Origin of the sequence: Micromonospora sp. NPDC048909 (genome assembly GCF_040649635.1) — a bacterium.
Lineage (GTDB): Bacteria > Actinomycetota > Actinomycetes > Mycobacteriales > Micromonosporaceae > Micromonospora.
The window spans coordinates 111866-152316 of the sequence record NZ_JBEZFU010000014.1 but is presented as its reverse complement, the minus strand read 5'-3'; the positions used below and the strand labels follow the sequence as shown (position 1 = coordinate 152316).

Here is a 40451-nt window from a genome sequence, read left to right as displayed (position 1 = left end):
GGGGGGCGGCCCCCGGGGGGGGGGGGGGGGGGGGGGGGGGGCGGGGCGCGCCCCCCCCCCCCCCGGGGGGGGGGGCCGGCCGGGCGCCCCCCCCCCCCCCCCACCGGGGGTCACGCTGGTCAGCACCAGCCGTTGATCGGACCGTTGACCCCGGTCCAGAGGTACGCGTCGGAGACCCAGCTGCCGTCGCTGAGCCGGTCCCAGAGCGCGGTGGTGCCGTAGCGCCCGGTGTGCGAGGTGCCGTTGGCCGCGGTGCCGAACGCCCACCCGGCACCGCTCCGGCTGACCGTGACCCGGGTCTGCGGGTCGGCGTGTCCGGCGCGCGCCGGCCCCCGCAGCCGGTCGGCGACGGCGTCGGTGAGGGTCGCGGTGGCGGGCGGCGGGGCGGCGGGTGCGGCGGTGGCCGGCCCGGCCACGACCGGACCGGTGAGCGTCAGCAGGGCCAGGGCTGCGCCGCCGGCCCATCGTCGGGTGCGCATCGTCGGCGACCTCTCTTCCTTCGCGTTGGGTTGGTCAGGCCGGCACGACGGTGAGGTGTGGGCCCGCGGCCGGCGGCTGACCGGCGAGGCTGAGCAGGGTGTGCCCGGTCGCGTCGTCGACCACGGCGACGCGTACCGACTCCGGTGCCGGCTCGACCAGCGGCACGGCGAAAACGGCGGTCACCGCCCGACCCTGGTAGCGCGCGGCGTGCCCGACGAAGCGCCATCCGCCGTCGTCCCAGTGCTCGCGCACGTCGGAGCGGAGCAGCGGGGCGACCCGCCGGTAGGCCTCACTGAGCTGGAGCTGCTGCACGCTGGCGAGCAGCGGCACGCCGGAGCCACCGCGCAGCGGGTGGGTCAGCCGGACGCGCAGTTGGCGCAGCGGCAGCAGCCAGGCCCGGTCCAGCTCCGGCGAGAGGGCGACCACCGCCGCCAGTTCGACCAGCAGCACGACCGCGCCGGCCACCGGCCGTCCGGCGAGCGCGGCGAGCCAGCCGCCGGTGGCCAGCGTGCCCAGTCCACCCGCCGCCACCAGCACCCCGGCGCGGACGAGGCTGCGCCCGGAGATCGGGGTCGCCTGGGCGCTCAGGCAGCCGCAGGAGGACGTCGGCGCGGCCCGGCGGGCGTAGCCGAGGTAGCCGAGGAAGCCGACGGCCAGCACGGTGGCGGCGACCGCCTCCAGCGCCAGCACGGGCGGCAGGAGGAGCAGCGCGCCGAGGGCCAGCTCGACCCCGCCGAGCAGCCGGTACGCGGGCAGCGCCCGACGCTGCCCGAGCAGCCGGGTAAGCACCGAGCGCTCGACGGTCGCGGCGGCGTGCCGGTTGAGGAGTTTGACGCGGGCGGACCAGAGCAGCACCACGCCGACGACCAGTGGTTGCAGCGCCGCGATCATCTCGATCATGGGTTCTCCCCTCGGTTGGGTCGGCCGGGCGGCACCCGGGCGGTGGCGGTCGTGTGGCTTCGCGCCGCCCGGGTGTCGCGCGGTCAGGCGGCGGCGTAGACGGTGGCGATGTCGATCTCGTTGGTGTCCGGGTGCCAGGCGCCGAGGACCTGGACGTGCCGGCCCACTCGCAGCAGCGACATGTCGCTGACCGCGGGCGTGCCGTTGTAGACGGCGGCGGAGCGGTCCGGCACCACGTGCGCGACGATCCGTTGGCCCTTGTGGTCGAGGTGCAGCAGGTTGCGGCCGACCGACGCGATGTGCCCGTGCAGGTTGACGATGTTCACCCAGACCGAGTCGGCGGCGAGCGTGCCGTCGGGCAGGCGTACGCCCCGGGCGTAGAGCCCGTCGCCGACGGCGACCCGGTCGAAGGTGGTCGGGTGCAGCTTCCAGATGCTCGTGCCGTCGGTGATCCGGATCGAGTGCAGGACGGTGTCCGAGCCGGTGACCAGCAGCATGCTGCCGGAAATCTTGCTGATCCGCCCCTCGGCGAAGTTCGGGTCCGGCAGGCCCGGCCCGACTGCCGTCGCCTCGGCGGCGAAAGCCGCCTCGGGGGCGAGCGAGCCGAGCCCGGTGGCCCCGACCACGCCGCCGAGCGCGGCGGTGGCGAGCAGCCGCCGACGGTCCATCCTCTGGTGCATGGTGGCGCCCTCCCGTTCAGACGGTGTCGACCGAGCAGGGCCGCAGCCCGGTGGAGAGACTGGCGATCACGCTGTACGCCGCCGGCGTCAGGTCGATGATCCGGTTGCTGCCGCAGGCCGAGCCGCAGCAGGTGCGCTCGCCGCAGAACAGGTCGGTCTGCGGCCCGCAGTCGGCGATCGTGGTGCCGATCCGAGCGCCGTTGCACAGGTTGGTGGTGTAGTGCCGGAAGCCGCAGCCTCGGCGGCTCATCCCGGTGACGCCGCAGGCGTCGGGGCGGGTGATGGCCAGGCAGGCGTCCGAGGTGTTGGGCCAGGCGTGTTGGTAGTTGCCCGATCTGCAGGTGCCGCAGGCGCCGCCGCCGGCGGATCCGCACGGGCCCCAGGCGCTGCCGCAGCAGAACCAGGACACCTCGCCTCGCAGAGCTGCCATGGGTGCCTCCTTCCAGAGACAACAATTGACAGTGATGGATATAGACGGAGATTGTTGTGTTACAAACCATCGAAGTCAATCAGTGTGGCGAAGATTTCCTTCAACCGAATCCGGCGCCGTGTCGTGGTATGAGCCAGCTGGTATAGAGACAGCTCGATCGGTTGCGCATAGGTTGACGCTGACCTGCCCGCGGCGAACCCAGCCATGCCGCGGCCACCCGCAAGGAGGCACGGATGAGACGAAGCCTCGCCGCCGCGGCAGCAGCCATCCTGCTGCCCGTCGGTGCCCTCACCGCAGTGGCGTCCCCCGCCGCCGCGGCGCCGAGCAGCCCCGGTGTCGCGGCCGGGCCCGACACGACGTCGTCGCCGATGCTCGCCGCGATGCAGCGCGACCTCGGCCTGACCGCCGAGCAGGTGCGCGACCGGATCGCGAAGGACGAGAAGGGCAGCCGCACCGACACCGCCCTGCGCCGGTCGCTCGGCAACGCGTACGCCGGCGGCTGGCTGGCCGGTGGCGCGCTCGTCGTCGCGGTCACCGACCAGGCCGCGGCCGACCGGGTCCGGGCCGCCGGCGCGCAGCCGAGAGTCGTCACCCGCAGCGGCGCCGAACTCGAACGGATCAAGTCGGCGCTCGACTGGCACGCCGCCAAGGCGCCCGCCGCCGCTGTCCCCGGCTGGTACGTCGACGTGGCCACCAACACCGTGGCCGTGCTCGCCCGCGGCGACACCCGCGCGGCCACCGCCTTCGTCCGGGCGAGCCGGGTCGACACCGCCGCCGTCCGGGTGGTCGGCACCACCGAGGCCCCGCGCACCTACTACGACGTGCGGGGCGGCGACGCGTACTACATGGGTGGCCGCTGCTCGGTCGGCTTCTCGGTGACCGGCGGGTTCGTCACCGCCGGGCACTGCGGCACCACCGGCACCGCGACCCAGGGCTACAACCAGGTCGCGCAGGGCACCTTCCGCGGCTCGTCGTTCCCCGGCAACGACTACGCCTGGGTGCAGACCAACTCCAACTGGACCCCGCAGCCCTGGGTGAACAACTACTCAGGCGGCAACGTCACCGTGGCCGGCTCCACCGAGGCGGCGGTCGGCGCGGCCATCTGCCGCTCCGGCTCGACCACCGGCTGGCGCTGCGGCTCGATCCAGGCCAAGAACCAGACGGTCAACTACGCGGAGGGCTCGGTCAGCGGCCTGACCCGCACCAACGCCTGTGCCGAGCCCGGCGACTCGGGCGGCTCGTGGCTCTCCGGCCAGCAGGCCCAGGGCGTGACCTCCGGCGGCTCCGGCAACTGCACCTCCGGCGGCACCACCTACTTCCAGCCGGTCAACGAGATCCTCTCCGCGTACGGCCTGACGCTGCGTACCAGCGGTGGCGGCGAGCCTCCGCCGCCCACCGGGTGCACCGGCTACGAGTCGACCTACACCGGCTCGGTCTCCTCCGGTCAGAGCGCGATCCAGCCGAACGGCAGCTACTACTACTCGTCGGTCTCCGGCACCCACCGCGGTTGCCTCGACGGCCCGACCGGCGCCGACTTCGACCTCTACCTGCAGAAATGGAACGGCGCCGGCTGGGTCGACGTCGCCGGGGCGTACACCCCCTCCCCGGACGAGACGCTGAGCTACGCCGGCACGGCCGGCTACTACCGGTTCGAGGTGCACGCCTACAGCGGCTCCGGCAGCTACTCGCTGGGCGTCACCAACCCCTGAGCCCGGCCCGCGCGCCCGGTGCCGCCCGGGTCGCCGCGGTCGTCGCCCGGTGACGGCGGGGTGCGGACCTCCCAGGTCCGCACCCCGCCGCTCGTCGTCCAGGGCCGGACCGGCTGCCCTGCTATCGTCGATGCGCAGATCACCGATGAGGAGACCAGACATGGCGGGTGACGACGACATCTCCGGGTGAGCCCCGGATCTGATCGGCCGCCGGCACGTGCGCGCGAGCGCCGCCGGGGCCAACGCGTCGTCTCCTTCCCGTCCGCCGCCGGGCGCCCGGACGCGCCCGCACTCCCGTCGAGGTCTCGCACATGCCTCCATCCGCCCTGCTCGCACATGATCTTGTCCGTACCCTCGGCACCCGACGGGTGCTCGACGGCGTCTCGCTCGCCGCCGCCCCCGGCCGCCGGATCGGCCTCATCGGCGAGAACGGCGTCGGCAAGTCCACCCTGCTCCGGCTGCTCGCCGGGGCGGACGAACCGGACGCCGGCACCGTGGTCCGCCCCGCGGACCTCGGCCATCTGCACCAGGAGATGCCGTTCGACCCCGGGTCGACGATCGCCGACGTGCTCGACGACGCGCTGAGCGAGGCCCGCGCCGACCTCGCCGCGCTCGACCGGATCAGTCAGGCCCTCGCCGAGACGCCCGAGGACTCCCCCACCCACACCGAGCTGCTCACCGCGTACGGGGAACGGCTCGACCGGGCCCAGGAGCACGAGGCGTGGGACGCCGACCGGCGCGCCGCGATCGTCGTCGCCGGGCTCGGCCTCGGCGGGACCGCACCCGACCGTGCGCTCGGCTCGCTCTCCGGCGGGCAGCGTGGCCGACTCGCGCTCGCCGCCCTGCTGGTGCGGCGGCCCGCGGCGCTGCTGCTCGACGAGCCGACCAACCACCTCGATGACGCCGCCGCGGCGTTCCTGGAGGAGCAGCTGCGTGACCTGCCCGGGGCGGTGGTGCTGGCGAGCCACGACCGGGCCTTCCTCGACGCGGTCTGCACCGACCTGATCGACCTCGACCCGGCGGTCGACGGCCCGACCCGGTACGGCGGCAGCTACACCGCCTACCTGGGCGAGCAGCGCGCCGAGCGGGAGCGCTGGCGGCGGCGCTTCGCCGAGGAGCAGGAGGAGCTGGCCGAGCTGCGTCTCGCCGTCGGCGAGACCGCGCACCGGGTAGCCCCGGGTCGGGCCCGCCGGGACAACGAGAAGATGGGGTACGGCCACACCGCCGGCCGGGTGCAGCACCAGATCTCCCGGCGGGTACGCAACGCGGCCCGCCGACTCGACGAGCTGGAGCGCGACCAGGTCCCCCAGCCGCCGGAGCCGCTCCGGTTCCGCGCCGGAGCGCTCGCCGCGGCCGACGACGACGGCGGGCCGCTGCTCTCGGTGCGGCAGCTGCGGGTGCCCGGCCGGCTGACGCTCGACCGGCTGGACGTGGCCGCCACCGACCGCCTCCTGGTCACCGGCGCCAACGGCGCGGGGAAGTCCACCCTGCTCGCGGTGCTGGCCGGGCGGCTGGACGCGACCGGCGAGGTACGCCGGCGACCCGGACTGCGGGTCGGCCTGCTGGCCCAGGACACCCGGTTCGACACCCCGGAGCAGACCGTCCGGGACACCTACCAGCGGGCGCTGGGCGCCGATCGCGCCGAGGCCGTACCGCTCAACTCGCTCGGGCTGATCCACCTGAACGACCTGGACAAGCGGGTCGGCGAGCTCTCCGTCGGCCAGCGCCGCCGGCTCGCCCTGGCCCTGCTGGTCGCCGACCCGCCCGAGCTGCTGCTGCTCGACGAACCGACCAACCACCTCTCGCCTCGGCTCTGCGACGAGCTGGAGGAGGCGCTGGGCCCGGGCCCCGGGGCCATCGTCGTCGCCAGCCACGACCGGTGGCTGCGATCACGCTGGGCGGGCCGGGAGATCCGGCTCTGACCGACGGGTTGCGGCGAGTACGGGTTGTCGCGCCGCGTCGGCGGTTCGCGCGGCATCCTGTCGTACCGGGGCGGGATGGTGGTGACCAGCAGCGGACGCCGGGTCCGCGCGACGGGAGGACGTGTCATGTCGTACGGCTACTTCGGTTCGATGCGGGCCCGGCCCGGCCAGCGCGCGGAGGTGGTGGCCATCCTGCTCGAAGGCGTCGACGGTCTGCGGACGGTGGGGTGCCACCTCTACGCGGTCGGCGCGTCGGAGACCGACCCCGACCTGATCCTGGTCAGCGAGATCTGGGAGTCCAAGGGGCACCACGACCGTTCGCTCCAGCTGCCCGAGACCAAGGAGGCCATCGCCCGCGCCATGCCGCTGCTCACCGGGGAGTTCGCCGGCCAGGAGATGACCGTGCTGGGCGGCCTCGGCGTCTGACGGCGCGGCGATCCGGCCGTCAGCTGCCGGGCCGGGTCCGCAGCGCCCGGATGCACCAGTCGAAGACCGGCCCGAGGCTCTCCGTCTGCGACCAGCCGTTGACCACCGAGAGCAGCCGCAGATAGAGCTCACGGCGCGGGTCGCTCGCCGCTTCGAGCCGGGCCAGCAGCCGGCGGGGCAGGTCGGCGTCGTCGGGGCGGCCGCAGAGCCGGGCGTACCGGGCCAGGATCGCGGCCACGACGGCGTCGGCCTGCGGCGAGTCCGGGTCGACGCCGGCCGCGAGCGCCGGCCGGACCTCGGCGCGGACCACCGCCACAGCGTCGGGGCGTACCCCCGGCGCGCCGTCGCGGGCCCGGTCGGCGGCGTGCTGCTCGGCCACCTGCCGCATCCGGGCGCGGAACTCCGGGTCCTGGGACAGCTCGGCCAGCTCGATCCACGCCTGCACCTGCTCCCCCTCGGGGTCGTCGGGCAGCTCGGGGGTCATCGAGCGCCTGATCCCGGCGAACGCCGGGTCGGCGTCGAGGCCGCCGAAGGCGGCGTCGAGGAACTCGCCGATCAGGCGCCGTCGCTCGTCCTCGGAAAGCTTGGCCAGCTTGTGCATCAGGTTCATCTCCTCATCGGTGGCTCCGCGCCGGGAAACCGCGGTCAGCACCGCGCGCCGCAGTCGCAGCGTCCGGATCTGCACGGCGAGCGCCTCGGCGAGCGCCTCGGCCACCTCGGGAAGCGAGATCCGCCGGTCCAGGACCCGGCTGATGGTGGGCAGGTCCACTCCGAGGTCGCGCAGCGTACGCACCAGGTCCAGCCGGGCGACCGCCTCAAGCCCGTAGCGGCGGTGGCCGGCCGGGGTGCGCTCGCACGGCGGCAGGATCCCGCGGTCGGAGTAGAAGCGGATCGCCTTCACCGTCAGCCCGGTCCGCCGGGCCAGCTCGCCGATCGAGTAGCGCGTGTCGCCGTCCATGCCGTCCACCCTCGCCTCTCCCCCTGCGGGAGGTGCAAGCCCTGCCGGTCGGCGGGGCCGCACGTACAGTGGGGAGGGTCCTGGCCCCACTGATCTTGGCAGCTTCCGGCTCCCCCGCACGCCCCGCATCGGGGACCGGCCGCCGACCGGAAGGAGCACAGTGAACACCCACCTCAGGACCGCGCTCTCCGCCGCCCTGACCGCCACCCTCCTGGCCACCGTCGCCGCGACGCCGGCCCAGGCGCACGGCACGCCTCCGAAGCCCACCGTCATCGCCCTGCCCGACGGGTTCCAGCCCGAGGGCATCGCCGCCGCCGGCCGGTACGCCTACTTCGGCTCCCGGGCCACCGGCGCGATCTACCGGGCCGACCTGGTCGACGGCGACGGTCGGGTGATCAGCCCGGCCACCGGGACGCCCTCGCTCGGCCTCAAGGTAGACCGGCGCGGCCGGCTCTTCGTCTCCGGCGGGGCGGCTGGTGACGCCCGCGTGATCGACAGCCGCACCGGCGCGGTGTTGGCCCGCTACCAGTTCGCCAGCGCGCCGACCTTCGTCAACGACGTCGTGCTCACCGATCGCGCCGCCTGGTTCACCGACTCCAACAAGCCGGTGCTCTACCGGGTGCCGCTCGGCCGGCACGGCGCCCTGCCGCCGGCCGACGGCTTCACCACCGTCCCGCTGACCGGCGACTTCCAGCAGGTCGGCACCGGGATCAACCTGAACGGCATCGCCCGCACCCCGGACGGCTCGGCGCTGATCGTGGTCCAGTCGAACACCGGCACCCTGTTCCGGGTGAACCCGGCCACCGGGGCGACCACCGCGGTCGACGTGCCCGGCCAGAACTTCCTCAACGGGGACGGCCTGCTGCTCGTCGGCCGCACGCTGTACGTGGTGCAGAACCGGCTCAACCAGATCGCCGTGGTCGAGTTGAACCGTGCCGGGACCGCCGGCACGCTGACCGGGACGATCACCGACCCCGGCTTCGACGTGCCCACCACCGTGGCGAAGGCGCTCGGTCGGCTCTACCTGCCCAACGCCCGCTTCACCACGACGCCGACCCCCACCACCCCGTACACCGCGGTCGCGGTCTCGCCGCGCTGACCGTCGGCCCGGGGGTGCGCGAAGCCCGCGTGCCCCCGGGCCGCTCATCCTCCAGCCGGCCGGCGGAGTGCGCGTCGGCCCCAGCGGTGACGACGTGAGCCTTCCCGAGGTGCACGCCGTCGCGCTGCGCGACGACATCGTCCTGCTCGTCACCGCCGGCGGTGCCGGCTCACACGACGTCACCGCCGCCGAGTCCCTGCTCCGTCAGCAGTACGACCGGCTGTGACCGCTCCCCCGCCGGGTGGACACCCGGTGATCTTCACCATGCCGGGTCGCCGTCGTCCGGGGGCCGCGTAGATTCGGTGCCACCGGAATCGGCTGCACCCGAGCGCCGACCGGGAGACGGAGGGCGACATGGCGGGGAAGACGCAGACGCCGTTGCGGGTGGGTCTGCTGGGCTACGGACTGGCTGGCCGGGTGTTCCACGCCCCGCTGATCGCCGCGACGCCGGGCCTGCGCCTGCACGCCGTGGTCACCCGCGATCCGGAGCGACGTCAGCAGGTCCGGCGCGACCACCCGGACGCCCGCCTGGTCGACGATGTCGACCTGCTGTGGCGCTCTCCCGAGGCGCTCGACCTGATCGTGGTCGCGACGCCCAACCGGCTGCACGTACCGATGGCCCGGGCGGCCGTGGCCGCCGGGCTGGCGGTGGTGGTCGACAAGCCGCTCGCCGCCACCGCCGCGGAGAGCCGGGATCTCGTCGCCGAGGCGGCCCGCCTCGGCGTACCACTGACCGTCTTCCAGAACCGCCGCTGGGACGGCGACTTCCTGACCGCCCGCCGCCTCGTCGAGGAGGGCACGCTGGGACAGGTGACCCGGTTCGAGTCCCGCTTCGAGCGTTGGCGTCCGGCCATCAAGCCGGGCTGGCGGGAGAGCGCCACCCCGGACGAGGCCGGTGGCGGCCTCTTCGACCTGGGCGCCCACCTCATCGACCAGGCCGTGCAGCTGCTCGGCCCGGTCCACAGCGTCTACGCGGAGGTCGACCGCCGCCGGCCGGGCGCGCAGGTCGACGACGACGCGTTCGTCGCGCTGACCCACGCGGCCGGGGTCCGCTCACACCTCTGGATGAGCGCGGTCACCCCGCAGCTCGGGCCTCGGCTGCGGGTGCTCGGTGACCGGGCCGGCTACACCACGTACGGCCTGGACCCGCAGGAGGAGGCGCTGCGCGACGGCGGCCGGCCGGGCACGCCGGGCTGGGGCGAGGTTCCGCCCGAGCGGTACGGGCGGCTCGGCGTCGACGGTGATCTCCGGCCGGTGCCCACCGAGGCGGGCCGGTACCAGAGCTTCTACCAGCAGGTGGCGACGGCGCTGCGGGACGGCGGGCCGATGCCGGTCAACCCGCGTGACGCGGTGGACACCGTCGCGCTGATCGAGCTGGCACATCGATCGGCCGAGGAGGGTGCGGTGCTTCCGGTACCGCCGAGGTGACCGTGGACTACTACGTGATCCTCGGATCGGCGCCCCGGGGTCGGAACGCCGCCGACACGATCGTGGTCGAGGAGTTCGCCCACGCCGCCGACTGGACCACGTCGGGGCTGCACAGTGCGGGCTGGGCGCCGGATGCCGGCTGGCGGAGTGCCACGTCGGTCAGCCGGGACATGCGCGCCGACCCGCGGCTGTGCGCCCGGGTCGTCCCGGTCACCCGCGACGGCGCGGACGAGGTCCATGGCCAGCTCGGCGGCGGGCCGTTGCCGGCCGAACCGGTGCTGCGCAGCCACTTCCGCGACCAGCAGAGCTTCCCGGCCAGCGCGCCGCTGCGACTCGGCCCCGCCGAGGCCCCCGAGGGCTTCCACGAGCGGCGGGTCTACCGGGTTCTCTTCGCCGGCGACCTGCCCGTGGATCGGTTGACGGACCTCGCCGCGCACTGGCGACCGACGGCCGGTCACGGGGCCACCGACCCGACACCCGGTGGTCGGCGGCGGGTCGGCCGCGACGAGCACAGCTGGACCCTGCGCCGGGTCGGTCGCGACATCGCCTGGGCTCTCGACCTGACCTCGCTGCTGGCGACCACCACCGACCACACCGTCGGGCCGATCCTGCACGAGCTGACCTCCGTCGTACGGCTGCGGGGGCTCGTACCCGTGACCACCGAACGTTTCGCCTGACGGCCGACCCGACCCGGACGGCGGGCAGCCTGTCGGCCGGTGGGGGCGGATAATGGCCGGATGGTGAGCGGCCGCTGGGCAGGCGTGCCACGGCGGGTTCGGCTCCTGCTCACGGCGGCCGTGCTCGTCTTCGCCTACGGCACCGTGGTGCACCTGGTCCAGCTGTGCACCGACGGGCTGCGGCCGTACCCCGCGCTGCCGGCGTGGCTGGCGCTCTACTTCACCTCGCTGACCGTGCTGGATCCGCTGGCCGCGGTGCTGTTGTGGACGCGCCGGGCGGCGGGACTGTGGCTCGGCTGCGCCGTGCTGGTCACCGATTCGGCGGCGAACGCCTACGCCAACTACGTGCTGGACACCACGCCCGGGGTCACGCCGGGGCGGATCGGGCAGGCGGTGATCACCTTGCTCGCGGCCACCCTGGTCGCGGCGGCCGCCCGGCTTGCCCCGTGGATGCGGCCGGCGCACCCCGCTCGGTCACCCGCCCGGCCCTGACCGCTCAGTGCTGGGGTTGGCGGCGCCGGTGGGAGAGGTCGCCGTGGTGGTGCGCACCGGGGTGCGAGTGCGGGTCGGTGTGGACGGTGGCGCTGGTCAGGCGGGGCACGGCGTGCGTGAGCTGGTGTTCGGCGTCGGCGGCGATCTCGTGCGCGGCGGTGAGCGTGAGGGTGCCGTCGACGACGAGGTCCGCCTCCGCGTGCAGGTGGTGGCCGATCCACCGCAGCCGGACCGCGGCCACGTCCCGGACTCCGTCGACGGCGCGCAGGGTGGTCTCCGCCTGATCCACGAGCCCCGGGTCGACGGCGTCCATCAGCCGCCGGTAGACCTCGCGCGCCGCGTCCTTCAGCACGAAGGCGATGGCGACGGCGATGACCAGGCCGATCACCGGGTCCGCCCAGTGCCAGCCGACCGCGGCGCCGCCGGCCGCCGCGACGACCGCGAGCGAGGTGTAGCCGTCGGTGCGGGCGTGCAGGCCGTCGGCGACCAGGGCCGCGGAGCCGATCCGCCGGCCGACGCGAATCCGGTAGCGGGCCACCAGCTCGTTGCCGGCGAAGCCGACCAGGCCGGCCACGGCCACCCAGGGCAGATGATCGATCTCGGCGGGTCGCAGCAGCCGCGTGACGGCGGTCCCGGCGGCCAAGAGGGCCGAGCCGGCGATGACTGCGACGATGACGATGCCGGCCAGGTCCTCCGCCCGGCCGTAGCCGTAGGTGTAGGCGCGGGTCGCCGCCCGCCGGCCGAGCAGGAACGCGATGCCGAGGGGCACGGCGGTCAGCGCGTCGGCGATGTTGTGCAGGGTGTCGCCGAGCAGGGCGACCGATCCGGAGAGGACGACGACGACCACCTGGGCGGCGGCCGTAACGCCGAGCCCGACCAGCGAGATCCACAATGCCCGCAGCCCGTCCCGGGAGGCCTCCAGCGCGGGGTCGACTTTGGACCCGGAGTCGTGCGAGTGCGGGACGACGGCGTGCCGCAGCCGGTGCCACCACCCGCGGCCGAACGGGCCGTCGTGCCATTGCCGCCGGTCGGATCCGTGGGAATGTGGAGCGTGCTCGTGGTCGTGCATCCGTTCCCCCAAACCGTCGGGAGGTCCGTTCACCGCCGGTCACATTAGGTGTCCGGATGCCTGCGCGACAACGTTGCAGCTGCCACTGACCTGCAACAACGCTCCCGTACCGGCCCTTCCGCGGTCAGGTTCTCAGGGCGGAAGGGCCGGTCGCTCGCCTGCGTCACGGCGGGTGGCCGCCGCCGGCCGAGGTCAGAAGGAGTACGGGCCGAACCGGCCCCAGGCGACCACGGCCGAGAGTACGAGCAGCACGACGTTGGCCGCGAGGCGCGGGTATTCCCGGCGGCGCCCGTGCACGACGATCGCGCCGACCATGGTGATCACCAGACCGAGCGCGGCGAGCGGCACCAGCACGGGTGCGATGTCGAGCAGGGCCGGCAGGATCAGCCCGACCGCGGCGAGCACCTCCAGACCACCGATGATCTTGACCGTCTCGGGACGGTAGTTCTCCGCCCAACCCAGGCCGGAGGCGACCAGCTTCTCCTTCGGCTGGATGAGCTTCATCAGCCCGACGCCGAGGAAGAGGACGGCCAGCACGGCCGCGATGATCCACAAGACGATGTTCATGGGGCTCCACCCTGTTGTCACTTCAAGCGTGAAGCGGAACCTACGCCGGATTTCGCGGGAACCACGGTGGCTCGACGCTGAGGAGCGGGGATCAGCCACTTCGAGTACCAGGTGTTGGCCGGGCTCTCCGAATCCCCCGACCGGACGCTGCGGATGAGCGAGCTGGCGGTGCTCGCCGAGGGGTCGCTCTCGCGGCTGTCCCAGGTGGTCGGCCGGCTCGAGCGCCGCGGCTGGGTACGACGCACGCCCGATCCGACCGACGGCCGCTACACCCTGGCCGTCCTCACCGAGGAGGGTTGGGCCAAGGTCGTCGAGATCGCGCCCGGGCACGTGGCGGAGGTCCGGCGGCTCGCCTTCGACCCGCTGACCAGAGCCCAACAGCGCCAGCTGCGCGAGATCGGCCGGCGCATCGGGCGGGCCGTCGACCCGGACGCACCCTGCCCGGGTGACCGCTGCGGCTGACCGCGCGGCAGTCGACGCGTCCGCAGGTGGACGCGTCAGGAACGCCGGCCACCGGCGGCGGAGCCGGTGACCGCTGCCACCGGGGGTCGCTCACGGCGTCCCGCCATCGGCCAACGCCGGCCCGGCCGCCGCCGGCAGCAGGTGGCGGACCTCCGGCTCACCCTCGGCGAGACGCCGGGCACGGTCCTCCGCCTCCTGGTCGGCACCCGTCAACCGCCCGCCGTGCTGGCGCAGGTGCTCGTCCCACGAGGGCACCAGGTAGACCTCGACGAAGCGGTCCGGGGCCTCCCCCTCGCGGAACAGCCCCCAGCGCATCGCCCCGGTGCGCTGTCGTGAGCCGCGCACCAGGTCCATCGCGTCGAGGAACGCCTGCTCCCGGTCCCGCCGGACGAGGTAGGTGACCACCACCAGCACCGGCCCGACCCGGGGATCCGGCTCGTGCGCCAGTCGCAGCCGGGGCCAGTAGGTCGCCGGGTCCTTGTTCACCCCCCGCAGCTCGGGCAGCGGCCAGATCTGCGAGGTCACCGAGCCGATCAGCATCAACACCCCGGCCACGATCAGCGCGTCGACCAACCCGGCGAGGTCCGCCAGCAGACCCCAGGCGAACGCGCCCACCGCCTGGCCGCCGGCGAAGACCACCTGGTAGACGGCGAGGCCGCGGGCCCGCACCCAGCCGGGCAGGAAGATCTGCATCTCGGCGTTGACGTTGGCGAGCACGACCACCCACGCCAGACCGGCCGGCAGCAGGGCGACGAGCACCACCGGCACGACCTCGACTGTCGCCACCACGATCAGCGCCGCGCCGTAGAGCACCCCGGCCACCAGCAGGAACTGGTTCGCCGACAGCCGGGTCCGGACCCACGGCAGCAGCACGCCGCCGACGATCGCGCCCACCCCGAGCGCGGCCAGCAGCATGCCGTACCCACTGGAGTTCAGGCCGAGCCGCCGATTGGCCACCAGCGGAAGCAGCGCCCACAACGCGCTTCCCGGCACCAGGAACACCAGCGCCCGCCGGAGCAGCCGGCGGACGATCGGCGAGTGCCGCACGTACCGCCCACCGGCGCGCAGCGCGGCGGTGAACCGTTCGGGCACCTCGACGGCCCGGGCGTTCCCCGGTCGCCACCGGACCAGCGCCACCGCGAAGATTCCGAAGGCCACCGCGTTCAGCCCGAAGACCGGCGCGACGCCGGCCCGGGAGATCAGCACGCCGGCGACGGCGGGTCCGACAGCCCGCGCCACGTTGACGCTGATCGAGCCGAGCGCCGAGGCCGCCCGCAACTGCTCCCGAGGCACCAGTTCCGGGATTACCGCCGCCCAGGCCGGCAGGGTGAGCGCCTGCCCCACACCGAAGGCGAAGGTGAGCGTGAGCAGCAGCGCCGGCGGCATCCGGCCGGTCGCGGTGAGCAGGGTCAGCCCCACCGCCACCACGACCAGGAAGAGCTGCACCGAGATGAGCAGGTTACGGCGGTCGAACGTGTCGGCCAGCGCGCCGGCCGGCAGCGCCAACAGCAGGACCGGCAGCAGGCTGGCGGTCTGCACCAGGGCGACCAGCGTCGAGGCGTTCCGCTCGTCGATCAGCAGCCACTGGGCGCCGACCGTCTGCATCCAGGTGCCGACGTTGGCGGCGAGCAGGGCGAGCCAGAGGTTGCGGTAGACCGCCGTCTTCAGTGGCGCCCACGCCGAGACCGGGGCCTCGGCGGTGGTGCCACCGGGCGTCACCACCGCCCGTCGGCGCGCAGCACGCGCTCACCGGAGACGTAGAGGTCGTCGGGGGCCAGCCGGAGCAGCCGGACGAGCTCGGGGGCGACCTGCTCGGGCAGCGCGTACACCTCGTCGAGGAACTCGTCACCGACCCGCTCCTGCAAACGGGTCGGCATCGGCCCGGGATGCAGCTGCATCACCTTGATCCGGTTGCTGTGCTGCGCTTCGGCGACCGACTCGATCAGGCTGGCGCCGTAGCTCTTGGTGGCCCGGTAGACGGGGATGCCGGGGCGGGGCTGCGTCACCGCCATCGCGCCGACGTAGACCACATTCCCGAAGCCCTGCCGGTGCAGGTGCTCCAGCGCCTCCTTCAACACGTACGTCGTGCCGAGCGCGTTGACCTCGACGGCCCGCCGGATGCGCTCCGGGGTGAGGTCCGCCAGGTCCCCACCGGCCCACATCGAGGCGCAGAGGGCCACCGCGTCGATCGTGCCGTACCGGTCGGCCACGTGCGCGAAGGCGTCCCGCACCTGCTCGTAGGAGGACGTGTCGCAGACGCCTCCGTCGCAGCCCAGCTCGCCGACCGCCGCGTCGATCTCGTCCGGCACGTTGCCCAGCACCACCACCTGGTCCTCGACCGCGAGCAGCCGGGCGGCCGCGAGACCGAGCCCGCTGGTGCCACCCACCACCACGACGGTCCTGGTGCCCATGTCCCTCCAGCCCTCGCCAACCGGAACGCCTGAGGCTTCCCGCTCCGCTCGGCTCCACACCCCCTCGCCGGACCCGGGCCGCCCGGCGATCGGGACAGCCGGCACCCGGCCGGAGCGGCGGTGTCAACCCGCCCGGAACGGGCCGAAGGCGTGCCGGACCACCCCGTTGGCCGCGTCCTGGTCGAGACCGGCCGCCACCATCAGGTCACTGGCGGTGGTACGGACCTGGGCGACCAGGACCGACCCGGAGAACCCGACGCCGGTCCGGTACGCCCGACCCGCTGCCGCGACCGCCCGACACATCTGCTCCCGCGCCTCGTCCGGTTCGTCCGCGCTGGTGAACTCGCGGCGCAGCACCCGCACCGCCTCCGCCAGCGCCGACACCGCCTCCGGCAGGGCGTCGGGCACCGGCTCGTCGTCCTCGATCAACGTCACGGTACGGCGGATCAGGGTGCCGCTGTTACGCATCGCCCGGTCGATCGGCTCCGCCGCCTGCGCGTACCGGCCCACCGGTCCCTCCCGGCTCTCCCACCGCACCGGGGAGAGCGTGCTCGCCTCCCGCGCGGCCTGCGCGGCCTCGGTGAAGGCGCCCACCTCACTCTTGTTGTCCCGCAGCCGGTCGAGGGCCGTCTGCGCGGCGGCGGCGTCGCGGTGGATCAGCGCCTCGGCGGTGGCGTCGAGCTGGGCGATCAGCAGATCCAGTGCCGGGACGGCCGCCCGGTTGATCACCCGCAGCGGGTTCAGCGGCAGCAGCACGGCGGTGACCACGAGCGACACGGCGCCGCCGACGAGTGCGGCGAAGAACCGGGGGATCTCCAGGTTCGGCACCGACGAACTGAGCGTGCCGATGAGCACCGCGGTCGCGGCCGCCTGGACCACCACCGCCGGGCTGCCGCCGACGAGCACCGACACGACGATCGCCAGCACCACGACCAGGCCGAGCTGCCACGCCCCGACCCCCAACAGAAATATCAGCAGGTCACCGATGAGCACGCCGACGGAGACCCCGACGATCAGCTCGACGGTGCGGCGCAGCCGCTGGCCCGCCGACGCCGCCAGCGCGATCACCGCGGAGACCGGGGCGAAGACCGGCTGCGCGATGTGCAGCAGACTGTCGGCCACCCACCAGGACAGGCCGGCCGCCAGCCCGGCCTGCACGGCCAGCCCGACACCGGCACGTACCCGTCGCAACCGGTCGCGCAGCGTCCTGGTCGTCCGGCGCCGCGCCTGCGCGAGAGTCGCCGTCACACCGTCGCCGTGGGCACTGGCACCGGCCGAATCGCGGTCACTTCCCCGCGCACCGGCGTAGGCCACGGCGGCACCTACCCGGTGTCGACCGGATGAATCATCACCGCGCCCGTCCCGTTTGCGCTTGCCGGCCTCGGGAAGGCCACCGGGAACGAACTAACCAGGTGCCACCGTCGGCGCCGCGAAGGGAGTTCGCCATGGCTGACAACCAGCGCCCACTGTCCGGCAAGCGGATCGCGGTCCTCGCCACGGACGGTGTGGAGGACATCGAGTACACCAGCTCCCGCAGCGCCGTCGAACAGGCCGGCGCCGAGGTCCACCTGATCTCCCTGCACCCGGGCGAGATCCAGGCCATGAACCACGACATCAACCCGGCGAACCGCTATCCGGTGGACCGGCCGGTCGAGCAGGCCGACCCGGCCGACTACGACGGTCTCATCCTGCCCGGCGGGACGGTCAACCCGGACCGGCTCCGGATGAACGAAGCGGCGATGGCGTTCGTCCGGGCGTTCTTCCAGCAGGCCAAGCCGGTGGCGGCGATCTGTCACGGCCCGTGGTCGCTGGTCGAGACCGGCATGGTCGACGGCCGCACGGTCACCTCGTACCCGAGCCTGCGGACGGACATCCGCAACGCGGGTGGAAAGTGGGTCGACCAGCAGGTCCAGGTCGACAACGGCCTGGTCACCAGCCGCCGCCCGGACGACCTGCCGGCGTTCTGCGCCAAGCTGGTGGAGGAGTTCGCCGAGGGTCGGCACACCGGCCGGATGGCCACCGCCTGATCCGACCCGCCGGCCCGGCCGGGGCGCCACTCCCCCGGGTCCGGTGCCGGCGCTCGTCCGCCCGCGAACCACCGGTGGCCGATGCGCGACAATCGACGCCGTGCGGTTCGGCATCCTGGGCGCGACCGAGGTGTGCTCCGCCGACGGGCACCGGCTGGCCGTCGGCGGGCCGAGGCTGCGCGCGCTGCTGGTGCTGTTGCTGCTCGATGCCGGGCGGATGGTGCCGCGGGAACGCCTGATCGACGGGCTGTACGGCGGCGAGCCGCCGGCCGGCGTGGCCAACGCGCTCCAGTCGCAGGTGTCCCGACTGCGCCAGGTGCTCTCCACCGGACCGGTCGACCCGGTCGAGTTCCACCCGGCGGGCTATCGGCTCGCGGTCGACCCGGAGGACGTCGACGCGCACCGGTTCAACCGGCTGGCCGACGCCGGACGGGTCGCGCTCGCGGCCGGCGAGCCGCGCCACGCCGGCGAACTGCTGAGGGAGGCGCTCGCGCTCTGGCGCGGGGAGCCGCTGGCGGACGTCGCCGACGCGCCCTTCGCCGCGGCCCCGGCGGCCCGGCTCATGGACCGCCGGCTGGCCGCGGTCGAGGACCGGATCGAGGCCGAACTCCTGCTGGCAGTGGCGGAGCCGGGAGCGGCGGGACACGCCCAGCCGCTGGTGACGGAGCTTCGGGAGCTGGTCGCCGCCAACCCGCTGCGGGAACGCCTGCACGGTCAACTGATGCGCGCGCTGCACACCGACGGCCGGCGGGCCGAGGCGCTCGCCGTCTTCGCGGAACTCCGCCGGGTACTCGCCGACGAGCTTGGCACCGACCCGTCGGCCGAGCTGGTGGCCCTGCACACCACCCTGCTGCGCGACGAGGTCGACCCACGCGCTGCGGCGACTCCGCCCCGGCTTCCCCCGCTGCCGCACCAGCTGACCAGCTTCGTCGGCCGGGTGGACGAGCTGCGCCGCCTCGGTGCGCTGCTCGGCGAGGCCCGGTTGGTCACGCTGCACGGCCCGGGCGGCGCCGGGAAGACCCGGTTGGCGATCGAGGCCGCCGAGCGGCACGGCGGGGAGGTCTGTCTGGTCGAGCTCGCCGCGGTGCCCGCCGGGGCGGCGGTGGCCCCCGCGGTGCTGGCCGCGCTCGACCTGCGCGACGGGGCGCTGCGGCGACCCGGCGGGCCACGCGACGGCGCCGACCGGCTGGTCATGGCGCTCGCCGACCGACGGCTGCTGCTGGTGCTCGACAACTGCGAGCACGTGGTGGCCGACGCGGCCCGGCTCACCGCCCGGCTGCTCGGCGCCGCCCCCGGGCTCCGTGTCCTGGCCACCAGCCGGGAACCGCTCGGCGTGACCGGCGAGGTGCTCTGCCCCCTGCTCGGCCTGCCGGTGCCGCCCGAGGCCGCCCCACCGGAGCAGGCGCGGGGGTACGCCTCGGTGCGGCTCTTCGCCGATCGGGCCGGCGACGTGGCGCCGGGCTTCACGGTCGACAGCGGCACGGTGGCCGCGGTGCTGCGAATCTGTCGTACCCTCGACGGCCTGCCGCTCGCCATCGAGCTGGCCGCGGCCCGGTTGCGGGCGCTGCCGGTCGGCGAGGTCGCGGCCCGGCTCGACGACCGGTTCCGGCTGCTGAACCGGGGCAGCCGGATCGCCGAGCCGCGGCACCAGACGCTGCGGGCGGTGGTGCGGTGGAGCTGGGACCTGCTGGACGAGCCCGAGCGGCGGCTGACCCGCCGACTCGGCGTCTTCGCCGGTAACCCCGATCTGGCCGCTGTGGAGCGGGTCTGCGCGCCGCTCGGCGCGGACGTGCTCGACGTGCTGACCAGCCTGGCGGAGAAGTCCCTGGTGGACGCCGCCGACGGTCGCTTCCGGATGTTGGAGACGGTCCGCGCGTTCGCCGTCGAGGAGCTCGCCGAGGCCGGCGAGGCCGACCGGCTGCGCCGGGAGCACGCGGCGTACTTCCTCGATCTGGCTCGGGCCGGCGACCGTGGGCTGCGCGGCGCGGGCCAGTTGGAGTGGCTGCGCCGGCTGGACGCCGACCGCGACGACCTGCACGCCGCGCTCCGCCGGGCGACGGCCGACGGCGACACCGGCACCGCGCTGCGGCTGGTCGCCGCCCTCTCGTTCTACTGGTGGCTGCGCGGCCTGCGCGGCGAGGGAGCCGAGCTGGCCGGCCGGCTCGTCGACCAGCTGGACGGGCCGCCGCCCGGGCTCGCCGAGGAGTACGCGCTCTGTCTGCTGGTCACCGGGGTGGGTGCGATCGGCGCGGACCGCCCGCACCTCAGCCGGGCCAGCGACATCCTGTGGGGCCTGGGCCGGCCACCTCGGCACCCGTTCCTGCTCTACCTCTCCGGAATGGCCGCCGGTCCCCCGTCCGCTGAGCGGCGGTCGATGCTGGACGTCCCGGAGAGCCGGGAGGTGCTGCTCGGCGCCGACCCGTGGAGCCGGGCGCTGGGGTCGCTCGGCATCGCGATGGTGTGGCTGCTCGACGGCGGCTATCCGGATGCGCGCGCGCAGCTGTCGGTCGCCCTCGACGGGTTCCGCACCCTCGGTGATCGGTGGGGCATGATCCTGGTGCTGAGCACCATCGCGGAGGCCGCCTACCGGGTCGGCGACCCGGCGGCGGCCACCGGGCCGATGGCCGAGGCCCTCCTGCTGGCGGACGAGCTCGGTTCCACCCTCGACCTGGCCGAACTGCTGCGTACCCGGGCAGACGGCCGGCTCGGGGTCGGTGACCTGGACGGCGCGGGCGCCGACTACCGGCGGGTGGTGGGGGTCGCCCAGTCGGCCGGTGCGCCGGAGCTGGTCGCCGCGGCTCACCTGGGACTCGGCGAGATCGCCCGCCGCCGGGGCGACCTCGCGCGGGCCCGGCACCTCTGCGAACAGGCGGTGGCGGAGTGCCCGGCCGGTTGGTTCGGCGCCGAGGTGGTCCGGTTGGCGGCGCTGGTCGCGCTCGGGCAGATCGCCGACGCGCTCGGCGACGCGCCGGCCGCCCGAGCCCGTTACCAGCAGGTGATCGGCGCGACCGTAGGAATGTGGGACGTGCCGACCGTCGGTGCCGCGGTGGAAGGCCTGGTCGCTCCGGTGCTGCGGCGCGGCGACGGCGAGCGGGCCGCGCTGCTGCTCGGCGCGGCGTCGGCGCTGCTGAGCGACTCCGGTGCCGCCGGCGCCGCCCAGGGCACGCCGGTGGCCGCGGCGGCCCGGGCGCGGATCGGCGACGTGACGTTCGATCGGGCCTTCGCCCGGGGCGCCGGGCTGGGCCAGGAGCAGGCGGTGGCGCTGCTGGCGGTCGGCTGACGGCGGCCGTCAGCCGACGGTGCGCGACCGGTCAGCGCGTCCGGCGAGGCTGCCGGCATGACCAACGAGACATCGGCCGTCCTGGCCGAGGGATTGCGCAAGACGTACGGGCGGACGCCGGCTCTCGCCGGGTTCGACCTGACCGTGCCGGCCGGCACGGTCTGTGGGCTGCTCGGCCCCAACGGCGCGGGCAAGACCACCGCGGTGCGGATCCTGGCCACCCTGCTGCGCTTCGACGCCGGCCGTGCCCGGGTGGCCGGGTACGACGTGGCCCGGCACCCCGACCGGGTCCGTGCCCTGATCGGGCTGGCCGGGCAGTACGCCGCGGTCGACGAGATCCTCAGCGGCCGGCAGAACCTCGTGCTCTTCGGCCGGCTCCGGCACCTGCCGGCCCGGGTGGCCCGGCGCCGGGCCGACGAGTTGCTCGACCAGTTCGGGCTCACCGACGTGGCGGACCGCTCGGCCGGCGGGTACTCCGGAGGGCTGCGTCGCCGGCTCGACCTCGCCGCCAGCCTGGTGACCACACCGAGGGTGCTCTTCCTCGACGAGCCGACCACCGGGCTGGACCCGCGCAGCCGCAACGGCGTCTGGGACGCGGTCCGTTCGCTCGTCGCCGACGGCACCACCGTGTTGCTGACCACCCAGTACCTGGAGGAGGCGGACCAGCTCGCCGACCGGATCTCGGTGGTGGACGCCGGCCGGGTGGTGGCGGAGGGCACCTCGACCGAGCTGAAGGCGCGGATCGGCGCGGACCGGATCGAGCTGGTGGTCCGCGACGCGGCGCAGCTGCCCGTCGCGGCGGCCATCGTGGAGCGGATCGTCGGCGCGCCGGTGACGGTGGACCCGGAGATCCGCCAGCTCGGCGCGCCCGTCGTCGACCGGATCGCGGCGCTCGCCGACACCATGCGGGCCCTTCAGGACGCCGCGGTCGCGGTCGAGGACGTGATGCTGCGCCGGCCCACCCTGGACGAGGCGTTCCTCCGGCTCACCGGGCACGACGTCGAGCGGCGCGACCGGACGGAGGTGCCGGCATGACGACGGCTGGCCGGCTCCGCTGGGCGGTGGCTGACGGCTGGGTGATGGCCGGGCGGAACATGCGGCACGTGGTCCGCTCGCCCGAGGAGATCATCCTCTACTTCAGCCTGCCGATCATGTTCGTACTGGTCTTCGGCTACGTCTTCGGCAGCGGGATGGCGGTGCCCGGACAGGGCAGTTACCGCGAGTTCCTGCTGCCCGGCGTCTTCGTGATGACCATGCTCTACGGTCTCGGGGCCACCGCGTCGGGGATCGCCCTGGACGCGAACCGGGGGGTGGTCGACCGGTTCCGGTCGCTGCCGATGGCCCGGTCCGCCCTGCTCACCGGACGGGCCACGGCCGACCTCACCCGGGCCGTGCTGGAGCTGGCCACCCTGGTGGTCTGCGGCCTGCTGGTGGGCTGGCAGTGGCGCAACGGACTGGGCGATGCCCTGGTGGCGGTCGGTCTGATTCTGCTGCTGCGGCTGGCGCTGACCTGGATCGGCATCCTGCTGGGTCTGCTCGTGCCGAATCCGGACACCGTCGGGGTGATCGTGTTTCCGCTCGCGTTTCCGCTCACGGCGCTCTCCAACGTCTTCGTCGCCCCGGACCTGATGCCGGACTGGCTCGGCGCGATCGCGGCGTGGAACCCCCTCTCCGCCACCGTGGCGGCGGCCCGGGAGCTGTTCGGCAACCCCGGCATCGGCGGCGATTCGTGGGCGGCGCAGCATCCGCTGCCGCTGGCGGTCGGCTGGCCGGTGCTGCTCATCGCGCTGGCCGCGCCGCTCGCCGTCCGCCGCTACCGGGCGTTGAGCCGCTGACCGCGCGAGGTCGCGGCCGGCCGGAAACCCTGACGACCGCGATACCTCAGCGGCATAAATATGCCGCTGAGGTATCGCGCGGTCGATCGAGCCGCCGCCCTCGGCGGCCGCCGCCGGGGGACCACCGCCGGGGGACCACCGCCAGGGACCACCGCCGCCGGGGGCCGCCGCCGGGGGCCGCCGCCCGCCGGTCAGGCCGCGCTGGGCAGCCCGGGGTAGAGCAGCTCCGGGCCGCCGGAGAGGGCCGACTTGACCCTGCGGCTGGTCTCGTCGAGGACCAACTCGAGGGCGCGGGACTCGATGCCGTCGAGGGCCTGGCCGGCCACCCATGCGGGGTCGACCTTGTTCGACTTGTCGACGTAGTGCGCCATGTCGGTGTCCATGTAGCCGACGTGCAGCGCCGTCACGTCGATGCCGGCAGGGGCGAGCTCCTGCCGGATCACGTTGGTCATCGCCCATGCCGCCGCCTTGGCCGCGCTGTACGCGCCGTATCCCGGGAAGTGGGCCCAGGAGAGCGCCGACAGGATGTTGAGCACGGCTCCGCCGCCGTTGGCGGTGAGCACCGGCGCGAACGCCCGGCTGACCTCCAGCGTTCCGAAGAAGTGCGTCTCCATTTCCAGCCGGATGTTGGCCGGATCACCGGTGATCAGCGGGGTGCGCGTGCTGATTCCGGCGTTGTTGATGACCAGCGTCACGTCGGAGGCCGCCGCGGCGGCCTTGGCGACCGAGGACGGGTCGGTGATGTCGAGTTCGAGCGGGATCACGCCCGGCAGGTCTACCGACGAGGGGTTACGAGCGCCGGCGTAGACCTTGGCGGCTCCCCGGCTGAGCAGTTGGGCGGCGATCTGTCGCCCCAGGCCGCGGTTGGCGCCGGTGACCAGGGCGACCGAGTTACGGATGTCCACGAGTGTCTCCTTGGAGCGGATGCTGCTGGGTTGGAAAGCCCAAGTTAGCCGACCTGAGTAGGAAACTGCAACCCAGCGGTAGACTGAACGGCATGGCGGTGGCCGGGACCGGGAAATTCGACGAGTACTGCTCGATCGCCCGCGCGTTGCAGGTGGTGGGCGACAAGTGGACCCTGCTCATCCTCCGGGAGGCGGCGCTACGCGGGGTGACCCGCTTCGCCGACTTCCGCGACCGCCTCGGCATCGCGCCCGACATCCTGACCGGCCGGCTGACCGGCCTGGTCGACCAGGGTGTGCTGGAGAAGCGGCCCTATTCCGAGCCCGGCACCCGAACGCGGCACAGCTACCACCTCACCCCCGCCGGTGAGCAGTTGCGCGTGGTGCTGGCCGCGCTCCAGCAGTGGGGCGACGAGAACCGGCCGCCGTCCAGCGGGCCGAGCACGCTACGGCGGACGGCCGACGGCAGCCGGCCGGTACGGGTCGCGTTCGTCGACGACACCGGCGCGGTGGTTCCGCCGGAGCAGGTGGTGTTCGCCCCGGCCTACCCGGGGGCGGGCTGACCGGACGGCCGACTACCGGAGCTCGGCGACGTCGGGCGCGGCGAGGACGAGATCGAGCTGGGCGTCCAGCGCGGCCAGCGCCTGCTCGGCGGTGTAGTGCCCGCCGAGTAGATAGATGCCCAGGCCCTCCATGAGCGCCAGCAGGCCAGCCGCTCGCTCCTCCCGGTCGGGGCCCGGGAGGAGGTGGGCCATGAAGGTCAGCATCTGTCGGGTGCCCTCGCCGATGCCGGCGGCGGCATCGGGCCGTACCGCGGTGTAGGCGAGGAACGCCAGCGCTACCTGCCCGTCGGCGCGCGACTCCTCGGTCAGCGGCAGGACCGCGGCGATCATCGCCCGCAGCAACGGTCGCGGCGCTGGCCGCTCACCCAGCTGGCGGATCGCCTCGGTGATCCGGGCCTGGTTGCGTTCCCGCACGACGGCCATGGCGAAGGCCATCATCTCGTCCTTGGTACGGAAGTAGTGCTGGACCAGCCCCGGTGAGACACCGGCCTCGGTCGCCACGTGGCGCAGGCTGACCGCCTCCATGCCCTGCCGCGCGGCGACCCTCATCAACGCGTCGGCGATGAGCGTGCGCCGCTCGTGGCGGTCGACCTTCTTGGGCATGGCTCCCATGCTGTCATGACGAGGTGGTCGGGTTCTGATCGTCGCGGCCCGCCCCGAGCGGCGGCGTGCCGGGTCACCCCAGGGTCACCGTGCCGGCTGCGGCGTCCACCGTGATGATCTGCCCGGTGCGGATCGCCCGGGTGGCGCCGGGGACGCAGATGACGGCGGGGATGCCGTACTCGCGGGCGACCGTGGGGCCGTGCGCCATGACGGCGCCGGTCTCGGTGACCAGCCCGGCGGCGGTCAGGAAGAGCGGCGTCCAACCGGGGTCGGTGGTGGGGGCGACCAGGATCTCGCCGGGTTCGAGGTGAGCGGTGGCCGGGTCGCGAACGACTCGCGCCGGCCCGGTCGCCACCCCGGCCGCGGCGCCAACGCCGCGCAGCGCCCCGTCGGGGGCAGCCGCCGCCGGCAGGACGGCCTCGAGGTCGGTGCCGTCGGAGAGTACGGCCACCGGCACCGTCCTGCGGCGTAGCTCCCGCTGGTGCACCTCCCGGCGGGCGATGACCGTCGGCCGGTGGTCGGCACCCTGCACGGCCGCCGCCACCTCCTCCAGGGTGAGGAACATGATGTCGTCCGGCTGCGCCAGCAGCCCGCCGTCCGCCAGTTCGGCGCCGATGAGCAGCAGTTGCCGGCGTACCTCGCGCAGCCGGTACAGGCCGCCGAACTTGCCCGCCTCCCGTAGGCCGGCGAGCGACCGCGCCCGGCGCAGCAGGAAGACGGCGAGGCGACCCCGGACCGGCCGCCGGCGGCGGACCCGCGCGGCGATCTGGTCGAGGGTGGCCTCGGCGGTGGAGGCCGCCCGGGCGAAGCGCCGGTCGGGCGCCTGCTCGGAGTCGGTGACCCGCAGATAGTTGGCGATCATCGCGAAGACCGGCGTCGGATCCTCGTCCCACCGGGGCACCCCGAGGTCGACCTCGGCGACGGCGCGGTGACCGTAGCGGTCCAGGAAGGCCGACAACCCGATGTCGGGCAGCGTGCCATGCCGGTAGCGGGCGGCGAGCTCCGAGGGTGGGGTGGTCAGCAGCAGGTCGCGGTGCTCCCGGCCCCGCTGGCTGAGCCGCCACAGGGCCAGGTCCATCTCGATGGTCACGTTGTGCGGCATTCCGCCCAGCACCGTGTTGATCTCGTCCTGGCTGGCCACCCCGCGCAGCAGCCGGGGTGGCAGCGCGACCGCCAGCATGCCGGCGACGATCGGCCAGACGAGGTCGTGCACGCTCGCCGTCGGGTCCTCCGCCTGCACGAACCGCAGGCGGTCGGCGGCGGTGCCGAGCCCGGCCGGAGCGGCCGACCCCAGTTCGAGCCGCTCGATCTCCCCGAACAACCGGAGGCGCGCGGCCTCGGGCCGGGCCATTGCCCGGGTGACCCCGGCGAGCGCGCGGACCGCGGTCCGCGCGCTCGGAGCGCCACCGCTCCGGCCGGATCGACCGCCGGGGCGCGGCGCGAAGCGGGGGTCGGCGAGCACCTGCTCCATCACCGCCTGCGCACGCGGACCGAAGTCCACCGCCATCAGGCTGACCAGTCGCTTGCGGGTGGTGGGGCGCCGGACGAGGTCGGTCAGGTCGCCGTAGAGCCGCCCGCCGATGTCGGTGACCTCGACCTTGAGCCCGAACCCGGCCAGCATGCCCGCCACCATCGACTTCAGGGTGGACATGCCCATCGGGGTGACCGGCTGGAGCATGCCCTGCACGTGGCCGAACTCCAGGTAGACGCGGGGCTCGGGATCGTCGGTGGCCGGCGGGAGGGGGAAGAGGGTGGTGATCGGCCGCGACTGCAGCAGCCACAGCACGCCCTGTCGGTCGTACGCCCATTCGACGTCCTGCGGGCGGCCGAGCTGGCGCTGGAGCCGCTCGCCGACCTGGCGCAGCTCGGCGAGCTGGGCTGCGGACAGCAGCCCCCGGTCGGGTCCGGACGAGCCGTCGAGGACGTACCGGTCGACGTCGCCGGTGCCGTCGACCACGGTCGTGCCCAGACCGGCGGCAGCCTCCACCACCATCTCGGTGCGGCGGCCGGTGACCGGGTTGGCGGTGAACAGCACCCCCGCGACCGTCGGCTCGATCATGCGTTGCACCACCACGGCCATCCGTACGCCCCGGTGGTCGATGTCGTGGGCGTCGCGGTAGGCGACCGCCCGCGCGGCGTGCAGCGAGTGCCAGCACTTCTCGATCGCGGAGAGGAGTTCGGCCACGCCCTCGACGCCGAGGAATGTGTCCTGCACCCCGGCGAAGCTGGCGTCGGGCAGGTCCTCGGCGGTGGCGCTGGAGCGCACCGCCACCGGACCGCCACCGAGCTGCCGGTACGCCGCCTCGATCTCGGCCTCCGGCAGGACACCCGCCTGGTGGACGGTGGTGGTGACGCAGAAGCCCTCGGGCACCCGCTCACCCAGCCGGATCAGCTCCCCCAGCCCGGCCGCCTTGCCGCCGACCAGGTCGATCATCCCGCCGGTCAGCTCCGAGAGTGCGATCACGTGCATGAGGGCCCCTTCTTCGCAATACAAGTGCATTGCAAAACACCGTACGCGTTTTACGATGCAGGTGCAATGCGAACCCCGCGCGCTCTGCTCAGTCGGTGGGCCGGGGGTGGGAGCGCGACACGCAGTAGACGTCGCCGGAGTTGGCCGTGTACGGCAGTGACCGCAGGTACGCCGCCATCCGCGCCGCGGACATCCACTGCCCGGAGGCCAGCGCCATGGTGTCGCCCAGCGCGACGTTGTAGGCGTGCACGCCGAGCGCGCTCAGCCGGCGCAGGCACCGCTGCGCGACCTCGCGCTCGATGGTGGTGAACTCGAAGGAGAGCGCGGGCAGCGGGCGGGTCAGACCGCTCAGCACCACGTCCTCGAAGCCCTCGACATCGATCTTCACGAAGGCGGGTGCGCCGTGCTCGGCGATCAGGCCGTCGAGGGTGACGGAGTCGACCTCGATCTGCGCGTCCCACCGCTCGTGCGCCCACCCGGCCGCGCCGTCCGCCGCCCGGATGAAGAGCGGCGAGGCCGTCGAGATCGTGGGGTTCGCGGAGTTGACGTTGAACGGGATCCGCCCGGCCTGGCCACCGCAGACCGCCTCGACCACCGTCACCTCGGGATCCCGGGCATAGATCGCCCGCAGGGCCCGGATGCAGGGTGGCTGCGGTTCCACGGCGATCACGCGGGCGCCGAGCCGGCGGAAGCTGCCGACCCGGTCACCCACGTGGGCGCCGACGTCGAACACCAGGTCTCCGGGCCGGACGAACCGTGCGTAGAAGGCGTCCATGGCCGCCTCGCGAGCCGGATCGCCGTAGTAGACCTCCAGCGACCGGCGAAGCGAGACGGTCTCCGGATCCGTCTTCAACGCCTCGATCGCACCGGTTCGGGGGTCCACTGGCGGAATCTAACCCGGCCCGCGCGCGGGCGGGTTCACTTCCGGCCAGCCCGTCAGGGGGCGATGCGCAGCCGCCGGACGTGGCTGTCGTCGTACTCCTCGAAGCGGAACCGCAGCCCGGCGAAGGGGCTGCCGGGGAAGTCGCCGGTGATGGTGGCGGTCACCACCGTGCCCTCCGGGGTGTCCTGCACGTCGGTGATCTCGTACGACACCAGCGGTACCTCACGGCGCCAGACACGGATCTCCTCGATGCCCCGGTACGTCTTCCCCTCGTCCTCGACCACCGCGTCGTCGGCGAAGAGGGCGAAGTAGGCATCCTTGTCGGGTTGGCCGGCCAGCTCGAAGTAGCGGCGGATGAGGTCGGGTGCGGTGGGCATGCTGCTGCTCCTTGACGGTGGTGGGACGGGTCAGACGGTCGGAATGGTGCCGCCGTCGATGACGTGCTCGGCACCGACGATCGCCGAGGCGCGGTCGGAGACGAGGAAGGCGACCAGGTCGGCGACCTCGGCCGGGTAGGCGGGGCGACCGAGCGGGATGCCGCCGAGGCTCGCCATGAGCTGCCCGAGAGCGGCCTCGCGGTCGACGCCCGACGCGCTGGCGAGCCGGTCGATCAGCGCCTCGGCCGCCGTGGTCTGGATGAAGCCGGGTGCGACGCTGTTCACCCGGACGCCCTGCGGGGCGAGTTCGTTGGCGAGCCCCTTGCTGTACGTGCTCAGCGCGGACTTCGCCGCGGCGTACGCCAGGGTCGCCTGGTACAGCGGTTTGCGCCGCTGGATCGAGGAGACGTGCACGATCGCGCCCCGCCCGGCCTGGATCATGGCGGGAACCAGCCGGCGGTCGAGCCGGACGGCGCCGAGCAGGTTCAGGTTCAGCTCGTCGAGCCAGATTTCCTCGTCCAGCGCCACGAATCCGCCGCCCGGGGCGTGCGAACCGCCCACCACGTGCACCAAAATGTCCACGCCGCCGACAGCGGCCAGTCGGTCGGCCACCGTCTCCGCGCCGCCGACGGTGGCGGTGTCGGCGGCGATGAAGAGGTCGGGGTGCGGGTAGTCGGTCGGCTGGTTGCGCGCGGTGACCCACACCGTCGCCCCGGCCTCGCGCAGCCGGTCGGCGATCGCTGCCCCGGCCCCCTTGGAACCGCCGGTCACCAGGGCCCGTCGGCCGGCCAGGGAGTCCCGGTCCGCCAGGGTCTCGGTCATGGTCTCTTCCCCTCAATGGGCAGCACGACATGGACGCGCGACGGCGTCGTACAGTTACTGCTGAACTAGAAGTAAGTCGCTTCGACATTAGCACCCACTCGGGGAGGCAACCATGGCAGGGAAGATCCGGCTTGAGGACCGGGAGTGCCCGCTCTCCGCGACGCTCGGCGTGGTGGGCGAGTGGTGGACCCTTCTGATCCTCCACGACGCCTTCGACGGCTACACCCGGTTCGAGCAGTTCCAGGAGAACCTCAAGATCTCCTCCAGCATCCTGACCAGCCGGCTGCGGACGCTCACCGCCAACGGGCTGTTGGAGCGCCGCCGCTACCAGACCCATCCCGACCGCCACGAGTACGTCCTCACCGAGCTGGGCCGCAGCCTGCGCCCGGTGATCGTCACGCTCGCCGCCTGGGGCAACTCCCGGCTCCAACCCGAGCAGCGCAGCATGATCCTGGTCGACCGGGAGACCGGCACCGAGGTCGAACCGGTCGTGGTGGACCGGGCCACCGGCCGCCGGCTGGATCCGGAGAACTTCGTCTTCGCCGCCGGCCCCGCGGCGAGCGACATCATGCGCACCCGCTACGCGGGCGTCGTCCCGGAGCAGCCACCGAACGAGCGTGATTGACCGCCCGGGCCGTAGCGCATCGGCGGTTAACCAGGTAGAAACATGCCGATCCCTTTATTACCGCGTGATGCAAGTCGGACGGACCGGAGAGCGCTCTCACAGCGCGCTCCCCCACCCCACGTCACCGCGTCCGGAGCCCGTTCTCCGGCGCGGCGGAGAGGACGAACCGGATGACCCACTCCCTCGGCGTTCGGCGACTCGGCCGGGCGCTCATCCTCGGCGTCGTACTGACGACCGCGGTCAGCACGACGGGCACGGCGGCAACCGCCACCCCGCCCCGGCACGGTCCGCCGGACTTCGGACCCAACGTGACCATCTTCGACCCGAGCATGCCGGTCAGCGAGATCCAGGCGACGCTCGATGCGACGCACGCCCGACAGGTCGGCAACGAGATGGGCACCGACCGGTACGCGTACCTGTTCAAGCCGGGCAGTTACGGCACCCCGGAGCAGCCACTACAGATCAAGGTCGGCTACTACACCGAGGTCGCCGGCCTCGGCGCGTCCCCCACCGACGTCCAGATCAACGGCAAGATCGAGGTCTACAACCGCTGCCTCGAAGGCGGCGGCACGGGCAACTGCATAGCGCTGGTCAACTTCTGGCGCACGCTGTCCAACCTCTCGCTCACCATCAACGCGGCGGGGCAGGACGGCTGCCGGTCCTCGGCGAACTTCTGGGCCGTCTCCCAGGCGGTGTCGATGCGCCGGCTGAACATCAACGGCGGCGGACTCTCCCTGATGGACTACTGCACCGCCGGCCCGCAGTACGCCAGCGGCGGCTTCATCGCCGACTCGCGGCTGCCCGCCACCACCAACGGCTCCCAGCAGCAGTGGCTGACCCGCAACAGCGAGGTCGCCGGCTGGTCCAACGGGGTGTGGAACCAGGTCTTCGCGGGCGTCGTCGGCGCCCCGGACGACGCCGGCTTCCCCGACCCGCCGTACACCACCCTGGACAGCACCCCGCTCAGCCGGGAGAAGCCCTACCTCTTCGTGGACGGCAAGGGCAGGTACAACGTGCGGGTGCCCGCCCCGCAGCGGGACAGCCGGGGCGTCTCCTGGGCCGACGGGATGACGCCGGGCCGCACCATTCCGATCGACGATTTCTTCGTGGCCCGGCCGTCCGACTCGGTACGCGTCATCAACAGCCAGCTCGCCCGCGGCAAGCACCTGCTCTTCACCCCCGGGGTGTACGACATCGCGCACAGCATCGAGGTCAAGCGCCCGAACACGGTGCTCCTCGGCCTGGGCCACACCACCCTCACCGCGGTGAACGGCTCGGTGCCGCTCGACGTCGCCGGCGTGCCCGGGGTGATCGTGGCCGGGTTGACCATCGACGCCGGCCTGCGGGAGTCGCCGGTGCTGCTGCGGGTGGGCCAGAAGCACGGGCGCAACGCCAGCACCCCGTCGAACCCGATCACCCTCTCCGACGTGTACTTCCGGGTCGGCGGCCCGCACATCGGCCGGACCAACATCGCGCTCGAGGTCAACAGCGACCACGTGCTCATCGACCACACCTGGGTCTGGCGCGGCGACCACGGCGTGGAGGGCTTCACCGAGGGCGTCAACGGTGACACCGAGCGCTGGCGCACCAACACCGGCCGCTACGGGGCCGTCATCAACGGCGACCACGTGACGGCCACCGGCCTCTTCGTGGAGCACTTCCAGCGCTACAACACGGTCTGGAACGGCGACGACGGCACGACGATCCTCTACCAGAACGAGCTGCCGTACGACCCGCCGACACAGGCCGACTGGATGAACGGCGACGTCGAGGGCTGGGCCGGGTACAAGGTCGGCGACCGGGTGCGGAAGCACACGCTCTACGGCGGCGGGGTCTACGTCTTCAACCAGAACAACCCGTCGATCCACACGGAGAACGGCTTCGAGGTGCCGGAGCGGCCAGGGGTGCGGCTGCACCACATCATGACCGTCAACCTGAGCGCCGGCACGATCGACCACGTGGTCAACGGCGTGGGCGAGGCGGCCGACATGAACCGGGTCGGCGCACCGGTCTACCTGGCGGAGTACCCCGTCTCGTAGGACGTCCCGCCATGCCGACGTGGGCCGGAGCTTTCCGAAGCTCTGGCCCACCTCGTCGGATCCGGCCCGGTCAGGCCCGTTGCAGCACCGGGCTGGGCTCCAGCGCCACCTTGAGCCAGCCGGGGCTGCGCAGGTCGAACTCGCGGTAGGCGGCGAGCGCGTCGCTCAACGGCTCGTGCTGCGTCAGCATCCTCGCCGGATCGACCAGTCCCGACTCGACCATGGCCAACAGCCGCGGGATGTAGCGAGGATGGTTGCCGTTCCCGGCCTTGACGGTGAGGTTGCGGCTCAGCACGGTGCCGATGGGAAAGTACGTGTCGGTCACCGGATACACCCCGACGACGCCCAGGGTCCCGACCTTGGCCAGGCTGTCGATCGCCCAGGAGTGGGCCTGGCTCGGTGCGTCGCCGGGCTTCCAGCGTCCGTCCTGCTGGTTGGTTTCGGGGGCGATCCGCCGCAACTCCTCGCGGTGCCGCTCGTCCGCCTGGCGGGCCGAGGCGGCGGCGGGTCCGGACTTCGCACTCTCCGCGTCGACGCCCACCGCGTCGATGGCACAGTCGACGCCTATGCCGAGGGTCAGCTCCATGATCGCCTCGACCGGGTCGACCTCGTTGAAGTTGACCACCTCCGCGCCGAGCGCCCGGGCCCGTTCCAACCGGTCGGCGTGACCATCGACGGCGATCACCCGGGCGGCGCCGCGCTGGAACGCGGAGAGGACGGCGAACTGTCCGACCGGCCCGCAGCCCCAGACCGCCACCACGTTGCCGTCCGACACATCGGCGATGACCGCGCCGAAGTAGCCGGTGGGATAGATGTCCGACAGTGGAATGGCCTGCGCGTCGGAGACCGAATCCGGGAGCCGGAACAGGTTCGTGTGCGCGCACGGGACCCGGGCGTACTCCGCCTGGAGGCCGTTGAACGGGCCCTGCTGGTCGGGAGATCCGAAGGAGCCGGTGCCGGACCGGGGGCCGTACGGGTTGATGTCGTCGCACTGCGCGAAGTAGCCGCGACGGCAGTAGGCGCACGAGCCGCAACCGAGGACGGCGGAGATCAGCACCCGGTCGCCGCGCTTGAGGTTGCGGACGTCCCGGCCGACTTCTTCGACCACTCCCACACCCTCGTGCCCGAGGATCCTGCCCGGCCTCATCCCGGGCACCGTGCCCCGGATGAAGTGCAGGTCGGTGCCACAGATCGCCGCGGTGGTGATCCGCACGACGGCGTCGGTCGGTTGCTCGATCCTGGGCTCGGCGACAGTGTCGAGGCGGATGTCACCCGGGCCATGGAACACGACTGCTTTCATCGACAGGTCTCCCCTTCCGAGCGCGAGGCGGTCTTCTGGGCGCCGGCCCACCCGGGTTCCCTCCGCTCCGGCGGCTACCCCTGCCGTCGCCCAGCAAACGGCGCAGAGCCGGGGCCGATGTCGGAAAGGCTCACTCGATCGGCTCGAAGACCGCCCGTACGCAACCGTCGAGCCTGTTCTGGAACAGCTGGTAACCCTGCGGGGCCTGGTCGAGCGGCATGGTGTGCGTCGCGAGATGTTCGGTGACCAGTTCGCCGCGGGCCATCCGCTCCAGCAGCATCGGGATGTAGCGCGGTCCGTGCTGCCGGGCGCCGCGCAGGGTGAGGCCCTTGTCCACCACCGCCGCGAGCGGAAATCTGTCCACCGGACCGGCGTAGCCGCCGAGCAGGAAGACGCTGCCACCCTTGCGGCAGTGGCGGATCGCCTCCCGGGCCGCGACCGGCCGGTCCGGCTCCGGGCGCAGCTGCCGTCTGACCCGGTCGTACCAGGACCGCGGCCCGGTGCTGGGCGCCTGCGTGCCGACCGCCTCGATGCACACGTCGGGGCCCCGCCCGCCGCTGTGTTCCCGCAGCTCACCGCCGACGTCCTGGGTCCGATGGTTGAGCGTCTCCACGTCCAGATGGGTCCGGGCCATCGCCAGCCGGTCGTCCAGCCGGTCGATCACGATCACCCGTTCGGCGCCGAGCAGCACCGCCGCGCTCGCCGCCAGGTGGCCCACCGCGCCCGCGCCCCAGACCGCGACCACGTCACCCGGTCTGACGCCGCCGAGGTCGGCGCCCATCCAGCCGGCCGGAGCAGAGTCGGAGGCGAAGAGCGCCCGGTCGTCGCTCACCCCGTCCGGAATGCCGAAGGCGCCCTGGTCGGCGTAGGGCACCCGGATGTACTCGGCGTGGCTGCCGGCGAAGCCGCCGAGCGCGGGCGAGGAGCCGTAGCAGCCGCCGGGGGCGAAGCCCCCGGTCGCCTCGGTGATGGCGTTGTCGCAGAGCGAGTGCTGCTCCTGCCGGCAGTGCCAGCATCGGCCGCAGGAGATGAACGAGCAGACCACCACCCGGTCGCCCACCCGATGGCGGCGCACCCGCGGACCGACCTCGACCACCTCGCCCAGGAACTCGTGGCCGAGGACGTCGCCGCGCCGCAGGAACGGGCGGTGGCCGCCGAGCAGGTGCAGGTCGGATCCGCAGGTGACGCTCTTACGCACCCGGATGATGGCGTCCTGCTCATTGCGCAGCTGCGGGTCCGGGACCTGGGTCACGCGTAGCTCGGCGGCGCCCTGCCACACCACGGCCTTCACACTCGCCCCTCTCGGCAGCCCTGCCGCGTCGGTTCGCCGTCGTCACCGGCCACCGCGGATCCCTCGCCGGGTGCCCCCGACCGGCGCCCGCAAACCGTGCGTACGCGCATGGCCCTGCCATACCGCCATCGGCCGGGCGGGGATCGCGCCGGCCGCGACACCACCCGTCGCCATCATCGAGATCTTGACCGGCAAAACCGCAGGTCATAGGCTTCGATCAATGTGAGCCATTCCCGAGAAGGGAACCTGCATGGCCCCGTCGAAGCGTCCACTCCGGATGACCCCCGCACGCCGACTGGCGAGCGCCTCCGCGATCGCGCTCCTGGTCGGCATGACGCCGCTGCTGGGCGGCGCACCGGCCGCGGCCCGGCCGCCCTCTCCCCCGTCGTGCAGCACCGACCCCACCGCCCGACTGTCCACCGTGCCCAGCCCGGAGGCCGTGCTCGGCTTCCCGCTCGGCGTCGGCCAGGAGCGGGTGGTGACCAACGACGAGATCCGGACCTACCTGGGCGCCGTGGACACCGCCTCCAACCGGGTGGTCACCGGCGTACTGGGCAGCAGCGTGCTCGGCCAGCCCCTGCCGTACGCGGTCGTGTCGCACGAGCGCAACGTCCGGCCGGCCGCGCTGCGGTCGATCGCCGACGACATCCGGGAGCTGCGCGACCCGCGCCGCACCAGCCGGCGGGAGGCCGCCGGGACCGCCGCCGACCGCCCGGCCATCGTCTGGGTCGCCGGCAACGTGCACGGTGGCGAGAAGAGCGGCGCCGACGCGGCCCTGAAGACGCTGTACGAGCTGGCCGCGGGCCTGTCCTGCCAGGTCGCCCAGCGCAACGAGAACCTGGTCACGATCATCGTGCCCACCCAGAATCCGGACGGCCGCGACGCCACCCGGCGGCAGAACGAGTTCGGCTTCGACCTGAACCGGGACTGGTTCGCCCGCACCCAGCAGGAGACCGACAGCAAGCTGGAGCTCATGCGGCGCTACCCGCCGCAGGTCTTCATCGACGCCCACGAGATGACCGGGCGGCAGTACTTCTTCCCGCCCAACGCCGACCCGATCCACCACGAGATCGCCGGCGAGGCCGTCGACTGGATCAACCGGATCGGCGAGGCCAACAAGGCCGGCTTCGGCTACAACGGCGCCTGCGGCGGTGCCGTGACCACGGAGTGCTACTTCAACTACTCGACCTACGACCTCTTCTTCATGGGCTACGGCGACACCGTTCCGGCCGCCGGCTTCGGGGCCGCCGGGATGACCTTCGAGAAGGGCAGCGCGTCGGCGGTCGCCGACCGGGTCCAGCAGCAGTTCCACACCCAGTGGTCCACTCTCGGCTGGGCCGCCGCGAACAAACACGAGGTGCTGACCGACTACTACCGGATCTGGACGGACGCGCTCGCCGAGGGCCGGGCCGGCGCGCTGGAGCCGAACGAGGTGGTCCAGCCGACCAACACCGTCCAGTTCCCGGTGCCGGACATCAAGATCCGGTCGTACTTCCTGCTGCCCGACCGGCAGCTCGCCGACGTACGGCAACTGGTCGAGCGACTGCGCCGGATGGACGTCGAGGTCTACGAGGTGACGCGGCCGACCCGGGTGCCGACCGCGCGGATCTTCGGCGGGCGCAGCGCCACCAACGTCACCGTGCCGAAGGGCGCGTACTGGATCCCGATGGACCAGCCGCAGAAGCACTGGATCCAGGCGATCATGGGCGAGGACCCGTACACCCCGTTCCCCTACTTCTATGACGTCTCGTCCTGGAGCAACCCGCTGCTGATGGGCGTGCCGACCATCTACACCGGCGACGACGTGCGACCGAAGGCCCAACTGGTGCGCGAGATCTCCGGCGGCAGGACCTCCGCCGCCTGGCCGTGGGGCTCGTACGGTTACCGGCTGGACTCGGCCGCGGCTGCCGAGTTCACCTTCCAGCTGCTCGGCCGGGGCGTACCGCTGGTGCGTGACCTGGACACCAGCGTGGTCCGGCTGGCCGCGACCAGGCTGAGCCGGACGGTGGACGACCTCGCCGAGTCGCTCGGGGTGACCCTGACGCCGGGCGGGCCGGCCACCGGCACCCGGCTGGAGCTGCCCGACGTGGGGCTGTTCCAGGGCACCGGCATCTCGACCACCTCCGGGTCACACGGCGAGGCCCGGTACGTGCTGGGCGAGCGCTGGGGCCTCGACCTCACCCCGGTGACCACGGCCGACATCAACGACAACACCGCGGCGTTCACCGGGCGAACGGTGCTGCTGGTGCCGGACGGCAGCAACCCGACCGGCGGGCTCACCGCCGCCGGGCAGGCCAACCTGCGCGCCTGGATCGCCGAGGGGCACACCTACCTCGGGTTGCGCAACGAGGGCACCCGGCTGGCCCGGGCCGCCGGGCTCACCTCCACCACCGAGGTGGCGAAGCCGGCCGGCTACCAGGTGCTCGGCTCGCACCTGCGGGTCGACGTCGACCGGGACAGCCCGGTCGCGGCCGGCCGGCCGGCGGAGGACTTCGAGTTCAACAACAGCGACCCCATCCTGAGCAGGAGCACCACCGGCACGAATGTGCTCAGCTACCCCAGGGGTGACACCTTCTGGGCCAACGGCTACACGGTCGGCGTCGACGCGCTACGCGGGACGGCGGCCTTGGTCGACGAGCCGACCGGCTCCGGCCGGGCGGTGCTGTTCGCGTTCAACCCGCTCTTCCGGGCCTACAACGAGAACGGGCTGCACCTGGTGGCCAACGCGCTGCTCTACCCGGCGACGGCCGGCGCGAGCGAGCGCAGCGCACCGCCGACCGGGGCGGGGGTCGATCCGGCGCGCGCCCGGGCAGCGGCCGCGCCGGTCCCGGCGGATCTCGGCGGTGAGTGGCGGCCGATCACCATCGAGGTGGCCGAGGCTGACCTGGCCCGGACCGGGTCGGTCGTCGAACGGTTCACCGGCGCGGCCCGCACGTCCGTGGCCGGTGGATCGGCCTACCTGGTGATTCCGAACCCGGCGGGGCTCCAGGTCGACGAGCACCCGTTCCTGGGTGACCTGGTCCGTGCCCTGCGGGAGGCCCGCGTGCCGCTGCGGTCCGTGGTGGGCTGACCTGCCCCGGCGGTGGTCCGGCCGGGCCGACCGGACCGCCGCCGATCCGTGTCGTGCAGCTCACGCCTCGGGTGATGGACGCCGTCGCACGCGCGCCGCACTCTTGGAAAGCTGATTCCAAGATGAGGTGATGGTAGCCATGGAGCTGCGCTCAGACGCTGTCGTGTTCTTCGGCGTGACCGGAGATCTGGTCGCCAAGAAGCTGTTCCCGGCGCTCTACGAGCTGACCCGACGCGGTCGGCTGGACCTGCCGGTCATCGGGGTGGCCCGATCGCGCTGGGACGACCAGCAGTTGATCACGGCGGCCCGCAAGTCGGTGGTCGAGGCGAACGACCGCGTTGACGACGAGGCCTTCGACCGGCTCGCCGGGAACCTCACGATGATCTCCGGTGACTACGCCGACCCGGCCACCTACCAGCACCTCGCCGAGACGCTCAGCACCGCCGAGCGGCCGCTCTTCTACCTGGCCATCCCGCCGGCCGTCTTCGGCGCGGTGGTCGACGGCCTGGCCGCCGTCGGGCTCGCCGCGCGCGGCCGGGTGGTCGTCGAGAAGCCGTTCGGCCACGACCTGGCGTCGTCGTACGAGCTGAACGGCGCCCTGCGGGCGGCCTTCGCGCCGGAGCGGATCTTCCGGATCGACCACTACCTCGGCAAGGAGTCCGTGGAGGGTCTGCGGGTCTTCCGCTTCGCCAACCGGCTCTTCGAGCCGCTCTGGAACGCCGAGCACATCGACAACGTCCAGATCACGCTCGCCGAGGGCTTCGGCACCGAGGGTCGCGCCGGGTTCTACGACCGGATGGGCGCCACCCGGGACGTGCTGCAGAACCACATGCTCCAGGTCGTCGCCCTGCTCGCGATGGAGCCTCCGACCGGGGCCGGCGACGACGCCTTCCGCGAGGAGGAGGTCCGGGTGCTGCGCCAGATCGAGCCGCTGTCGCCGGAGTCCACCGTCCGGGGGCAGTACGCCGGCTACACCGACGAGCCCGGGGTGGCGCCGGGCTCCCGCACCGAGACGTTCGTGGCCACCCGGTTGCGGGTGAACTCGCCCCGCTGGGCCGGGGTGCCGTTCTACCTGCGCACCGGCAAGCTGATGCCGGGCACCGCCACGGAGGTGGTGGTGGAGTTCAAGACGCCGCAGCGCGACCTCGTCCCGGCCGCCGACGGAGCCGGCACCCAGCCGAACCTGTTGCGCTTCCGGCTGGGCCGCAACGACGGGATCACCCTGTCGATCCAGGCCAAGGATCCCGGCGCCGAGGTGGCGTCCCGACCGGTGGAACTGCCGGTCGACTTCGACGCGGCGCTCGGCCACCGCCGCGAGGCCTACGAGCGGCTGCTCGACGACGCCCTGGAAGGGCGGCATCTGCGCTTCGCCCGCGAGGATGCCATCGAGCAGGAGTGGCGGATCGTCGAGCCGGTCCTGGACCTGACCGAGCCGGTCGCGTCGTACCCCAGGGGCAGTTGGGGCCCGGCGGACGCGGAGGCGATGGCCGGGGGATGGCACCCCCCGACCCTGCGCTGAGGTCACGGGTCGGTGGGGCGGGCGGGTCCGCAGCGCCGCGGGCCCGCCCGACCCGCCCGCGGCCTGCCGCTCAGAAGGCGACGCCGCACCCGGGAACGGGCCCGCGCACCGGCGCTACGCTGGGACGATGACCGACGCCGCAGCCCCCGAGGGTTCGGCACCGGCCGCGCCCCGGCTCACCGCCGCGGGCCGCCGAACCCGCGATCGGATCGTCGCGACCGCGGCGGAGCTGATGTTCGCCAAGGGCGTGGCGGGCACCAGCATCCCCGACGTGCAGCAGGCGGCCCGGGTCAGCGCGTCGCAGATCTACCACTACTTCGGCGACAAGAACGAGCTGGTGCGCGCCGTCATCCGCCACCAGGTCGAGCGGACCATCCAGGGCCAGCAGCCGCTGCTCGACCGGCTGGACAGCATCGAGGCGCTGCGGGCGTGGTGCGCCGCCACGGTCGAGGTGCAACGGCAGCGCGACTGCGCGGGCGGCTGCGAAGTGGGCTCGCTGGCGAGTGAACTGGTCGAGACCTGCGAGACGATCCGCGCCGACCTCGCCGCGGCCTTCGACCGGTGGGAGGCGCCGATCCGCGAGGGGTTGCACCGGATGCGGCAGCGTGGCGCGCTCGTCGCGCACGCCGACCCCGACCAGCTGGCCACGGCGCTGCTCGCGGCGGTCCAGGGCGGTCTGCTGCTCACCCAGGTCCGACGCTCCCCGACGCCGTTGCAGGCAGCGACCGACGCGGCGATCGGCTACATCGAGACCTTCACCGCCTGACGAGCGACACCACCGCCGTCCGGTATGGACGGCTTGCGCCGCACCGGCCTCCGCGATCGACGTACGGGTGCACCGGCCGCGGTCTGACGGGGCTGTCCGACCGGCCGCCACCCGGGTACCGTCCGGATGATCGCGGTCGATGGCGGACGCGGTGACCGGTGCGGGCGCCCCGACGGGTGGCCGGCGACAGGCCCGGCGTCCGACGGACGGAGGGGCGCATGCGGAAGATCAGAGCTGGGCTGTGCGTGGCGGCGATGCTCGCCGTCGGGCTGGTGGCCGCGCCGCCGGCGTCGGCGGCCGACGTGGGCAGCGCCACCGTGGTGCCGATCCAGGTCACCGGGGATCCGGCCAAGCGGTTCAACCTGGTGC

General features: G+C 73.4%; 38 protein-coding genes (1 of these 38 cut by a window edge). 20 read left to right on the top strand and 18 right to left on the bottom strand.

Features of this window, described 5'->3' with window-relative positions:
• Nucleotides 1-119 precede the first annotated feature (119 nt).
• From AB0C04_RS28800 to AB0C04_RS28785, 4 genes are all read right to left on the bottom strand, one after another.
• Nucleotides 120-479 (bottom strand): hypothetical protein, encoded by a 360-nt coding sequence (locus AB0C04_RS28800; RefSeq protein ID WP_357060545.1) that lies wholly within the window; start codon nt 477-479, stop codon nt 120-122.
• Between the two features lie 34 nt (nt 480-513).
• Nucleotides 514-1380 (bottom strand): MauE/DoxX family redox-associated membrane protein, encoded by an 867-nt coding sequence (locus tag AB0C04_RS28795; RefSeq protein WP_357060543.1) that lies wholly within the window; start codon nt 1378-1380, stop codon nt 514-516.
• 83 nt (nt 1381-1463) lie between these two features.
• Complete coding sequence (locus AB0C04_RS28790) at nt 1464-2048, bottom strand: cell wall protein (protein ID WP_350873219.1); 585 nt, start codon at nt 2046-2048, stop codon at nt 1464-1466.
• Nucleotides 2049-2076: 28 nt separating this feature from the next.
• The gene (locus AB0C04_RS28785) at nt 2077-2490 is read right to left on the bottom strand and encodes a hypothetical protein (protein WP_350873220.1); all 414 of its coding nucleotides are present in this window, start codon (nt 2488-2490) and stop codon (nt 2077-2079) included.
• Between the two features lie 233 nt (nt 2491-2723).
• Here AB0C04_RS28785 and AB0C04_RS28780 point away from each other — a divergent pair, with 233 nt between their 5' ends.
• The 3 genes from AB0C04_RS28780 (at nt 2724) to AB0C04_RS28770 (ending at nt 6547) form a co-directional block, all read left to right on the top strand.
• Nucleotides 2724-4199: a S1 family peptidase gene (locus AB0C04_RS28780; RefSeq protein ID WP_357060539.1), complete on the top strand. Its 1476-nt coding sequence runs from the start codon at nt 2724-2726 to the stop codon at nt 4197-4199.
• Nucleotides 4200-4510: 311 nt separating this feature from the next.
• On the top strand, nt 4511-6121 hold the full coding sequence (locus tag AB0C04_RS28775) for an ABC-F family ATP-binding cassette domain-containing protein (protein WP_357060536.1): 1611 nt from the start codon (nt 4511-4513) through the stop codon (nt 6119-6121).
• 126 nt (nt 6122-6247) lie between these two features.
• Entirely contained in the window at nt 6248-6547 is a 300-nt protein-coding gene (locus AB0C04_RS28770) for a putative quinol monooxygenase (RefSeq protein WP_357060533.1), read from the top strand.
• Between the two features lie 19 nt (nt 6548-6566).
• Here AB0C04_RS28770 and AB0C04_RS28765 read toward each other — a convergent pair whose 3' ends face one another.
• Complete coding sequence (locus AB0C04_RS28765; RefSeq protein ID WP_357060531.1) at nt 6567-7505, bottom strand: MerR family transcriptional regulator; 939 nt, start codon at nt 7503-7505, stop codon at nt 6567-6569.
• A gap of 160 nt (nt 7506-7665) precedes the next feature.
• Between AB0C04_RS28765 and AB0C04_RS28760 the strand changes: the two genes are divergently transcribed.
• The 5 genes from AB0C04_RS28760 to AB0C04_RS28740 all read left to right on the top strand — a co-directional run bounded on the left by AB0C04_RS28760 (nt 7666) and on the right by AB0C04_RS28740 (nt 11201).
• Complete coding sequence (locus tag AB0C04_RS28760; RefSeq protein ID WP_357060528.1) at nt 7666-8604, top strand: superoxide dismutase; 939 nt, start codon at nt 7666-7668, stop codon at nt 8602-8604.
• 94 nt (nt 8605-8698) lie between these two features.
• Nucleotides 8699-8830 carry a hypothetical protein gene (locus AB0C04_RS28755; protein WP_357060526.1) on the top strand — a complete coding sequence of 44 codons (132 nt, stop codon included), beginning with the start codon at nt 8699-8701 and terminating at the stop codon, nt 8828-8830.
• 128 nt (nt 8831-8958) lie between these two features.
• Nucleotides 8959-10032 (top strand): Gfo/Idh/MocA family oxidoreductase, encoded by a 1074-nt coding sequence (locus tag AB0C04_RS28750; protein WP_357060523.1) that lies wholly within the window; start codon nt 8959-8961, stop codon nt 10030-10032.
• A gap of 2 nt (nt 10033-10034) precedes the next feature.
• On the top strand, nt 10035-10709 hold the full coding sequence (locus AB0C04_RS28745) for a hypothetical protein (protein WP_357060520.1): 675 nt from the start codon (nt 10035-10037) through the stop codon (nt 10707-10709).
• 60 nt (nt 10710-10769) lie between these two features.
• Nucleotides 10770-11201 carry a hypothetical protein gene (locus AB0C04_RS28740; RefSeq protein ID WP_357060517.1) on the top strand — a complete coding sequence of 144 codons (432 nt, stop codon included), beginning with the start codon at nt 10770-10772 and terminating at the stop codon, nt 11199-11201.
• Between the two features lie 4 nt (nt 11202-11205).
• Here the strand turns inward: AB0C04_RS28740 and AB0C04_RS28735 are convergent, their stop codons facing one another.
• Both AB0C04_RS28735 and AB0C04_RS28730 read right to left on the bottom strand, forming a co-directional pair.
• A complete protein-coding gene (locus tag AB0C04_RS28735) occupies nt 11206-12303 on the bottom strand; it encodes a cation diffusion facilitator family transporter (RefSeq protein WP_357060514.1) in 1098 nt (365 codons plus the stop codon).
• Nucleotides 12304-12462: 159 nt separating this feature from the next.
• Nucleotides 12463-12837 carry a DoxX family protein gene (locus tag AB0C04_RS28730; protein WP_357060511.1) on the bottom strand — a complete coding sequence of 125 codons (375 nt, stop codon included), beginning with the start codon at nt 12835-12837 and terminating at the stop codon, nt 12463-12465.
• A gap of 153 nt (nt 12838-12990) precedes the next feature.
• On the opposite strand from AB0C04_RS28730, the gene AB0C04_RS28725 reads away from it, so the two are divergent.
• Nucleotides 12991-13299, top strand: a complete 309-nt coding sequence (locus AB0C04_RS28725; RefSeq protein WP_357060509.1) for a MarR family transcriptional regulator — start codon at nt 12991-12993, stop codon at nt 13297-13299.
• Between the two features lie 90 nt (nt 13300-13389).
• Here the strand turns inward: AB0C04_RS28725 and AB0C04_RS28720 are convergent, their stop codons facing one another.
• The 3 genes from AB0C04_RS28720 to AB0C04_RS28710 all read right to left on the bottom strand — a co-directional run bounded on the left by AB0C04_RS28720 (nt 13390) and on the right by AB0C04_RS28710 (nt 16958).
• A complete protein-coding gene (locus tag AB0C04_RS28720) occupies nt 13390-15021 on the bottom strand; it encodes an MFS transporter (protein ID WP_357060506.1) in 1632 nt (543 codons plus the stop codon).
• Nucleotides 15015-15710: an SDR family NAD(P)-dependent oxidoreductase gene (locus AB0C04_RS28715; protein WP_357060504.1), complete on the bottom strand. Its 696-nt coding sequence runs from the start codon at nt 15708-15710 to the stop codon at nt 15015-15017. Before AB0C04_RS28715 ends, AB0C04_RS28720 begins: the two co-directional genes overlap by 7 nt.
• Before the next feature lie 123 nt (nt 15711-15833).
• Nucleotides 15834-16958 carry an FUSC family protein gene (locus AB0C04_RS28710; protein WP_357060501.1) on the bottom strand — a complete coding sequence of 375 codons (1125 nt, stop codon included), beginning with the start codon at nt 16956-16958 and terminating at the stop codon, nt 15834-15836.
• A gap of 197 nt (nt 16959-17155) precedes the next feature.
• Between AB0C04_RS28710 and AB0C04_RS28705 the strand changes: the two genes are divergently transcribed.
• The 4 genes from AB0C04_RS28705 (at nt 17156) to AB0C04_RS28690 (ending at nt 22852) form a co-directional block, all read left to right on the top strand.
• On the top strand, nt 17156-17737 hold the full coding sequence (locus AB0C04_RS28705) for a type 1 glutamine amidotransferase domain-containing protein (protein WP_357060498.1): 582 nt from the start codon (nt 17156-17158) through the stop codon (nt 17735-17737).
• Nucleotides 17738-17837: 100 nt separating this feature from the next.
• Complete coding sequence (locus AB0C04_RS28700) at nt 17838-21017, top strand: BTAD domain-containing putative transcriptional regulator (protein WP_357060495.1); 3180 nt, start codon at nt 17838-17840, stop codon at nt 21015-21017.
• 57 nt (nt 21018-21074) lie between these two features.
• On the top strand, nt 21075-22052 hold the full coding sequence (locus AB0C04_RS28695; RefSeq protein WP_357060492.1) for an ATP-binding cassette domain-containing protein: 978 nt from the start codon (nt 21075-21077) through the stop codon (nt 22050-22052).
• The gene (locus tag AB0C04_RS28690) at nt 22049-22852 is read left to right on the top strand and encodes an ABC transporter permease (protein ID WP_357060490.1); all 804 of its coding nucleotides are present in this window, start codon (nt 22049-22051) and stop codon (nt 22850-22852) included. Before AB0C04_RS28695 ends, AB0C04_RS28690 begins: the two co-directional genes overlap by 4 nt.
• Nucleotides 22853-23043: 191 nt before the next feature.
• Here the strand turns inward: AB0C04_RS28690 and AB0C04_RS28685 are convergent, their stop codons facing one another.
• Nucleotides 23044-23757 carry an SDR family oxidoreductase gene (locus AB0C04_RS28685; protein WP_357060487.1) on the bottom strand — a complete coding sequence of 238 codons (714 nt, stop codon included), beginning with the start codon at nt 23755-23757 and terminating at the stop codon, nt 23044-23046.
• Nucleotides 23758-23849: 92 nt separating this feature from the next.
• Here AB0C04_RS28685 and AB0C04_RS28680 point away from each other — a divergent pair, with 92 nt between their 5' ends.
• The gene (locus tag AB0C04_RS28680; RefSeq protein ID WP_357060484.1) at nt 23850-24317 is read left to right on the top strand and encodes a helix-turn-helix domain-containing protein; all 468 of its coding nucleotides are present in this window, start codon (nt 23850-23852) and stop codon (nt 24315-24317) included.
• Between the two features lie 12 nt (nt 24318-24329).
• On the opposite strand, the gene AB0C04_RS28675 is transcribed toward AB0C04_RS28680, so the two are convergent.
• From AB0C04_RS28675 to AB0C04_RS28655, 5 genes are all read right to left on the bottom strand, one after another.
• Nucleotides 24330-24920 (bottom strand): TetR family transcriptional regulator C-terminal domain-containing protein, encoded by a 591-nt coding sequence (locus AB0C04_RS28675; protein ID WP_357060482.1) that lies wholly within the window; start codon nt 24918-24920, stop codon nt 24330-24332.
• 73 nt (nt 24921-24993) lie between these two features.
• A complete protein-coding gene (locus tag AB0C04_RS28670; protein ID WP_357060479.1) occupies nt 24994-27390 on the bottom strand; it encodes a PEP/pyruvate-binding domain-containing protein in 2397 nt (798 codons plus the stop codon).
• 88 nt (nt 27391-27478) lie between these two features.
• The gene (locus AB0C04_RS28665) at nt 27479-28273 is read right to left on the bottom strand and encodes an FkbM family methyltransferase (RefSeq protein WP_357060477.1); all 795 of its coding nucleotides are present in this window, start codon (nt 28271-28273) and stop codon (nt 27479-27481) included.
• 53 nt (nt 28274-28326) lie between these two features.
• Nucleotides 28327-28650: a nuclear transport factor 2 family protein gene (locus AB0C04_RS28660; RefSeq protein ID WP_357060474.1), complete on the bottom strand. Its 324-nt coding sequence runs from the start codon at nt 28648-28650 to the stop codon at nt 28327-28329.
• A 30-nt stretch (nt 28651-28680) separates the two neighbouring features.
• Complete coding sequence (locus AB0C04_RS28655) at nt 28681-29472, bottom strand: SDR family oxidoreductase (protein ID WP_357060472.1); 792 nt, start codon at nt 29470-29472, stop codon at nt 28681-28683.
• A 112-nt stretch (nt 29473-29584) separates the two neighbouring features.
• Between AB0C04_RS28655 and AB0C04_RS28650 the strand changes: the two genes are divergently transcribed.
• Nucleotides 29585-30097 carry a helix-turn-helix domain-containing protein gene (locus AB0C04_RS28650; RefSeq protein ID WP_357060469.1) on the top strand — a complete coding sequence of 171 codons (513 nt, stop codon included), beginning with the start codon at nt 29585-29587 and terminating at the stop codon, nt 30095-30097.
• 170 nt (nt 30098-30267) lie between these two features.
• Entirely contained in the window at nt 30268-32136 is a 1869-nt protein-coding gene (locus AB0C04_RS28645; RefSeq protein WP_357060466.1) for an adenylyl cyclase, read from the top strand.
• 70 nt (nt 32137-32206) lie between these two features.
• Here AB0C04_RS28645 and AB0C04_RS28640 read toward each other — a convergent pair whose 3' ends face one another.
• On the bottom strand, nt 32207-33436 hold the full coding sequence (locus AB0C04_RS28640; RefSeq protein ID WP_357060463.1) for an alcohol dehydrogenase catalytic domain-containing protein: 1230 nt from the start codon (nt 33434-33436) through the stop codon (nt 32207-32209).
• A gap of 130 nt (nt 33437-33566) precedes the next feature.
• A complete protein-coding gene (locus AB0C04_RS28635) occupies nt 33567-34727 on the bottom strand; it encodes a zinc-dependent alcohol dehydrogenase (RefSeq protein WP_357060460.1) in 1161 nt (386 codons plus the stop codon).
• Nucleotides 34728-35004: 277 nt separating this feature from the next.
• Here AB0C04_RS28635 and AB0C04_RS28630 point away from each other — a divergent pair, with 277 nt between their 5' ends.
• The 4 genes from AB0C04_RS28630 to AB0C04_RS28615 all read left to right on the top strand — a co-directional run.
• Entirely contained in the window at nt 35005-37797 is a 2793-nt protein-coding gene (locus AB0C04_RS28630; protein ID WP_357060458.1) for a M14 family zinc carboxypeptidase, read from the top strand.
• A gap of 139 nt (nt 37798-37936) precedes the next feature.
• Nucleotides 37937-39316 carry a glucose-6-phosphate dehydrogenase gene (gene zwf, locus AB0C04_RS28625; protein ID WP_357060455.1) on the top strand — a complete coding sequence of 460 codons (1380 nt, stop codon included), beginning with the start codon at nt 37937-37939 and terminating at the stop codon, nt 39314-39316.
• 127 nt (nt 39317-39443) lie between these two features.
• Nucleotides 39444-40082: a TetR/AcrR family transcriptional regulator gene (locus AB0C04_RS28620; protein WP_357060452.1), complete on the top strand. Its 639-nt coding sequence runs from the start codon at nt 39444-39446 to the stop codon at nt 40080-40082.
• Nucleotides 40083-40300: 218 nt separating this feature from the next.
• Nucleotides 40301-40451 carry the beginning of a M64 family metallopeptidase gene (locus AB0C04_RS28615; protein WP_357060450.1) on the top strand. Its footprint extends 2156 nt past the window's final position, so the window shows 151 of its 2307 coding nt (coding positions 1-151); it begins with the start codon at nt 40301-40303; the stop codon falls past the right edge of the window.

Excerpts from the sequence above, each read along its gene's own strand:
- AB0C04_RS28705 (WP_357060498.1), top strand. The coding sequence starts at position 17,156 with ATGGCTGACAACCAGCGCCCACTGTCCGGCAAGCGGATCGCGGTCCTC.
- AB0C04_RS28725 (WP_357060509.1), top strand. The coding sequence starts at position 12,991 with ATGAGCGAGCTGGCGGTGCTCGCCGAGGGGTCGCTCTCGCGGCTGTCC.
- AB0C04_RS28690 (WP_357060490.1), top strand. The coding sequence starts at position 22,049 with ATGACGACGGCTGGCCGGCTCCGCTGGGCGGTGGCTGACGGCTGGGTG.
- AB0C04_RS28650 (WP_357060469.1), top strand. The coding sequence starts at position 29,585 with ATGGCAGGGAAGATCCGGCTTGAGGACCGGGAGTGCCCGCTCTCCGCG.
- AB0C04_RS28640 (WP_357060463.1), bottom strand. The coding sequence starts at position 33,436 with ATGAAAGCAGTCGTGTTCCATGGCCCGGGTGACATCCGCCTCGACACT.
- AB0C04_RS28795 (WP_357060543.1), bottom strand. The coding sequence starts at position 1,380 with ATGATCGAGATGATCGCGGCGCTGCAACCACTGGTCGTCGGCGTGGTG.
- AB0C04_RS28680 (WP_357060484.1), top strand. The coding sequence starts at position 23,850 with ATGGCGGTGGCCGGGACCGGGAAATTCGACGAGTACTGCTCGATCGCC.
- AB0C04_RS28785 (WP_350873220.1), bottom strand. The coding sequence starts at position 2,490 with ATGGCAGCTCTGCGAGGCGAGGTGTCCTGGTTCTGCTGCGGCAGCGCC.
- AB0C04_RS28660 (WP_357060474.1), bottom strand. The coding sequence starts at position 28,650 with ATGCCCACCGCACCCGACCTCATCCGCCGCTACTTCGAGCTGGCCGGC.
- AB0C04_RS28765 (WP_357060531.1), bottom strand. The coding sequence starts at position 7,505 with ATGGACGGCGACACGCGCTACTCGATCGGCGAGCTGGCCCGGCGGACC.
- AB0C04_RS28715 (WP_357060504.1), bottom strand. The coding sequence starts at position 15,710 with ATGGGCACCAGGACCGTCGTGGTGGTGGGTGGCACCAGCGGGCTCGGT.
- AB0C04_RS28670 (WP_357060479.1), bottom strand. The coding sequence starts at position 27,390 with ATGCACGTGATCGCACTCTCGGAGCTGACCGGCGGGATGATCGACCTG.
- AB0C04_RS28750 (WP_357060523.1), top strand. The coding sequence starts at position 8,959 with ATGGCGGGGAAGACGCAGACGCCGTTGCGGGTGGGTCTGCTGGGCTAC.
- AB0C04_RS28645 (WP_357060466.1), top strand. The coding sequence starts at position 30,268 with ATGACCCACTCCCTCGGCGTTCGGCGACTCGGCCGGGCGCTCATCCTC.
- AB0C04_RS28655 (WP_357060472.1), bottom strand. The coding sequence starts at position 29,472 with ATGACCGAGACCCTGGCGGACCGGGACTCCCTGGCCGGCCGACGGGCC.
- AB0C04_RS28630 (WP_357060458.1), top strand. The coding sequence starts at position 35,005 with ATGACCCCCGCACGCCGACTGGCGAGCGCCTCCGCGATCGCGCTCCTG.
- AB0C04_RS28620 (WP_357060452.1), top strand. The coding sequence starts at position 39,444 with ATGACCGACGCCGCAGCCCCCGAGGGTTCGGCACCGGCCGCGCCCCGG.
- AB0C04_RS28730 (WP_357060511.1), bottom strand. The coding sequence starts at position 12,837 with ATGAACATCGTCTTGTGGATCATCGCGGCCGTGCTGGCCGTCCTCTTC.
- AB0C04_RS28695 (WP_357060492.1), top strand. The coding sequence starts at position 21,075 with ATGACCAACGAGACATCGGCCGTCCTGGCCGAGGGATTGCGCAAGACG.
- AB0C04_RS28740 (WP_357060517.1), top strand. The coding sequence starts at position 10,770 with ATGGTGAGCGGCCGCTGGGCAGGCGTGCCACGGCGGGTTCGGCTCCTG.
- zwf (WP_357060455.1), top strand. The coding sequence starts at position 37,937 with ATGGAGCTGCGCTCAGACGCTGTCGTGTTCTTCGGCGTGACCGGAGAT.
- AB0C04_RS28780 (WP_357060539.1), top strand. The coding sequence starts at position 2,724 with ATGAGACGAAGCCTCGCCGCCGCGGCAGCAGCCATCCTGCTGCCCGTC.
- AB0C04_RS28770 (WP_357060533.1), top strand. The coding sequence starts at position 6,248 with ATGTCGTACGGCTACTTCGGTTCGATGCGGGCCCGGCCCGGCCAGCGC.
- AB0C04_RS28800 (WP_357060545.1), bottom strand. The coding sequence starts at position 479 with ATGCGCACCCGACGATGGGCCGGCGGCGCAGCCCTGGCCCTGCTGACG.
- AB0C04_RS28775 (WP_357060536.1), top strand. The coding sequence starts at position 4,511 with ATGCCTCCATCCGCCCTGCTCGCACATGATCTTGTCCGTACCCTCGGC.
- AB0C04_RS28790 (WP_350873219.1), bottom strand. The coding sequence starts at position 2,048 with ATGGACCGTCGGCGGCTGCTCGCCACCGCCGCGCTCGGCGGCGTGGTC.
- AB0C04_RS28675 (WP_357060482.1), bottom strand. The coding sequence starts at position 24,920 with ATGCCCAAGAAGGTCGACCGCCACGAGCGGCGCACGCTCATCGCCGAC.